The sequence below is a fragment of the Isoptericola sp. F-RaC21 genome (assembly GCF_038593535.1).
In the GTDB taxonomy this organism is placed as follows: Bacteria; Actinomycetota; Actinomycetes; order Actinomycetales; family Cellulomonadaceae; genus Isoptericola.
Window position 1 is genome coordinate 1 of the sequence record NZ_JBCFYX010000001.1, and the last position, 56,787, is coordinate 56,787.

Genomic DNA, 56,787 nt, shown 5'->3' on the forward strand with positions numbered 1-56,787 from the left:
CGCTGGCCCGCCTGCTTCGGGCACCCCGCCGGCCCGCGTGCTCCGGGCAGGCGCCCGCCCAGGACGCGCGTTGCTGCCCCGAGGCGACACTCCGGCCCGTTCTGTGCACTGCGAGCGACGCGGCTGCACGCGCTTCACAGCGCGCTCAGCACCGCGCGAGAGCCTGCGCGAGCTCTTGCAGACCGAGCTGCTTCCCCGCTCGGCGATCTCCGTACCCCCTCCCGGTGGTGGCGCGTGCTCGCTCGGGGCTCCCGGGCGAGCACGCAGCGGTCTTCGCAGCGTCTTCACAGCCGGTCGCAGTCGGCTTCTTCGTGCTCCTGACCAGGGAGGACGTCGGAGCGCTGCGCGGTCGGCGGGGAGGTGCTGTGCAACGGCGGCCTAGTGAGCGCAGACTCATTTGACATGGCGACCACGATCGGGCGAGACTTCACTGAATGGAAGCCCACTTTCGGTGGGTGGAATCGCCCGAAGGAGGATCGCTCGATGACGAGTGCTGGTCTCGAGGCATTCAACGCCGCGGACGCCGAGAGCGCGAGGGCTCAGGTGCTGACCTGTGCAGCGGTCGTCCGCTGGGCCGACGCGGTCGTCGCGGGTCGCCCGTACCCGGACGTCGAGGCCGTTCTCGCGGCTGCCCGGACGGAGGCCTCGCCATGGAGCGAGGAGGAGATCGACGCCGCCCTGGCGCGCCACCCGCGCATCGGCGAGCGCGCGGCAGGGGACGACGCCGACGCGGCGCACTCGCGGCGCGAGCAGGCCGGGCTCGGTGACCTCAGCGGATCGGTCGAGGAGCGTCTGCGCGCGGGCAACCGTGCGTACGAGGAGCGGTTCGGCCACGTCTTCCTCATCCGCGCCGCAGGACGCACCGCCGAGGAGATCCTGGCGTCGCTCGAGGAGCGCCTCGGCAACGACGCCGCCACCGAGCGGCGTATCGCCGGCCAGCAGCTGCGGGAGATCGCCGTGCTCCGGCTGGAAGGAGAGCTCTCATGACCTCGCACATCACCACCCACGTGCTCGACGCCGTCTCCGGGCTGCCGGCGGCCGGCGTCGCCGTGTCGTTGTGGAGCGTCGGCGCCGACACCGCGCAGCGGCTGGCCGACGCCACCACGGACGCCGACGGCCGGGTGAAGGACCTCGGGCCGGAGGCGCTCGACCCGGGGACCTATCGCGTGACCTTTGCGACGGGTGACTACTTCGCGGCGCAGGGGGTCGCGACGTTCTACCCGTCGATCACCATCGACTTCACCGTCGAGGCCGGGCGCGACCACTACCACGTGCCCTGCCTGCTCAGCCCGTTCGCGTACTCCACGTACCGCGGGAGCTGACGGGTCGCCAGACCCGCATCACCGACCGCGGCAGAGGCGCCGCGGTCTGCGTCATCGTCATCGGAGACGTATGGGGGCCGCCCTCGGGGCGGTCCCGGACAACGCACCAACAGATGAAGGAGTCAGCAATGACCGCCACCGCCACCGACGCCCAGGTCTCGACGGGCACGATCGTGCTGGGCGACAACCAGTACGGCAAGGCCGAGGTCCGCGTCATGAAGGTCGACCGCGACCAGGCGCGCCACCGGATCACCGAGCTCTCGGTGACCTCGCAGCTCCGCGGCGACTTCTCCGCCGCCCACATCGACGGCGACCAGGGCCGCGTGGTCCCGACGGACACGCAGAAGAACACCGTGTTCGCGCTCGCCAAGGACGGCATCCCTTCGCCGGAGGAGTTCGCGCTCCGCCTCGGCGAGCACTTCCTGTCGAGCTTCGACTGGATCGAGGGTGGCCGCTGGGAGGCCAAGGAGTACACCTGGGAGCACATCCCGTCCTCCCTGACCAGCCACGTGACGGACGGCGAGCACGACCACGCGTTCGTCAAGGGCGGCACCGAGACGCGCACCACCATCGTCCAGCGCGACGGCGACGAGGTCTTCGTCGTCTCCGGCCTGGAGGACCTCAAGGTCCTCAAGTCCACCGGCTCGGAGTTCCACGGCTTCCCGAAGGACCGCTACACGACCCTGCAGGAGACCACCGACCGCATCCTGGCGACCTCGGTGACCGCCCGCTGGCGCTACACCTCGCTGGACATCGACTTCAACGCGGTCTACGACGACGTGCGTCGCATCCTGCTCGAGACCTTTGCCGACGTGCACTCGCTCGCGCTGCAGCAGACCCTCTACCAGATGGGCAAGCGGGTGCTCGAGGCGCACCCGGAGATCGGGGAGATCAAGTTCTCGATGCCCAACCTGCACCACTTCGTCGTGGACTTCGAGCCCTTCGGCCTGGAGAACCCGAACGAGGTGTTCTACGTCGCCGACCGGCCGTACGGGAAGATCGAGGCGGAGGTGAAGCGGGAGGGCGCGGACACCGAGCCGCGCGCGTGGGCGACCGTCACGGGGTTCTGCTGATCAGCGTGGCTCCGTGGAGTCGGTTCGAAGGAGCATCGACATGAGCACGACGACCATCGAGGCGGCCAGCGCGACCGGCGCGCCGCAGGGCGGTCGACCGGAGGACGAGCGGTACCCGCTCGGCAAGACCTTCCTCTACGGCCTGCAGCACATCATGACGATGTACGGCGGCGTGATCGCGCCGCCGATCATCGTCGGGCAGGCGGCGGGGCTGACGGGGGCGGAGATCGGCGTCCTCGTCTCGGCCGCGTTGCTCGTCAGCGGCCTGGCCACCGCGCTCCAGACGCTCGGTATCCGCTTCTTCGGCTCGCAGCTCCCGCTGGTGCAGGGCATCTCGTTCGCCACCGTGTCCACGATGGTCGCGGTGGCGAGCGGGGACGGCGGGCTCCCCGCCGTCTTCGGCGCCATCATCGTCGCCGCCGTGATCGGCCTGGCGATCAGCCCGTTCTTCGCGCAGGTCGTGCGGTTCTTCCCGCCGGTCGTGACGGGCACGATCATCACGATCATCGGCGTCTCGCTGCTGCCGACGGCCGCCGGCTGGATGATGGGCGGCGACGAGGAGGCGGCGGACTGGGGCTCGGTGCCCAACATCGCGCTCGCGCTGGGCACGCTCGTCGTGGTGCTCGTGCTCAGCCGCTTCCTGCAGGGCACGATCTCGCGACTGTCGATCCTGTTCGGGATCATCATCGGGACGGTGGTGGCCGTGCCGCTCGGGCTCGCCGACTTCTCGGGGGTGGGCGAGGGGGCGGCGTTCGCGCTGCCGACGCCGTTCGCGTTCGGCGCCCCGGTGTTCGAGATCGGCGCGATCATCTCGATGACGATCGTCATCCTCGTCATCATGACGGAGACGACGGCCGACCTCATCGCCATCGGCGAGGTGCTCGACACCAAGGTCGACGCGAAGCGCGTGGGCGACGGGCTGCGGGCCGACATGGCCGCCACGCTGGTCGCGCCGTTCCTCAACTCGTTCCCGGCGTCGGCGTTCGCGCAGAACGTCGGCCTGGTGGCGATCACCGGGATCCGCTCCCGGTTCGCCGTCGCGGCCGGCGGCGCGGTGCTGTTCGTGCTGGGGCTGTTCCCGGTGCTGGGACAGGTCGTCGCGGCGATCCCGTCGCCCGTGCTGGGCGGCGCCGGCATCGTGCTGTTCGGGTCGGTCGCGGTGTCGGGGATCCGCACGCTGTCGCGCGTCGAGTACGAGGGCAACCTCAACCTCACGCTCGTGGCGGTCGCCCTGGGCTTCGGCATCATCCCGATCGCCGTGCCCGACTTCTACGACCAGTTCCCGACCTGGGTGGGCATGATCTTCCACTCCGGGATCGCGGCCGCGGCCGTCGTCGCCGTCCTGCTCAACCTCGTGTTCAACGAGATCCGCTGGGGGCGGCGCAGCAAGGACCCGTCGGTCTTCACCGCCGGCTCCTCGGCGCGCCTCGTCGTCACGGAGGAGCAGGAGCAGCGCCGGGCGGAGTACTTCGCGCGGCTGGACGCCGAGCGTCAGGAGGAGCGCCGTCGCGCCCGCCTCAACGCGGACGTCCGGGCGCGGGTGCGCCACGGCCACGGTCGCCGGTCGGGCTGCGTGTCGGCGATCGACCTGGACGCCGACGGCGTGCCGGACGTGCTGCAGATCCGCGAGGGGGCGCGCGCCGCGGTCGCCGAGCGGTCCGCGTCCCGCGAGCCGGCCGAGCTGGTGCACGCCGGCAGCGCCGACCCGAGGGACGGGTGACGACCGTGGCCGCCCCGGCACGACGCAGGGCGCGAGGCGGGAACCCCGCCTCGCGCCCCGCGCCGGGCCTCCGGGCGCCGTCAGGCGGCGAGCAGCTCCTTCGAGATGGTGTCGGCCACCTCGTGCAGCAGGGGGAGCGCGGCCTCGCCGAACTCGTAGGTGACGCGGGCCGCGGGCCCGGACACCGAGAGGGCGGTCGGGGTGGGCGCGTCCTTCACCGGGACGGCGAAGCATCGCACGCCGATCTCCTGCTCGCCGTCGTCGACGGCGTAGCCCTGCTCGCGGATGGTGCCGATCTCCGTCAGGAGGTCGTCGACGTCCGTGATCGACAGGTCGGTCGCGGGCGGCATCCCGACCCGCCCGACGATGTCGCGGATCGTCTGGTCCGGCAGGTCGGCGAGCACCATCTTGCCCACGCCGGTGCAGTGCGTGTAGACGCGCCGTCCCACCTCGGTGAACATCCGCATCGAGTGGGACGAGGAGGCCTGGGCGACGTACACCACCATGTCGCGGTCGATCATCGCGAGGTTGGCGCTCTCGCCGAGCTCACGGGCCAGCCGCTCCAGGTGGGGGCGGGCGCTGGCGCCGAGCTGGCGTCCCGCGCTCTCGCCCAGCCGGATGAGGCGGGGGCCGAGCGTGTACCGGCGGTTGGGGAGCTGGCGCGCGTAGCCGCGGCCCACCAGGGTCCGCATGAGGCGGTGGATCGTCGGGAGCGGCAGGCCCGCGGCGGCCGCGAGCTCGCTCAGCGCGGCGTCGCCGCCGAGGTCGGTCATGATCTCGAGCAGGTCGATCGCCCGGTCCACCGACTGGACTCCGGTGCCGTTCGCCATGGTGGTCCCCTTCGCAAAGTCTCCTGAACCGATCGGTTCTAGAAACCATACTTCCACATCTCGAAACTTCATGTCATCAGCACCCCGAAAGGAAACCCAGGCCATGGCGATGCCCAGCCCCAGCTACACGATCACCCTCCGCGTCGAGGCGCCGGCCTCGCAGCGCGCGACGAGCGAGATCGTCCACGAGATCGCCACGGCCGGCGGCTCGGTGATGGGCGTCGACATCGCCCAGTCGCACGCCGACAGCATCGTCGTCGACGTCACCTGCGACACGGTCGACGCCGAGCACGGCGAGCGCATCGTCGCGGCGCTCGACGCGCTCGACGGCGTGCGCGTGCTGAAGATGTCGGACTCGACGTTCCTCATGCACCTCGGCGGCAAGATCTCCGTCACCCCGAAGGTGCCGCTCAAGACGCGCCGGGACCTGTCGCGCGCCTACACGCCCGGCGTCGCCCGCGTCTGCCTCGCGATCGCGGACCGCCCGGAGGACGCGCGCCGCCTCACCATCAAGCGCAACACGGTCGCGGTGGTCACCGACGGCACCGCCGTCCTCGGCCTCGGCGACATCGGCCCCGAGGCCGCGATGCCGGTCATGGAGGGCAAGGCGGCGCTGTTCAAGCAGTTCGCCGACGTCGACGCGTGGCCGATCGCCCTCGACACCACGGACACCGAGGAGATCATCCGCACCGTCAAGGCGATCGCGCCCGGGTTCGGCGGCGTCAACCTCGAGGACATCTCCGCGCCCCGCTGCTTCGAGATCGAGAAGCGCCTGCGCGACGAGCTGGACATCCCCGTCTTCCACGACGACCAGCACGGCACCGCCATCGTGGTGCTCGCGGCGCTCATCAACGCGCTCAAGGTCGTGAACAAGAAGATCGAGGACGTCCGCATCGCGGTCTCCGGCGTCGGCGCGGCGGGGTCGGCGATCATCCGCCTGCTGCTCGCCCAGGGCGCGAAGGACATCATCGGCTTCGACCGGCACGGCGCCCTCACGCCCGAGTCGGCGGGCAGCGACGAGAACCGCACGTGGATCGTCGAGAACACCAACCCGTCCGGGTTCACCGGCACCCTCAAGGAGGGCCTCGTCGGGGCCGACGTCTTCGTGGGGGTCTCGGCCGGCAACATCCTCACGGGGGCGGACGTCGCGACGATGAACGACGGCGCGATCGTCTTCGCGCTCGCGAACCCGACGCCCGAGGTCGACCCGATCGCCGCCGGCGAGACGGCCGCCGTCGTGGCGACCGGCCGCAGCGACTACCCGAACCAGATCAACAACGTGCTGGCCTTCCCCGGGCTGTTCCGCGGCCTGCTCGACGCGGGCGCCACGCAGATCACCGACGAGATGCTGCGCGTGGCCGCCGTGGCGATCTCGTCGGTGGTGAGCGAGGACGAGCTCAACTCCGCCTTCATCATCCCCGGCGTGTTCGACAGCCGCGTCGCCGAGGCCGTCGCGGACGCCGTCCGGGCCGAGGGGCTCAAGGAGGTCCCGGTCGCGGAGCACCGCGCCGACGACGCCGAGCACCTGGCCCAGCACCTGGGGCGCGCCCTGCACGCGGAGAGCGCGGCGGTGGCCCGATGAAGGCCTCGCTCGACCAGGCGGCGCTCGACGACGTCGAGCGCCGGCTCGCCGCGCACGACGCCCACCTCGAGCGCGCCTATCCCGGCGACGACGGCACGCGGCAGCCCGTGCACACCGTGTACGTGCCGGCGCACCGCTACGCGGCGGGGCTCGCGCGGGACTGGGGCGACCAGGCCCGTGCGGCCGTCGAGGCGCAGGGCACGGACGCGCTGCTGGACGCCGTGGGCGTCCGCGCCGACCTGCGCGACGCCGTCGCCGCCCAGGTGGAGCGCAAGCTGGCCACCGAGCCGATCGAGGACCTGCGCATCGACCTCGAGGACGGGTACGGCACGCACCCGGACGCCGAGGAGGACGAGGTGACGGCCGCCGCGGCCGGCGCGCTGCGCGCCGAGCTGGACGCCGGGGGAGCGACCCCGTTCGTCGGCATCCGGTTCAAGTGCTTCGAGCGGCCCACGAGGGCCCGCGGCCTGCGCACGCTGGACGTGTTCGTCAGCACGCTCGCCGCGTCGGGGGACCTCCCCGACGGGCTCGTGCTCACCCTGCCGAAGGTGACCGGCGTCGTGCAGGTCGAGGCGATGGTCGCCGTGTGCGAGCGGCTGGAGGAGGCGAACGGCCTGCCGGCCGGGCGCCTGCGCTTCGAGGTGCAGGTCGAGACGCCGCAGTCGATCCTCGACTCAGCGGGCACGGCGACCGTGGCGCGGATGATCCACGCGGGGGCAGGGCGGGTCAGCGGCCTGCACTACGGCACCTACGACTACTCGGCGTCGCTCGGCATCGCGGCGGCGTACCAGTCCATGGAGCACCCGGCGGCGGACCTCGCCAAGGAGGTCATGCAGCTCGCGGCCGCCGGCACCGGCGTCCGGCTGTCCGACGGCTCGACGAACGTGCTGCCGGTCGGCGACGACGCGCAGGTCCGCGCCGCGTGGGCGAACCACGGGCGCCTGGTGCGCCGGTCGCTCGAGCGCGGCTTCTACCAGGGCTGGGACCTGCACCCGGCCCAGCTGCCGAGCCGGTTCGCCGCGACCTACGCCTTCTACCGGGAGGGCTTCGAGCCTGCGGCCGAGCGGCTGTCCAACTATGTGAACGAGGTGGAGGGGGCGGTGCTCGACGAGCCCGCCACCGCCAAGGCGCTCGCGTGGTACCTCAAGCGCGGCGTCGACTGCGGCGCGCTGGGCGCCGACGAGATCGTCGACCGCACCGGCCTGCAGCCGGCCGAGCTCACGGCGATCGTGACGCGCCCGCTCGGTGGCTGACGCCCGGGCATCGGCGCAGCGCACGGCCTCGACGGCCCGGCAGGACGACGTCCTGCCGGGCCGTCGTCGTGTGCGCCGGATCACGACCGCACTGCGGGACGGCCCCGGGCGGGGGTTGACCGATCGCGCGGGCCCGGCGTAGCGTTTTCACAACAAGGAACCAATCTTCCATCTGGCGAAAGCGAGTCAGCGATGACGGACCAGATCCCCTACACCGTGAACTGCTCGATCCTCCTCACGGACCTGCCGTTGAACGAGCGCCCGGCGGCCGCCAAGGCGGCCGGCTTCGACGGCGTCGAGCTCTGGTGGCCCTTCGCGACCCCGACGCCCGCGGCCGACGAGATCGACGCGTTCGTCGGGGCCCTGGCCGACGCCGGCGTGCAGCTCACCGGCCTCAACTTCGACGCCGGCAACATGCCCGGCGGCGACCGCGGCCTGATCTCCTGGCCCGAGCGCTCGGCCGACCTGCGCGCCAACCTCGACGTCGTCACCCGCATCGGCGAGCTCACCGGGTGCCGGGCGTTCAACGCCCTGTACGGCAACCGCGTGGAGGGCGAGGACCCGGCCACGCAGGACGCGCTCGGCGCCGAGAACCTCGCGCTCGCGGCGCAGGCCGTCGGGCGCATCGGCGGCACCGTGCTGGTGGAGCCCGTCTCCGGCGCCCCCGCCTACCCGCTGACGACGTCGGCCGACGCCGTCGCCGTCCTCGACCGTGTGCGCGACGAGCACGGTGCGACCAACCTCGGCCTGCTGTTCGACGTCTACCACCTGTCGGTCAACGGCTCGGACGTGGACCTCGACCTCAAGACCTACGGCGACCGCATCGCGCACGTGCAGGTTGCGGACGCCCCCGGCCGCGGCGCCCCGGGCAGCGGCGACCTGCCGATCCAGCGCTGGATCGGCGACCTCCGCGCCGCCGGCTACGCCGGCCCGGTCGGCCTCGAGTACAAGACGGCCGACGCGGACCCGTTCGCCTGGCTCCCGCGCGAGCAGCGCTCCGCCCGCTGAGCCCCGGCACCGCGACCACCTGACCTCCCCGGAAGGACACGACCAATGAGCACCATCGCCTTCATCGGCCTCGGCATCATGGGCAGCCCGATGGCCGTCCACCTCCAGAACGCCGGTCACTCCGTCGTCGGCTACAACCGCACCGCGGCCAAGGCCCAGCCCCTCGTCGAGGCGGGCGGCACCGCCGCCTCCTCCGTCGCCGAGGCCGTCAAGGCCGCGGACGTCGTGGCCGTCATGGTCCCGGACTCGCCGGACGTCGAGGGCGTCCTGGTCGGCGACGACGGCGTGCTCGCCCACGCGCAGCCGGGCACGCTGATCATCGACTTCTCGTCGATCCGCCCCGACGTGACGGTCGAGCTCGCCGAGCAGGCGAAGGCCGCCGGCTTCCGCTACCTCGACGCGCCGGTCTCCGGCGGCGAGGCGGGCGCGAAGAACGCCGCGCTGTCGATCATGGTCGGCGGCTCGGCCGAGGACTTCGCCGCGGCCACCGACGTGTTCGACGCCGTCGGCAAGACCGTCGTGCACGTGGGGCCCTGGGGCTCCGGCCAGACCGTCAAGGCCGCGAACCAGCTCATCGTGGCCGGCAACATCGCGCTGCTGGCCGAGGCCGTGATCTTCCTCGAGGCGTTCGGCGTCGACACCGAGGCGGCCGTCAAGGTCCTCGGCGGCGGCCTCGCCGGCTCGGCGGTCCTCAACCAGAAGGCCGAGAAGATGCTGGGCCGCGAGTTCGCCCCCGGCTTCCGCATCGACCTGCACCACAAGGACCTGGGCATCTTCACCTCGGCCGCCCGCGAGCAGGGCGTCGTCGCCCCCGTGGGTGCCGTCGTCGCGCAGCTCATGGCCGCGGCCCGCGCCGAGGGCGACGGCTCGCTGGACCACTCCGGCCTGTTCAACGCCGTCGCGCGGCTGTCCGGCCGCAGCTGACGCCCCCCCACTGTCAGAAGACTCGAAGGAGAGCATCATGCCCCGCATGCGCGCGGTCGACGCCGCGGTCGCCATCCTGGCGAAGGAGGGTGCCACCGAGGCCTTCGGCCTCCCCGGCGCCGCCATCAACCCGTTCTACGACGCCATGCGTCAGCACGGCGGGATCCATCACGTGCTCGCCCGGCACGTCGAGGGCGCGTCGCACATGGCCGACGGCTACTCGCGCGCCGAGCGCGGCAACATCGGCATCTGCATCGGCACGTCGGGCCCCGCGGGGACCGACATGATCACCGGCCTGTACGCCGCGTGGGCCGACTCGATCCCGATGCTGTGCATCACGGGCCAGGCCCCGGTGGCCAAGCTCGACAAGGAGGACTTCCAGGCCGTCGACATCGCGTCGATCGCCGCGCCGGTCACCAAGCTGGCGAAGACGGTCCTCGAGGCGTCGCAGGTGCCGGGCGTCTTCCAGCGCGCGTTCCAGCTGATGCGGTCCGGCCGTCCCGGCCCGGTGCTCATCGACCTGCCGATCGACGTGCAGCTGACGGAGATCGAGTTCGACCCCGAGACCTACGAGCCGCTGCCCGTCGAGCGCCCGCAGGCCACGCGTGAGCAGGTCGCCAAGGCGATCGACATGCTGCTGGCCGCGGAGCGCCCGCTGATCGTGGCCGGCGGCGGCATCATCAACGCCGGCGCGGAGGCCGAGCTGGTCGAGCTGGCCGAGGCGCTGGGCGTGCCGGTGGTCCCGACCCTCATGGGCTGGGGCGCGATCCCCGACGACCACCCGCTGACCGCGGGCATGGTCGGCATCCAGACGTCGCACCGCTACGGCAACGCGACGTTCCTCGAGTCGGACTTCGTCATCGGCGTCGGCAACCGGTGGGCCAACCGCCACACCGGCGGCCTGGCCACGTACACCGAGGGCCGCACCTTCGTGCACGTCGACATCGAGCCCACGCAGATCGGCCGCGTGTTCGCGCCCGACTACGGCGTGGTCTCCGACGCGGGCGCGTTCCTGCGCACCGCGCTCGAGGTGGCGGCCGAGCGCAAGGCCGCCGGCCGGGTGCCGGACTACAGCGCGTGGGCCGCGAGCGCCCAGGAGCGCAAGGGGAAGCTGCAGCGCAAGACGCACTTCACCGAGGTGCCGATCAAGCCGCAGCGCGTGTACGAGGAGATGAACAAGGCCTTCGGCCGCGACACCGTCTACGTCACCACGATCGGGCTGTCGCAGATCGCCGGCGCCCAGCTGCTGCACACGTACAACCCGCGGCACTGGATCAACGCCGGCCAGGCGGGCCCGCTGGGCTGGACGGGTCCGGCCGCGCTCGGCGTCTCGCGGGCCCTGCCCGAGGGCAACGTGGTCGCGCTGTCCGGCGACTACGACTTCCAGTTCATGCTGGAGGAGCTCGCCGTGGGCGCGCAGCACCACCTGCCCTACGTGCACGTCGTGGTGAACAACGCCTACCTGGGGCTGATCCGCCAGTCGCAGCGCGCGTTCGAGATGGACTACCACGTGTCGCTGGCGTTCGAGAACATCAACATGAGCAGTGGCGACGGGGAGCCCGAGGGCTACGGCGTGGACCACGTCAAGGTCGCCGAGGCCCTCGGCTGCAAGGCGATCCGGGTCACCGACCCGGAGGACCTGGGCGCCGCGTTCGCCAAGGCCCAGGCGATGACGGCGGAGTTCCGCGTCCCCGTGGTGGTCGAGGTGATCCTCGAGCGGGTCACCAACATCGCGATGGGCGCCGAGCTGAACGGCGTGAACGAGTTCGAGGACCTGGCCATCTCGGCGCAGGACTCGCCCACGGCGATCGCGCTGCTCGACTGAGCGCGATCGGCCGAGCGGTACCCGACGACGGCGACGGGAGAGACGATGACGACGACGGGCAGGCCCGACGGACGAGGGGGTGCAGCGACGGTGACGACGAGCGGACCGACGACGGCGCGCGTGCTGCTCGCCCCGGACAAGTTCAAGGGCTCCCTGACCGCGGGCGAGGTGGCCGCCCACCTGGCGGCCGGCCTGCGGCGGGCGGTGCCCGGCGTCGTCACCGACGAGCTGCCCGTGGCCGATGGCGGCGAAGGCACGCTCGAGGCCGCCCTCGCCGCCGGGTACGCCGCGGTGGACCTGGTGGCGACCGGCCCCCTGGGGGACCCGGTCGCCACCCGGTACGCGCGGCGCGGGGGGACCGCGGTCGTCGAGATGGCGGCGGTCACCGGGCTCGCGATGGTGCGCCCGACGGCGGCCACCGCGCTCGCGGCCACCTCCCGGGGCCTCGGCGAGGTGATCGCGCACGCCCTCGACGCGGGGGCGCGCGAGATCGTCGTCGGGGTGGGCGGCTCCGCCAGCACGGACGGCGGGGCCGGCATGCTCGCCGCGCTCGGCGCGCGGCTCACGTCGGGCGCCGGCGACCTCGCGGACGGCGGCGGCCACCTGCACGAGCTCACCGACGTCGACCTCGCCGGGCTGCACCCGGCGCTGGCCGACACCGAGATCGTGCTCGCGAGCGACGTGGACAACCCGCTGCTCGGCTCCGACGGCGCGGCCGCGGTCTACGGGCCGCAGAAGGGCGCCGACCCGGCGACCGTGGCCGAGCTCGAGCTCGGCCTGGCGACCTGGGTCGACGTGCTCGCCACCGTCGGCGTCACCGGCGCCCGCGGGTACGCCGCAGAGCCCGGCGCGGGCGCGGCGGGCGGCGTCGGCTTCGCCTGCCTGCTGCTCGGCGCCGAGCGCCGCCCCGGCGTCGAGGAGGTGCTGGCCCTCACGGGGTTCGCGGACCGGCTCGCCGGCGTGGACCTGGTCGTCACGGGGGAGGGCAGCCTCGACCAGCAGTCGTTGCACGGCAAGACGCCGGTCGGCGTGGCCGCCGCCGCGGCCGCCGCCGGCGTCCCCACGGTCGCGGTGTGCGGCCGCACCACCCTGAGCCCGGAGAAGGCGGCCGCCGCGGGCATCGCCACCGTGCACGCTCTCACCGACGTCGAGCCCGACGTCGCCCGCTGCATCGCCGAGGCCGGGCCCCTGCTCGAGGGCCTCGCCGCTCGGCTCGCCGACCACCTGCCGGCCCTCGACGCGCCGGCCTCGACCACCATCAGGGAGATCGCATGACCCACGACCTCGTCGTCCGCGCCGCCCGCGCCGTCACCCCCGAGGGGGAGCGCGCCGTCGAGGTGGGCGTCACCGACGGCCGGATCGCGGCCGTGGTGCCGCTCGGCACCGGTCTGGCCGGCGCCGAGGTGCTGGAGCTCGCCGAGGACGAGGTGCTGCTGCCCGGCCTGGTGGACTCCCACGTGCACGTCAACGAGCCCGGCCGCACCGAGTGGGAGGGCTTCGCCACCGCCACGCGCGCCGCCGCGGCCGGCGGCGTCACGACCATCGTCGACATGCCGCTCAACTCGCTGCCCCCCACGACCTCGGTCGCGAACCTGGAGGTCAAGAAGCAGCGCGCGGTGGACCAGGCGTTCGTCGACGTCGGCTTCTGGGGCGGGGCCGTGCCGGGCAACACGGCGGACCTGAAGCCCCTGCACGACGCCGGGGTGTTCGGCTTCAAGTGCTTCCTGGCCGACTCGGGGGTCCCCGAGTTCGGTCACCTCGAGGACGCGGAGCTGCGCGCCGACCTCGCCGAGCTCACCACGTTCGGCGGGATGATGATCGTGCACGCGGAGGACCCGGGCACCCTCGAGGACGCCCCGCAGCAGCCCGGCCCGCGGTTCCGGGACTTCCTCGCGTCGCGCCCCGCGAAGGCGGAGTCGCTCGCCATCGCTGGCCTGATCGACGCTGCCCGCGCGACCGGCGCGCGCGCCCACGTGCTGCACCTGTCGGACGCCGACTCGCTGCCCATGATCGCGGCCGCCCGCGCCGAGGGCGTGCGGCTGACGGTCGAGACGTGCCCGCACTACCTGTCGCTCGACGCCGAGCACGTGCCCGACGGCGCGACGGCGTACAAGTGCTGCCCGCCGATCCGCGAGCAGGACAACCAGGACCGGCTCTGGCAGGGCCTGCGCGACGGGCTCATCGACGTCGTGGTCACCGACCACTCGCCGGCCACCGCCGAGCTCAAGGAGCCGGCGTCGGGCGACTTCGCCGAGGCGTGGGGCGGCGTCGCGTCGCTGCAGCTCGGCCTCGCCGTCGTCTGGACCGAGGCGCGGCGTCGCGAGGTCCCGCTCGCCGAGGTCGTGGGCTGGATGTCCGCCGGCCCGGCCGCGCTGGTCGGCCTGGAGCGCAAGGGCGGCATCGCGGTGGGCAAGGACGCGGACCTCGCGGTCTTCGCCCCCGAGGCGACCTTCGTCGTCGACCCGGCCCGCCTCCACCACAAGAACCCGGTCACGCCGTACGCCGGTCGTGGCCTCACGGGTGTCGTGCGACGCACGCTGCTGCGCGGGCGTCCCGTGGGCGACGAGCCCACCGGCACCCTGCTGCGCCGCGGCGAGGCCTGACCCGCCGCGGTTCCCCGTCACCCCCGAGAAGAACGAACGAGGACGCACGATGACGCGACTCCAGCCGGGCGAGACCGCCCCCGACTTCACCCTGCCCGACTCCGCCGGCACGCCGGTGTCCCTCGCGGACGTGCGCGCCCGGGCGGACAAGGGCGTGGTCGTGTACTTCTACCCGAAGGCGGGCACCCCCGGGTGCACCACCGAGGCCTGCGACTTCCGCGACAACCTCGCGTCCCTCGCGGGGGCGGGGTACGCCGTCGTCGGGGTCTCCGCGGACCCGGTGGAGGACATCCGCGCCTTCGTGGAGGCCGAGCACCTGACCTTCCCCCTGCTGAGCGACGCGGACCACGCCGTGGCCGACGCCTACGGCACGTGGGGCCCGAAGACGATCGGCGGCCGGACGTTCGACGGGGTGCACCGCTGCACCTTCGTCGTCGAGCCGGACGGCACCCTCCGCTCCGCCGAGTACGACGTCGAGGCCACGGGGCACGTGGCGGCGCTGCGCGCGCAGCTGGTGGGTGCCTGAGCACCGGCGACCCGGTAGGGTCGGCCTGGCAGGTTTCCGCAAGGCGTAATACGAATTCCGCTGTGCAGCTGCTGCACGGCTGCAGCACACCCCCGTAGAACGAGAACAAGGAGGGACTGTCGTGGAGCTCCCCGACGGCCTGACCATCACCGCCGAGATCGGTGAGCGCGACACCGAGGTCCTCACCCCGGCCGCGCTGGACCTGATCGTGACCCTGCAGCGCGAGCTGGGCGACCGCCGCCTGGAGCTGCTGGAGGCGCGGCAGCGCCGCCGCCAGGAGCTGGCCGACGGCGGCACGCTCGACTTCCTGCCGGAGACGGCGCACATCCGCGCCGACGACTCCTGGACCGTCGCCGCGCCGGCCCCCGGCCTGGTCGACCGCCGCGTGGAGATCACCGGCCCGACGGACCGCAAGATGACGATCAACGCGCTCAACTCGGGCGCGAAGTGCTGGCTCGCGGATCAGGAGGACGCGAACACGCCGCAGTGGCGCAGCGTGGTCGGCGGCCAGCTCAACCTGCTCGACGCGATCAACCGCACGATTGACTTCACCAACGAGTCGAACGGCAAGCGCTACGAGCTCAAGCCGGACGACGAGCTCGCGACGATCATCATGCGCCCCCGCGGGTGGCACATGAACGAGAAGCACGTCCTCGTCGACGGCAAGGAGACGTCGGGCTCCCTCGTCGACTTCGCGCTCTACGTCGCGACGGCGGGGCTGCGGCAGATCGAGAAGGGTCTCGGGCCGTACTTCTACCTGCCGAAGATGGAGTCGCACCTCGAGGCGCGGCTGTGGAACGACGCGTTCGTGCTCGCCCAGGACGCGCTCGGCATCCCGCGCGGCACCATCCGCGCCACCGTGCTCATCGAGACCATCCCCGCCGCGTTCGAGATGGAGGAGATCCTCTACGAGCTGCGCGAGCACTCCGCGGGCCTCAACGCCGGCCGCTGGGACTACCTCTTCTCCGTGGTGAAGAACTTCCGGACCCGCGGCGCGGAGTTCCTCCTGCCCGACCGCAACCAGATCACCATGACGGTGCCGTTCATGCGGGCCTACACCGAGCTGCTGGTCTCGACCTGCCACAAGCGCGGCGCGCACGCCATCGGCGGCATGGCCGCGTTCATCCCGAGCAAGGACGCCGAGGCGAACGAGCAGGCCTACGCCAAGGTGAGCGCCGACAAGGCGCGCGAGGCCGGCGACGGCTTCGACGGCTCGTGGGTGGCGCACCCGGGCATGGTCGCCACCTGCAAGGAGGCCTTCACCGCCGTGCTCGGCGACAGGCCGAACCAGATCGACCGCACGCGCGACGACGTGCGCGTCACGGCCGCCGACCTGCTGTCGGTCGACAAGACGCCCGGCACCGTCACCGAGGCCGGGCTGCGCAACAACGTCTCCGTCGGCATCCAGTACCTCCAGGCGTGGCTGGGCGGCCTCGGCGCCGTCGCCATCTTCGGCCTCATGGAGGACGCCGCGACCGCGGAGATCTCCCGGTCCCAGGTGTGGCAGTGGCTGCACAACGGCGTCGTCCTCGCCGACACCGGCGAGAAGGTGACGCGGGAGCTCGTCGACCGCATCGTCGAGGAGGAGGTGGCCAAGCTCCCGGGCGGCGCCGCCGCCTTCGACGAGGCGCGGACCACCTTCCTGGAGGTCGCCGTCGCCGACGAGTACATCGACTTCCTCACGACGGCCGCCTACGAGCGGATGGACTGAGGAACCGGCACCGCTCGGCTGCGACGGGGGCGCCGAGCACCGCCGGACGTGACGGCCGGGACCATGTCTGCGTGACGTGGTCCCGGCCGTCTCGTCGTCCGCACCGTCATGTGGAGACAACCTCCCGGACACGTGCCGCCCACTAGACTGACGGCCATGTCCACCATCTCCCGAGACGAGGTCGCGCGCGTCGCCGCCCTGGCCCGGATCGACCTGCGCGACGACGAGGTCGACCGGCTCGCCGGCGAGCTCGACGTCATCGTCGACTCGATCGCCCGCGTGAACGAGGTCGCGACCCCCGACGTGCCGGCCACCAGCCACCCGCTGCCCCTGACGAACGTGTTCCGCGAGGACGTGCCGGCCCCGGCGCTGCCCGTGGCCGACGTGCTGGCCGCCGCGCCGGACGCGCAGGACGGGCGCTTCGCCGTCCCGCAGATCCTCGGGGAGGAGTGAGATGACGGACCTGACCCGCCTCAGCGCGGCGGAGCTCGCCGAGACCCTCGCGCGCAAGGAGGCCTCGAGCGTCGAGGCCACGCGCGCGCACCTGGACCGCATCGCGGCCGTCGACGGCGACGTGCACGCGTTCCTGCACGTGAGCTCCGACGACGCGCTGGCCACGGCCGCCGACGTCGACGCCCGCCGCGCCGCCGGCGAGGAGCTGCACCCGCTGGCCGGCGTGCCGATCGCGGTCAAGGACGTCGTCGTGACGAAGGGCATGCCCTCCACGGCCGGCTCCAAGATCCTCGAGGGCTGGATCCCGCCGTACGACGCCACGCTGGTCGAGAAGCTCCGCGCCGCGGGCCTGCCGATCCTCGGCAAGACCAACATGGACGAGTTCGCGATGGGCTCCTCCACCGAGCACTCCGCCTACGGCAACACGCACAACCCGTGGGACCTCGACCGCATCCCCGGCGGCTCGGGCGGCGGGTCGGCCGCGGCCGTCGCGGCCTTCGAGGCGCCGCTCGCGATCGGCACCGACACGGGCGGCTCGATCCGCCAGCCGGGCGCCGTCACCGGCACCGTCGGCGTCAAGCCCACCTACGGCGGCGTCTCGCGCTACGGCCTCATCGCGATGGCCTCCTCGCTGGACCAGGCCGGACCGGTCACCCGCACCGTCCTGGACTCCGCGCTGCTGCACGAGCTCATCGGCGGCCACGACCCCCGCGACTCGACGTCGATCCCCGAGCCGCTGCCGCCGCTGGTGGAGGCCGCGCGCCAGGGCGCGCTCGGCGACCTGTCCGGCCTGCGGGTCGGCGTGGTCAAGGAGCTGCAGGGCGAGGGCTACCAGGCCGGCGTGCTCGCGCGGTTCCACGAGTCGCTCGAGCTGCTGACCAAGGCGGGCGCGGAGATCGTCGAGGTCTCCTGCCCGCACTTCGGCTACGCGCTCGACGCGTACTACCTGATCATGCCGGCGGAGGCGTCGAGCAACCTCGCGAAGTTCGACGGCATGCGCTTCGGGCTGCGCGTCGAGCCCACCGACGGGCCGGTCACCGCCGAGCGCGTGATGGCCGCGACCCGCGGCGCCGGCTTCGGCGACGAGGTCAAGCGCCGCGTCATCCTCGGCACGTACGCCCTGTCGGCCGGGTACTACGACGCCTACTACGGCAGCGCGCAGAAGGTCCGCACGCTCGTCCAGCGCGACTTCGACGCCGCGTTCGCGCAGGCGGACGTGCTCGTCTCGCCCACGGCGCCCACCACGGCGTTCAAGCTGGGGGAGAAGCTGGACGACCCGCTGGCGATGTACCTCAACGACGTCGCGACCATCCCGGCGAACCTCGCCGGCGTGCCCGGCATCTCGGTGCCGAACGGCCTGGCCGCCACGTCGGAGGGCGGCGCCGGCCTGCCCACCGGTTTCCAGATCCTCGCGCCGGCCAAGGCGGACGACCGCCTCTACCGCGTCGGCGCCGCGCTCGAGTCGGCCCTCGAGTCCACCTGGGGCGCCCCGCTGCTGTCGCGCGCGCCCGAGCTGGGCTGAGAACAGGAGAAGACCACCGTGACCACCACCACCCCTGCTCTCGTCGCCTACGACGACGCCGTGCGCCGCTACGACCCGGTGATCGGCATCGAGGTGCACGTCGAGCTCGGCACCCGCACCAAGATGTTCTGCGCGGCCGAGCAGTCGTTCGGCGCGGAGCCGAACACGCAGACCACGCCGGTGTCGCTCGGCCTGCCGGGCGCGCTGCCCGTCGTCAACGGCACCGCCGTCGAGTACGCCATCCGCATCGGCCTGGCGCTCAACTGCCAGATCGCGGAGAGCTGCCGGTTCGCGCGGAAGAACTACTTCTACCCGGACGTGCCGAAGAACTTCCAGACGTCGCAGTACGACGAGCCGATCGCCTTCGACGGCTGGCTCGACGTCGAGCTCGAGGACGGCACGGTGCACCGCGTCGAGATCGAGCGGGCGCACATGGAGGAGGACGCCGGCAAGAACACCCACGTCGGCGGCTCCGCCGGCCGCATCCACGGCGCCGAGTACTCGCTGGTCGACTACAACCGCGCGGGCGTGCCGCTCGTCGAGATCGTCACGCGGCCGATCACCGGCGCGGGGGAGCGGGCGCCCGAGGTGGCCCGCGCCTACGTGCAGGCCCTGCGCGACATCTTCCGCGTGCTCGACGTGTCCGAGGCCCGCATGGAGCGCGGCAACGTCCGCGCCGACGTCAACCTGTCGCTGCGCGCGACGCCCGACTCCCCGCTCGGCACGCGCACGGAGACGAAGAACGTCAACTCGTTCCGCTCCGTGGAGCGCGCGGTGCGGTACGAGATCTCGCGCCAGGCGGCGATCCTCGACGCCGGGGAGACGGTGATCCAGGAGACCCGGCACTTCCACGAGGAGGACGGCTCGACGTCGCCCGGCCGCGTGAAGTCCGACGCCGAGGACTACCGGTACTTCCCGGAGCCCGACCTCGTGCCCGTCGCGCCGTCGCGCGAGTGGGTCGAGGAGATCCGCGCGACGCTGCCCGAGCTGCCGCAGGCCCGGCGCCGCCGCCTGCACGACGAGTGGGGCTTCGCGGACGCCGAGATGCGCGACGTCGTCAACGCCGGCGCGCTCGACCTCATCGAGTCCACCGTCGCCGCGGGGGCCACCCCGGCCGCGGCCCGCAAGTGGTGGATGGGCGAGCTGGCCCGTCGGGCCAAGCAGGACGAGGTCGAGCTCGCGGACCTCGCGATCACGCCCGCGCAGATCGGCGAGCTGCAGCAGCTCGTCGACTCCGGCCGCATCAACGACAAGATCGCGCGCCAGGTGCTCGACGGCGTGCTCGCCGGCGAGGGCGACCCGGAGGCGGTCGTCGTGGCGCGCGGCCTCGAGATCGTGTCCGACGACGGCCCGCTCCTCGAGGCCATCGACGCGGCCCTCGCGGCGCAGCCGGACATCGTCGAGAAGGTGCGCGGCGGCAACCAGGGCCCGGTCGGCGCCATCATCGGCTCGGTGATGAAGGCGACCAGGGGGCAGGCGGACGCCAAGCGCGTCCGGGAGCTGGTGCTGGAGAGGATCGGCTGATGCGGTCGCCCGTCCTGCACGGGGAGCTCGTGCGCCTGCGCCCGGTCGAGGCGCGGGACGCCGACCGCCTCTGGGCGTCGTTGCGCGACCCGGACGGCGGTCGGCTGACGGGCATGGGCACGAACGCCGCGTCGTCGCGCGCCGAGGTGGACGCCTGGGCGGCGACCGCGGCCGACCTGCCCGGCCGGTACGACTGGGCGATCACGTCCGCCGCCGTGCGGGACGGGGAGCTCGTCAGCGACGACCTGCTCGGCGAGATCTCCCTCGACCGGGTGGACCTCGAGCTGCGATCGGCGAACCTGCGCCTGCGGATGATGCCCGACTACCGGGGCCGCGGGTACGGGCGGGAGGCGATCGGGGAGGTGCTGCGGTTCGCGTTCGACGGCGACTCCGGCCCCGGCCTGCACCGCGTGAGCCTCGCGGTGATCAGCATCAACCCGCGGGCGCGGGCCCTGTACGACTCGCTCGGCTTCCGCGAGGAGGGGCGCCTGCGCGACGCCTTCCGCGACGGTCAGGGCTGGGCGGACGCCGTCGTCATGAGCATCCTGGAGGACGAGTTCCGCGCCGCGGTGGGCACGGACTGACGTCGCCGACACGCCGTGAGCCTCCGCCACGACGCCGGCGCCCGCACCAGCGGGCGCCGGCGTCGTCGCGTCCGGGCACGATGGGTGGGCGGCTTGACCGGCTCCCTGTCGCGCCGCTAATGTCGCTAGACAGAATCTCAATTCCGAAATGCGGAAGCCAGGCACTGTTGCCGAGCCCGCGGAGCGAGGAGCGCGACGATGACCCAGCCCCAGACCACCCGCTACTACACCCCGCAGGGCGGGCTGCCCGGCCAGGAGGAGCTCCTCACCGACCGCGCGATCGTCACCGAGGCGTACACCGTCATCCCGCGGGGCGTGCTGCGCGACATCGTCACCTCCAACCTGCCCGGCTGGGACAAGACCCGCCTGTGGGTGCTCGCGCGGCCCGTCGAGGGCTTCGCGACGACCTTCGCGCAGTACGTGGTCGAGGTCTCCCCGGGCGGCGGCGCCGACCGCGGCGAGATCGAGGAGACCGTGCAGTCGGTCGTCTTCGTCACCGAGGGCACGCTGACCCTCACGGTGGGCGGCGAGGAGCACACGCTCGAGCCCGGCGGTTACGCGTACCTCGCGGCCGGCGACCAGTGGTCGCTGCACAACCGCTCGGACGCCAAGGCCGCGTTCCAGTGGGTCCGCAAGGTCTACGAGCGCATCGACGGCTACGAGGCGAAGACGTTCGTCACCCGCGAGCAGGACATCGAGCCGCGCCCCATGCCGGACACCGACGGCGCCTGGGCCACCACGCGCTTCGTCGACCCCGATGACCTGGCGCACGACATGCACGTCAACATCGTGACGTTCCAGCCCGGCGGCTCCATCCCGTTCGCGGAGACGCACATCATGGAGCACGGCCTGTACGTGCTCGAGGGCAAGGCCGTGTACCGCCTCAACGGCGACTGGGTCGAGGTCCAGGAGGGCGACTTCATGTGGCTGCGCGCCTTCTGCCCGCAGGCCTGCTACGCCGGCGGCCCCAAGCCGTTCCGCTACCTGCTGTACAAGGACGTCAACCGTCAGGTGAAGCTCGACCGCCGCTGACGCGGCACCCGCACCTCAGCACGGCCACGACCGGGCGCCCCGAACCAGGGGCGCCCGGTCGCCGTCGTTCCCGGCCGGTGCGAGAGTTTTTGCATGACCGATCAGGCAGCGGCGCCGTCGCACCCGGAGCACGAGGGCGACCGCGCGTTCTTCGGGCACCCGCGGGGGCTCATGACGCTGGCCACCACGGAGGCGTGGGAGCGGTTCAGCTACTACGGCATGCGGGCCATCCTGCTGCTGTACCTGACGGACACCGTGGCCAACGGCGGCCTCGGGATGGACGCGACGACGGGCGCCGCGTTCGTCTCGATCTACGGCACGTCGGTCTACCTGCTGTCGGTGGTCGGCGGCTGGCTGGCGGACCGGGTGATCGGCGCCCGCCGGTCCGTGCTGTACGGCGGGATCGTCATCGCCGCCGGGCACGTGGCGCTCACGGTGCCGACCTACGCCTTCTCGATGCTGGGCATCGGGCTCGTGGCGTTCGGCACCGGCCTGCTCAAGCCGAACGTCTCCTCGATGGTCGGCGAGCTGTACTCGCGCGACGACCCGCGCCGCGACCCGGCGTTCTCGATCTTCTACATGGGGATCAACCTGGGCTCGTTCTTCTCGCCGTTCGTCGTGGGCTTCGTCCAGCGGGCCTGGGGCTACCACGCGGGGTTCTCGGTCGCGGCGATCGGCATGGCGATCGCGCTCGTCTTCTTCGTCGCCGGCTACAAGTATCTCGGCAAGGCCGGCACGGACGTGCCCAACCCGATCACGCCCGAGGACCGCCCGGCCGTCGTGCGGCTCGGGCTCATCGTCGTGGGGGCGATCGCCCTGGCGACGGCGCTCGCCGTGGTGCTGGCCGGGGGCTGGGCGGTCGAGACGTTCATCGACGCCGTGTCGTACCTGGCGCTCGCCACCCCGGTCGTGCTGCTCACCGTGATGTACCGGTCGAAGCGGGTGACCGACGCCGAGCGGCCCCGGGTGATCGCGTACGTGCCCCTGTTCGTCGCGGCCATGCTGTTCTGGATGATCTTCGAGCAGGCGGCGACGACGCTGACGCAGTTCGCCGCCGACCGCACCCAGCTCCAGCTGTTCGGCATCGACCTCTCGCCCGCGTTCTTCCAGTCGATCAACCCCGCGTCGATCATCATCCTGGCGCCGGTGTTCGCGTGGATCTGGACGAAGACGGGGGACCGGCCGCCCACGGCGTACAAGTTCGTCATGGGGCTGACGCTCGCGGCGCTGTCGTTCCTGTTCCTCGCGGGGATGTCGGCCGTCTTCGCCGACGAGCAGGCCCCGCCGTGGGTGCTCATCGGGGTCTACGTCATCCAGACGCTCGGCGAGCTGTGCCTGTCGCCGGTGGGCATCGCGGCGACGACGCTGCTGGCGCCGCGGGCGTTCCGCGGCCAGGCGATGGCGCTGTGGTTCCTGTCGTCGGCCGCGGGCCAGGCGATCACGGCGCAGACCATCGAGGCGACCGAGGGGGTCTCCGACACCGCGTACTTCGGCGGGATCGGCGTCGTCGCGCTCGTGTTCGCGGGGATCCTCCTGCTGCTGGCGCCGTGGGTCACGCGGCACATCCGGCGCGCGGACGAGCTGGAGCACACCCACAGCGCCGGCGCGTCCTGACCGCGCCGGCGCCGATGGGGTCCGCCGTCAGCGCAGCCAGGTGGCGCTGCCGGGCACCGGTGAGGCGGCCCAGGCGCGGCCGAGGCCCCAGGTGTCGCCGGCGCGGGTGAGCGCGAGGGCGGCCAGCAGCGCGGTGAACACGAGGTGCTGGTCGACCAGCGGGTTCTGCGAGCCCGCGGCGAAGGGCCACGTCGACAGCCACAGCGTCAGCATGAGCAGCCCGCCCGCGACGGCCGCCACGCGCAGCCCGATGCCGAGCAGGAGGGCGAGCCCCGTGCCGAGCATCCCGAGCATGAACAGCCAGTCGACGGCCGGGCCGCTCAGCGCGGCGAACCCGCCGGCGAGCGGGCTCTCGATCGAGCCCAGGTAGCCCGCGGTGGGGGAGCTGCCCGCCACCCAGGCACGCTCGGCGGGGGTGGCGTAGCCGAGGCCGAAGGTCTTGTCGGCCACGGGCCACAGGAACACCACGGCCAGGAGGATGCGACACAGCGCCAGCGCGCGGCGTGCCGGGAGGGACGTCACCACGGCGGACGCGTCGTCCAGGGCGTGGGTGCGGTCGGTGGACGTCGTGCCGATCGTGCTGCCTGCGGCGGTCGCGGTCATGAGTGAGCTCCCTGATCGTGGTGCGCTGCGTGGTGCTGAGGTCGGTGACTCCGTGGCGGCGCTGCCCGGAGGCGGGTCGCTGCTGGTGATGCGGTTCGTCGTGGCGCGGGCCGGTTTGGACCGGTTTGCCCGCAAACGGTTGAACCGTGGACAACATGCCCCGGGTTGCCCGGGCATCGCAACCGTTCCGTGACCTTCGGAACGTTTCAGCAGGCAAACCGACCACTGTGCGGACGGATGCCCGCGATGCGGGACGCCGGGCGTAGCGTGCTCGTGCGCGCCGCCCGCGACGCGCCGCGGAACTCGTCGAAGGAGCTGACATGAGCCGTCCCCTGCGCTCTCGGACGTCCACCCACGGTCGCAACATGGCCGGTGCCCGCGCGCTGTGGCGCGCCACCGGCATGGGCTCCGAGGACTTCGGCAAGCCGATCGTCGCGATCGCGAACTCCTACACGCAGTTCGTCCCGGGGCACGTGCACCTCAAGGACATGGGCGACCTCGTGGCGTCCGCGATCCAGGAGGCCGGCGGCGTCGCGAAGGAGTTCAACACGATCGCCGTCGACGACGGCATCGCCATGGGCCACGGCGGGATGCTCTACTCGCTGCCCAGCCGCGACCTCATCGCGGACTCGGTCGAGTACATGGTCAACGCGCACTGCGCGGACGCGCTCGTGTGCATCTCCAACTGCGACAAGATCACGCCGGGCATGCTCAACGCTGCGCTGCGGCTCAACATCCCGGTGATCTTCGTGTCCGGCGGGCCCATGGAGGCCGGCAAGGCGATCGTGGCCGACGGCGTCGCGAAGACCCCGCTGAACCTCATCAACGCGATCAACTACTCCGCCGACGACAACGTGTCAGACGGCGCGCTCGCCCAGGTCGAGGAGAACGCCTGCCCCACCTGCGGCTCCTGCTCGGGCATGTTCACGGCCAACTCGATGAACTGCCTCACCGAGGCGCTCGGGCTGTCGCTGCCGGGCAACGGCTCCACGCTGGCCACGCACGCCGCCCGCAAGGAGCTCTTCCTCGAGGCCGGCCGCACCATCGTGGACCTCGCGAAGCGCTACTACGACGACGAGGACGACAGCGCGGCGCCGCGCTCGATCGCGACCAAGGCGGCGTTCTCGAACGCGATGGCCCTCGACGTCGCGATGGGCGGCTCCACCAACACGGTGCTGCACATCCTCGCCGCCGCGCAGGAGGGCGAGGTCGACTTCGACCTGTCCGACATCGAGCAGATCAGCCGCCGCGTGCCCTGCCTGAGCAAGGTGGCGCCGAACCACCCGAGCTTCCACATGGAGGACGTGCACCGCGCCGGCGGCATCCCCGCGCTCCTCGGCGAGCTGGACCGCGCCGGGCTGCTCGACCACGACGTCACGTCGGTGCACTCGCCCTCGCTGCGCGAGTGGCTCGACGACTGGGACGTGCGCGGCGGCAAGGCCACCGAGCAGGCCGTCGAGCTCTTCCACGCCGCCCCGGGCGGGGTGCGCACCACGCAGGCGTTCTCGACGTCCAACGTGTGGGAGAGCCTCGACACCGACGCCGCCGAGGGCTGCATCCGCGACCTCGAGCACGCGTACACCGTGGAGGGCGGCCTGGCCGTGCTGCGCGGCAACCTCGCCACCGACGGCGCCGTCTTCAAGACGGCGGGCGTCGACCCCGACGTCTTCCACTTCGTGGGGAAGGCCCTCGTCTGCGAGTCGCAGGAGGACGCCGTCGAGAAGATCCTCACCAAGCAGGTCCAGCCGGGCCACGTCGTGGTCGTGCGCTACGAGGGGCCGTCCGGCGGCCCGGGCATGCAGGAGATGCTCTACCCGACGTCGTTCATCAAGGGCCGCGGGCTCGGCAAGGTCTGCGCCCTCATCACCGACGGCCGGTTCTCCGGCGGGTCGAGCGGCATCTCGGTGGGGCACGTCTCGCCCGAGGCGGCCGCCGGCGGCACGATCGGCCTCATCGAGGACGGCGACGAGATCGAGATCGACGTCGACACCCGTCTCATCCGGGTCAACGTGCCGGACGAGGTGCTCGCCGAGCGCCGCGCCAAGATGGAGGCCCGCGAGAACCCGTGGCAGCCGCTGAACCGCGACCGCTACGTCTCGCCGGCCCTCCAGGCGTACGCGGCGATGGCGACGTCGGCGGACCGGGGCGCCGTCCGGGACGTGTCCCTCATCGCGCGTCGCTGACGGACGTAGGCTCCGGGCATGGTCGACCAGCCCGAACCCGGAGCCACGCCCAACGAGCGTGAGCTCGAGCCGGAGATCGTCACCGACCTGCGGGAGCGGATGACGTACGGCTCGTACCTGCACCTGGACACGCTGCTGGCCGCGCAGGAGCCGATCAGCACCCCCGCGCACCACGACGAGATGCTGTTCATCGTGCAGCACCAGACCACCGAGCTGTGGCTCAAGCTGGTGCTGCACGAGCTGGTCTCGGCCCGCGACCTGCTCGCGGCGGACGAGCTCGGCGCGGCGCTCAAGCGCATCGCCCGCGTCAAGCACGTGCAGCGCACGCTCACCGAGCAGTGGTCGGTGCTCGCCACGCTCACGCCCAGCGAGTACGCGCAGTTCCGCGGCTTCCTCGGGAACGCGTCCGGGTTCCAGTCCTGGCAGTACCGCGCCGTGGAGTTCCTGCTGGGCAACAAGAACTCTCGGATGCTGGCGGTCTTCGACGCCGAGCCGGAGGCGCGCGCCGAGCTCGCCCGGCTGCTCGGCGAGCCGAGCGTGTACGACGAGTTCCTGCGCTACCTCGCCCGGCACGGCCACGACGTGCCCCGGCACGTGCTCGACCGCGACGTCACCACGGCCCACACGCTCGACGACGACCTGGTCGAGGTCTTCCGCCGCATCTACGCGCACCCGGAGGCGGACTGGTCGGCGTACGAGACGTGCGAGGAGCTGGTGGACCTCGAGGACAACTTCCAGCTCTGGCGCTTCCGCCACATGAAGACCGTGCTGCGCATCATCGGCACCAAGCGCGGCACGGGCGGGTCCAGCGGCGTCGGCTTCCTCCAGCGGGCCCTCGACCTGACGTTCTTCCCCGAGCTCTTCGCCGTGCGCACCGAGATCGGCGCGACCGCCGGCCCGGGCGCCCGGTCGTGACCGGCTCGCTGGTCGTGCCTCCGGGCATCGCCCCGGTCGTCCTGCCGGCCGACGTCCCGCCGCAGGTGCGGCGCCGGCTGGCGGAGTCGGGCACGCTGCTGCCGCCGTTCACGGACGCGCACGTGCACCTGGGGCTCGTGGACCCGGCGCCCCTGCGGGCGCGCGGCGTCGCCGCCGTGCACGACCTGGGCGGCGTCCCGGCCGACGTCGCCGCCCTGTCGACGAGCACGGCCGACGACCCCGCGCTCCCGCGCGTCGCGTACGCCGGCGCGTTCCTCACCGCCCCCGGCGGCTACCCGAGCGACCGTCCGTGGGCCCCGGCCGGCTCGGTCGAGGAGGTCGGCGACCCGGCCGCCGCCGCGGCAGCCGTGGACCGGCAGGTCGCGGCGGGCGCCTCGTTCGTCAAGGTCGCCCTGCACGCCACGGCGGGACCGGTGCCCGACGACGCCACCCTGGCCGCCGTCGTCGGCCGGGCGCACGAGCACGGGCGTCCGGTCGTCGCGCACGCCGAGGGCCCGGGCCAGGCGGCGCGGGCGTTCGAGGCCGGCGTCGACCGCCTGGCGCACGCCCCCTTCAGCGAGCGCCTGCCCGACGAGCTGCTCGCGTCCACGGCGGCGGGCGGGGTGACCGGGCGGCCGATGACGTGGATCAGCACGCTCGACATCCACGGCTGGGGCGCTCCCACCACCGAGCACGAGGTCGCGCTCGAGAACCTGGGCCGGTTCGTCGCGGCGGGCGGCCGGGTCCGCTACGGCACCGACCTGGGCAACGGGCCCCTGCCCGTGGGCCTGAACCACCGCGAGCTCGCCGCGCTCGCGGCGGCGGGCCTCGGCCGGCGGTCGCTGCTCGTGGCGCTGGTCGGCGACGAGCCGCCCACCGGCCTCGTGTCGTTCGTGCCCGGCCCGGCGCCCGCGCGGGCCGACGACGGCGCCGTGCACGCGGCCTGGCTGGCCCGCGCCACCGTCCTCGACGTCGCGGCCCTGCGCGACCCCGCGTTCGTCCCGCCCACCGACGCCCCGCAGACCCTGGAGGAGCCGCATGACCACCACGCACCGTGACCGCGCCGCCGCGCTGGACGCGGCCGACCCGCTCGCCCGGTTCCGCGCCGAGTTCGTCGCGTCGGACGAGGTGACCGCCTACCTCGACGGCAACTCGCTGGGCCGCCCCACCCGGGCGTCGGCCGAGCGTCTCGCGCGGTTCGCGCCCGACGTGTGGGGCGCGCGGCTCATCCGCGGCTGGGACGAGGAGTGGTACGACCTGCCCCTGCGCGTCGGCGACCGGATCGGCGACGTCGCGCTGGGGGCGGCGCCGGGCCAGACGTTCGTCGGCGACTCGACCACGGTGATCCTGTACAAGCTGGTGCGGGCCGCGCTGTCGTCGCCGCGGGTGGCCGGGCGCGACGAGATCGTCCTCGACTCCGGCAACTTCCCGACCGACCGCTTCGTGCTGGAGGGCGTCGCGCGCGAGCACGGCGCCACGCTGCGCTGGATCGCCCCCGACCACGACGGCGGCGTCACGCCCGAGCAGGTGTCCGCCGTCCTGTCCGACCGGACGGCGCTGGTCGTGCTGAGCCACGTCGCGTACCGCTCGGGATACGTGAGCGACGGCGCCGAGATCACGCGCCGCGCGCACGACGCCGGTGCGCTGGTGCTGTGGGACCTGTGCCACTCCGCGGGCGCGGTGCCCGTCGCGCTGGACGCGTGGGGCGCGGACCTCGCCGCGGGCTGCACGTACAAGTACCTGAACGGCGGCCCGGGCTCGCCCGCGTTCGGGTACGTCCGCGCGGACCTCCAGGACGAGCTGGTCCAGCCGATCCGGGGCTGGATGGGCAGCGCCGAGCCGTTCGAGATGGGCCCCGCCTACGCGCCGCACGCCGGCGTGCGCCGGTTCCTGTCCGGCACGCCCGCGATCGTCGGGATGCTCGCGATGCAGGACACGCTCGACCTCCTCTCGGACGCCGGGCTCGACGCCGTCCGCGCGAAGTCGGTGGCGCTCACCCGGTTCGCGCTCGAGCTCGTGGACGACCTGCTGGTGCCCCTCGGGGTCCGGGTCGCGTCGCCGCGCGACGACGGGCGACGGGGGAGCCACGTGACCGTCGACCACGACGCCTTCGCCGACACGCTGCCGCTGCTGTGGTCCCGCGGGGTGATCCCGGACTTCCGCCGTCCGAACGGCCTGCGCCTCGGTCTGTCGCCGCTGTCGACCTCGTTCGACGAGGTCCGCGTCGGCGTCGAGGCCGTCCGCGACGCGCTGCTCGAGGTGAGCGGGCGCGTCGGGGAGCCGTGACGGGCGAGCGTGCCTAGGCTCGGGCCATGAGCGCTGACGCCGCAGCCACCCCCGACCTCAAGCCCCGGTCGCGCCAGGTCACCGACGGCCTGGAGGCGACCGCCTCGCGCGGCATGCTCCGCGCCGTCGGCATGACCGACGACGACTGGGTCAAGCCCCAGATCGGCGTCGCCAGCTCGTGGAACGAGATCACGCCCTGCAACCTGTCGCTCGACCGGCTGGCGGGCGCGGTGAAGGAGGGGGTGCACGCCGGCGGCGGCTATCCGCTGGAGTTCGGCACCATCTCCGTCTCCGACGGCATCTCCATGGGCCACGAGGGCATGCACTTCTCCCTGGTGAGCCGCGACGTCATCGCGGACTCCGTGGAGACGGTCATGCAGGCGGAGCGGCTGGACGGGTCCGTGCTGCTCGCCGGCTGCGACAAGTCGCTGCCCGGGATGCTCATGGCCGCCGCCCGGCTCGACCTGGCGAGCGTGTTCCTCTACGCCGGGTCGATCATGCCCGGCTGGGTGAAGCTGTCCGACGGCACGGAGCGGGACGTCACGCTCATCGACGCCTTCGAGGCGGTGGGGGCGTGCGCCCGCGGGCTGATGAGCACCGAGGACGTCGACCGCATCGAGCGCGCCATCTGCCCGGGCGAGGGCGCCTGCGGGGGCATGTACACCGCGAACACGATGGCGTCGGTGGCCGAGGCGATGGGCATGTCCCTGCCCGGGTCGGCCGCGCCGCCGTCGGCGGACCGCCGCCGCGACGGCTTCGCGCACCGGTCGGGCGAGGCGGTCGTCGAGCTGCTGCGGCGCGGCATCACCGCCCGGCAGATCATGACCAAGGAGGCGTTCGAGAACGCCATCGCCGTGGTGATGGCGTTCGGCGGGTCGACCAACGCGGTGCTGCACCTGCTCGCCATCGCGCACGAGGCGGAGGTGGAGCTCACGCTCGACGACTTCTCCCGCGTGGCCGACCGCGTGCCGCACCTCGGGGACCTCAAGCCGTTCGGGCGGTACGTGATGAACGACGTCGACCGCATCGGCGGCGTGCCCGTCGTCATGAAGGCGCTGCTCGACGCCGGGCTGCTGCACGGCGACTGCCTCACCGTCACCGGCCGCACCGTCGCGGAGAACCTCGCGGAGATCGACCCGCCCGACCCGGACGGCAAGATCCTGCGCGCCCTCGACCGGCCCATCCACCCGACGGGCGGCATCACGATCCTGCACGGCTCGCTCGCGCCCGAGGGCGCTGTCGTGAAGTCCGCGGGCTTCGACTCCGACGTCTTCGAGGGCACCGCGCGCGTGTTCGAGCGGGAGCGGGCCGCGCTGGACGCGCTCGAGGACGGGACGATCACCGCGGGCGACGTCGTCGTCATCCGCTACGAGGGCCCCAAGGGCGGCCCGGGCATGCGCGAGATGCTCGCCATCACCGGCGCGATCAAGGGCGCCGGGCTCGGCAAGGACGTGCTGCTGATCACCGACGGCCGGTTCTCCGGCGGCACCACCGGCCTGTGCGTCGGCCACATCGCGCCCGAGGCCGTCGACGCCGGCCCGATCGCGTTCGTGCGCGACGGCGACCGCATCCGGCTCGACGTCGCGAGCAAGACCCTCGACCTGCTGGTCGATGACGCCGAGCTCGCCGCCCGCCGGGACGGGTGGGCGCCCCTGAGCCACGGGTACACCCGCGGCGTCCTCGCGAAGTACACGAAGCTGGTGCAGTCCGCGTCCCGGGGCGCCGTCCTCGGCTGAGCGCGCGCCGGGTACGGTCGCGCCATGGGAAAGGTGCACGAGCGTATCGACGGACGGCTCCGAGAGTTCGTCGAGGCACAGCACGTCTTCTTCGTCGCCACCGCCCCGCTGGCGGCGGACGGACGCGTCAACGTCTCGCCGAAGGGGATCGACGGGACGTTCGTCGTGGTCGACGAGCACACGGTCGCGTACCTCGACCTCACCGCGTCCGGCGCGGAGACGATCGCGCACCTGCGCGAGAACGGCCGGATCACCCTGATGTTCTGCGCCTTCGAGGGGCCGCCGAACGTCGTCCGGCTGCACGGGCGAGGTCGCGTGGTCACGATCTACGACGACGAGTTCGCGGACTGGGCGCCCCGCTTCACCGAGCAGCGCGGGGCCCGGGCGGTGATCGTCGTCGACGTCGAGCGCGTCTCGGACTCCTGCGGCTACGGCGTGCCGCTGCTCGACCACGTCGGGGAGCGCGACCTGCTGCCCGCCCACATGGACCGCAAGGGCGTCGAGGGGCAGGCCGCCTATCGCCGGCGGAAGAACCGCGCGAGCATCGACGGGCTCCCCGCGTTCGACGACGACCCCGAGCCGGCCCCGGCCGCGGAGTGAGCGCCGGCGGGCGAGAGGCGCCGCGCCGGGCGATGCTGGGCGCATGAGCGACTCGATCACCCCGAGGCAGTTCACGCACAGCGACGGCGTCGCCGACTGGCAGGCCGACGACGGCTCCGCCCGGGCAGTCTTCCGCACCGGGTCGTTCGCGGCGGGAGCGCGGTTCGTCGACGCGATCGCCGAGATCGCGGACCTCGTGAACCACCACCCCGACGTGGACCTGCGCTACAGCACGGTGACCGTGCGCACGTCGTCCCACGACGCCGGGGGCCTGACCACGCGCGACGTGGACCTCGCGCGGCGCATCAGCGACGCCGCCGCGGAGCTGGAGCTCCCGGCACAGGACTGACGGCGTCCGTCACCGCGGCGACCAGGGCGTCGAGCGCCGCCTCGTAGCGGTGCCCGGGAGGGGCGCCGAACCCCACGACCACGTGCTGCGGCCCGTCGTGGGCCGCCGGGTCGCCGGGCGTCGCGTCGAGCTCCGCGAGGCCGAGGAGCCGCAGGCCGCGCGCGGCCGCCGCGCTCGCGACCGCCCGCTCCGCGACGCCGTCGGGCAGCGCGAGCAGGGTGTGCAGCCCGGCGTCCATGCCGACGAGACGGCAGCCCGGCAGACGCTGGTCGACCACCTCCTGCAGCCGGCGCCGCCGGGCGCGGTACACGGCGCGGCGGCTGCGCACGGTGCGGTCGTACCCGTGGTCGTCGAGGAAGCGGGCGAGGGTGAGCTGGCCGAGCCGGTCGGGCCGGACGCCGGACAGCCGCCGGTGGTGCGCGAGGTCCGGCACGAGCGCCGGGGGCACGGCGCCCCACGCCAGCCCGACACCGGGCGCGAGCGCCTTGCTGGCGGTGCCCGCGTAGACGACGCGGTCCGGGGCCAGCGCCTGCAGGGCTCCGACGGCGCGGCGGTCGTAGCGGAACTCCCCGTCGTAGTCGTCCTCGACGACGAGCGCGCCGGTGCGCCGCGCCCACGCGACGAGCTCGCGCCGCCGGCCGGGCCCCAGGGCGACCCCGGTCGGGAACTGGTGGGCGGAGGTGACCAGCACGGCGTCGATCCCGGACAGGGCGGCGAGCGCGGCGACGTCGAGCCCCTCGCCGTCGACGGGGACCGGGACGACGTCGAGCCCCGCCGCCGCGACGATCTCGCGGTGTGCGGCGTGCCCGAACCGCTCGACGGCGACGCGCCGCGCCCCGCGCGCGGCCAGGGTGCGGCACACGAGCGCCAGCAGCTCGCCGAAGCCCTGCGTCACCACCACGGCGCCCGGCTCGGCCCGGACGCCGCGCACCCGGGCCAGGTAGGCGGCGAGGGCGCGCCGCAGCGACTCGTCGCCGAGCGGGTCGCCGTACCCGAGGTGCGCGGCGGGGGCGTCGACCACCGCGCGCCGGGCGCTCGCGGCCCACGCCGCGCGCGGGAACGCGGACGCGTCGGGGATGCCCGCGCGCAGGTCGAGGAGGTCGGGCGCCGGCCGGGTCGGTGGCGGGGCGGCCGGAGCGACGCCGGTCGGGTGGGCCACCCACGTCCCCGCCCCGACGCGCGAGTCGAGCCAGCCCTCCGCGGCGAGCTGGGCGTACACCGCCGCGACGGTGCCGCGCGCGACGCCGAGGTCGGCCGCGAGCGCCCGCGACGACGGCAGCCGGGTGCCCGGGGCGAGCCGGCCGGTCGTCACGGCGTCCCGCAGCGCGTCCTCGAGGCCCCGACCGGGCCGCGGCGACCCGAGAGCGAGGTGCAGGTCGAGCCCGGACGACGTCGGCGTCGCCCGAGAAATGGACCAGAAATCTGTCATCGGATTGCACTGTAGCGCTGGTCCACTGCGCCGTAGCGTCGGGGACATGACCACCACCGACGTGACCACCGACATCGGCACCGGCACGACCACCGACACGGAACCTCGCACCGGGTTCGTCCGCATCGCGCGCCGCCTGGACATGGACGGCCTCGCGCCCGAGTTCTCGGCCGCGATGGGCCGGCTGGACTCCGCCGCCGCCCTGGACGCCGAACGGGCGGGCGTCGACCCCGCCCTGCGCGAGCTCGTGCGCCTCCGGGCGTCGCAGCTCAACGGCTGCGCGTACTGCGTCGACATGCACTCCCGGGCCGCCGCCGAGGTCGGCGTGGACCCCCAGCGCCTGCTGGCCGTGCCCGTGTGGCGCGAGTCGGGCTTCTTCACGGCGGCCGAGCGCGCGGCGCTCGAGCTGACCGAGGCAGTCGTCCGCGTCTCGGCGGCCGAGGTCCCGGCCCCCGTCGTCGAAGGCCTCGTGGCCGAGGTCGGGGAGGCGGCGGCCGCCGCGGTCCTCGCGCTCGTCGTCACCGTGATCGCGTGGAACGGCGTCGGCGCGACCGCGCGCTGCTGGGCGCCCGCCCGCCACGCCTGACCGGCCCGCCCCCGTTCCTCCCCGTCCGTCGCCGCGCGAGACGCCCGCCGCCACGGCAGGGTGGACCGAGGCGCGAGCCATCAGCGACGGACGGGGAGGGTGGTGCCGGCGATGCCCGACGAGATCACCGCGGCAGGGTTCGAGGCCGCCGACGGCACCACGGACTGGCGGGCCCTCGGCCGGGGCGCGAGCGCCCTGTTCCGCACCCGGTCCCCGGGGGAGGGCGCCGTGCTCCTGGAGCGGGTGCGCGTGCTCGCCGACGGTGCGGGCCACCACCCCGACGTCGACCTGCGGCCGGACGGCGTCGTGGTGCGCGTCGCGTCGCACGACGTCGACGGCCTGAGCGAGCGCGACGTCGCCCTCGCCCGGGAGGTCTCCGCGGCCGCCGCCGCTCTCGGGCTCGTCGCCGACCCCGCGGGGGTCCAGGAGGTGGAGCTGACCATCGACTCCACCGACCGCGAGCAGGTCATGCCGTTCTGGGGCGCCGTGCTCGGCCACACCCGCTCCGACGAGGACCTCGTGGACCCGCACGGGCGGTGGCCCGGCGTCTGGTTCCAGGCCATGGACGAGCCGCGCCAGCTGCGCAACCGGCTGCACCTCGACGTCTTCGTGCCGCACGACGTGCGGCAGGCGCGCGTGGACGCGGCGCTCGCGGCGGGGGGCCGCGTCACGACCGAGGAGTTCGTGCCGCACTGGTGGACGCTGGCGGACGTCGAGGGGAACGAGGCCGACGTCGTGGCCTGGGAGGGCTTCGACGAGGACCTGGCCGAGGGCCTGCTCACGCCCGAGGAGTTCCGTGCGGCGGGCGGCGTGGACGACTGGCGCGTGCTGCAGGGCGCCAGCGCCTACTACGCGACCGGCGGCTTCGACGCGGGCGTCGAGCTGGTCGTGCGCGCGGCCCGCGCGGCCGAGGAGGCGGGCGTGCCGCTGTTCGCCGACCTCCGGTACTCGGGCGCCACCCTGCGCGTCGGCCCGCCCGAGGACGGCTGGATCGACGCCGGCCGGCTGCGGGTGGCGCAGCAGGCGCAGGCCGCCGCGCGCGACCTCGGGCTGCGCGCCGACCCCGCCGTCCTGCGCGACGTGCAGCTCACGTTCGACGCGCTGGACGTCGGCGCGGTGCGCCGGTTCTGGGCGGCGGCACTGGGGTACGAGACCCGCGGGGAGACCGACCTGTACGACCCGCTGCTGCGCGGACCGTCGGTGTTCCTGCAGCCGCTGGGCGAACCGCGCGAGCAGCGCAACCGGATCCACGTGGACGTCATGGTCCCCGCCGACATCGCCGACGCCCGCGTGGCGGCGGCCGTCGCGGCGGGTGGCACCCTCGTGCGGGAGGCAGAGACGCCGTTCTGGCGCACGGTCGCCGACCCGGAGGGCAACGAGGTGGACATCGCCGTCGTCCCCGGTCGCGCGGAGGCGTCGGGCGGGTGAACTCCCGAGACGGGGTCAAATCCGGGTAGCGAGGGCCTTTCGTCAGCGTCAAGCCTGCTCTATCCTCCCTGGCAGCGCCGTCGTCCGACGGGCGCGACCGGGAGGCCGCGTCCGCGGCCACAGGGAGGTGGCGGTGACCGTGCCCGACGGCGGAGGGCTCGCGATCGAGACGCGAGGGCTGCGCAAGACGTACCGCAGCGTGCGGGGGAGGTCGGTCGGGGTCGAGGGCCTCGACCTGCAGGTGCCGGTGGGCGGCGTGCACGGGTTTCTCGGGCCCAACGGGTCCGGGAAGACGACGACGATCCGGATGCTCCTGGGACTGGTCCGGCCCGACCGGGGGACCGCGACGATCTTCGGCCACGAGGTGCCGAAGCGGCTGCCGGAGGTCGTGGGCCGGGTGGGCGCCATCGTGGAGAGCCCGAAGTTCTTCCCCGCGTTCAGCGCCCGTCGCAACCTGCGGCTGCTCGCCGACGCGATCGGCGCGCCCGCGGGCCGCGTGGACGCCGTCATCGACGAGGTGGGCCTGACCGGGCGGGCGAAGGACCGGTACAAGGGGTACTCGCTGGGGATGAAGCAGCGGCTCGCCATCGCCGCGACGCTGCTCAAGGACCCCGACCTGCTCATCTTCGACGAGCCCACCAACGGCCTCGACCCCGCCGGCATCCGGGAGATCCGGCAGACCATGCGCAGCCTCGCCGACCAGGGCAAGACGGTGCTGGTCTCCAGCCACATCCTGGCCGAGGTCGAGCAGATCGCGGACACGGTGTCGATCGTGGCCCGCGGGCGGCTCGTCGCCGCGGGCCGGGTTGCCGACCTCGTGGGCGGCGGGTCCGCCACGCGGTCGGTGCGCCTGCGCGTGGCGCCCCCGGACCTGACCATCGCCACCAGCGTGCTCGAGACCGGCGGGCTGCTCGTGCGCCGGGAGCACGACGCGCTCGTCGTCGACGGCGCGGCCGACGCAGCCCAGGTGAATCGCGCGCTCGGCGAGCGCGGCGTCTGGGTGCACGAGCTCACCCCGCTCCAGGCGGACCTCGAGTCCGTCTTCCTCGGCCTCACCGCGCACGAGACGCCCGGCGGGCACACCCACAAGGGCGGCCGCACCCGGCGGGGCGGCCCGTCGCCCGAGCCCGCGCACGCGGCGGCGTCGGGCGACGCAGCGGGGACGACGTCGGAGGTGGACGCATGAGCCGCCTGCTGCGCGTCGAGCTGCGCCGGCTGGGGGCGCGCCGGCTCACCTGGTGGGCCCTGGCCGGGCTGCTGGCGGTCGCCTGCCTCACGGCGTTCTCGGTGTACGGGTCGGCGCGGCCGCCGTCCGCGCAGGAGATCGCCTGGGCCGAGGACGCCTACCAGCAGGAGCTGGAGAACTGGGAGGAGACGGGCGAGGAGCAGGTCGCCCAGTGCGAGGAGGGCGCCGAGAGCGAGGGCGCGACCCCCGAGGACTGGGGGTGCGACGACCTCGCGCCGCGGCGCGAGTGGTTCCTGCCGCCCGAGCCGACGTTCGTCCGGGACGAGGTGGACCTCGGCGACGCGTCCGCGCTCGAGGCGCTGGCAGAGGAGACCGGGTCGTCCACGGACCCTGCCGTGGCAGCCGTCAACGCGTCGATGTGGAACGGCTGGGAGACCGGGACGCCGAAGATCGCGACCAGCGCGCTCGCCGTCCTCGCGGTGGTCTTCGTGCTCGGCGTGAGCTTCGTGACCGCGGAGACGAGCTCCGGCGCCCTCGGCATGTGGCTCACGTTCGAGCCCCGCCGCCGACGGGTCTTCTGGTCCAAGGCGGCGGCCGCGGGGATCGGCGCCGTCCCGCTGACCGCGCTCGGGGTGGCCGCGACGGTCGCCGCGGTCTACGCCGTCTACGCGGGCTTCGGCACGCTCGGGGACCTCACGGCGTCGCGGTGGGTCGAGATCGCCGAGCTCGGGGGCCGCGTCGTGGTCGCGGGGGCGGCGTTCGCGATGATCGGCGTGGCGCTCGGAGCGCTCTTCCGGAACGCGGCCGCCGCGATCGGGGCGGGGGCCGTCCTGGCCGTCCTCGGGGTGGTCGCCAGCGGCGTCGCCGACGCCGCGCAGCGGTGGAACCCGGCGGTGAACCTCACCGCCTGGATCGAGGGCGGGGCGGTGTACAGCCACCCGGTCTGCGCGCCCGCCGAGTCCGGCGTCGTCGAGTGCCCCTGGGTGGAGGAGGCGGTGTCGCAGACGCAGGGCGGCCTCTACCTGCTGGCGCTCACCGTGGTGCTCCTGCTCGTGTCCGTCCTCGTGTTCCGCCGGCGCGACGTGAGCTGACGGGAGACGTCCCGGTGCGCACGTCGCGAGCCCGGTGTCCGCATGATGGGACACCGGGCTCACGACGTGACATCGCCGGGGCGCGGGCGTAACGTTCGATCCGTGCAGACGATCCTCGTAGTACTTCTTCCCGGGCGCGCCGACTAGGCCCACGCACCAGGCTTCGTCAGCGCGCTCACCCCTCGTCAGTCCCGTCATCCCGGGACCGGGGGGTTTTTCATTGCAGCGACACCCCGCGCCAGACCCTTCGCCCGCAAGACCGACCGGCAGGAGAGACCGATGGTCCAGCCGAACCCGACCCCCGCCCAGGTGGCCGCCCGCACCGCGCCGCGCGGCACCGACCGAGCAGCCGACCGCACCGTCTCCGGCGAGGAGGTCACCGGCGCCGAGTCGATCGTCCGCTCGCTCGAGTCGGCCGGCGTCGAGAACGTCTTCGGCATCCCGGGCGGGGCGATCCTTCCGCTCTACGACCCGCTCATGGACTCCCAGCAGATCCGCCACGTCCTGGTGCGGCACGAGCAGGGCGGCGGGCACGCGGCGCAGGGCTACGCCCACGCGACGGGCAAGGTCGGCGTCACGATGGCGACCTCCGGGCCCGGCGCCACCAACCTCGTGACGCCGCTCGCCGACGCGCACATGGACTCCGTCCCGCTGGTCGCGATCACCGGCCAGGTGGCGCAGAACCTGATCGGCACGGACGGGTTCCAGGAGGCGGACATCGTCGGCATCACGATGCCGATCACCAAGCACTCCTACCTGGTCACCGACCCGGCGGAGATCCCGCGGACGATCGCCGAGGCGTTCCACATCGCGTCGACCGGCCGCCCCGGCCCGGTGCTGGTGGACATCGCGAAGTCCGCGATGACGGCGAGCACCACGTTCTCCTGGCCGCAGGAGCTGTCGCTGCCCGGCTACCACCCGGTGACGAAGCCGCACGCCAAGCAGATCCGCGAGGCCGCGAAGCTGCTCGCGACGGCCCGCCGGCCCGTGCTGTACGTGGGCGGCGGTGTCATCCGCTCGGGTGCCTCGGAGGCCCTGCGCCGGCTGGTCGACACCTCGGGCGCGGCCGTCGTCACGACGCTCACCGCCCGCGGCGCGGTGCCCGACAGCCACCCGCAGCACCTGGGCATGCCCGGCATGCACGGCACCGTCCCCGCCGTGGCGGCGCTGCAGAAGGCCGACCTCGTGGTGGCCCTCGGAGCCCGCTTCGACGACCGCGTGACCGGCCGGCTCTCGAGCTTCGCGCCGCACGCCGCCGTCGTGCACGCCGACATCGACCCCGCGGAGATCGGCAAGAACCGCCCGGTGGACGTGCCGATCGTCGGCGACCTGCGCGAGGTCATCGCCGACCTGGTGCCGGCCCTCGAGGCCGAGCACGCCAAGGTGGGCAAGCCCGACCTGGGCGCCTGGTGGCACCAGCTCGACACCTGGCGCGAGACCTACCCGCTCGGCTACAGCGCCACCGACGACGGCCACCTGGCGCCGCAGCACGTCATCTCGCGGCTCGGCGAGCTGGCCGGGCCGGACGCCATCTACGCCGCGGGCGTGGGGCAGCACCAGATGTGGGCGGCGCAGTTCATCCGCTACGAGCACCCGCGCACCTGGCTGAACTCCGCGGGCCTGGGCACCATGGGCTTCGCGGTCCCGGCCGCGATGGGCGCCAAGGTGGGCCAGCCCGACCGCGAGGTGTGGGCCATCGACGGCGACGGCTGCTTCCAGATGACCAACCAGGAGCTCGCGACCTGCGCGATCAACGACATCCCCATCAAGGTGGCGCTGATCAACAACAGCTCGCTCGGCATGGTGCGGCAGTGGCAGACGCTCTTCTACGACGAGCGCTACTCCAACACCGACCTGCACACCGGGCACGGCACCCGCCGCATCCCCGACTTCGTGAAGCTTGCCGACGCGTACGGCTGCGAGGGCATCCGCGTGGAGCGCGAGGACGAGGTCGACGCCGCGATCAAGCGGGCCCGCGAGATCGACGACCGCCCCGTGGTCATCGACTTCCAGGTCTCGCGCGACGCCATGGTGTGGCCGATGGTCGCCGCCGGCGTGCCGAACGACGACATCCAGTACGCGCGCGGCATCTCGCCCGCGTGGGACCGCGAAGACTGACCGGCCGACGAGCAGAGACGGAGCCACCCATGTCGCGTCACACCCTGTCCGTGCTGGTCGAGAACAAGCCGGGCGTCCTCACCCGCGTCTCCGCGCTGTTCGCGCGCCGGGCGTTCAACATCCACTCCCTGGCCGTGGGCCCCACCGAGCACGAGGAGATCTCGCGCATCACCGTGGTGGTCGACGTCGAGGAGCACCCCCTCGAGCACGTGACCAAGCAGCTCAACAAGCTGGTCAACGTCATCAAGATCGTCGAGCTCGACCCCGAGTCGTCCGTGCAGCGCGAGCTGCTGCTCGTCAAGGTGCGGGCCGACGCCGCCGCGCGGGCGGGGGTGCTCGAGGTCGTCGAGCTGTTCCGCGCCCACGTCGTGGACGTCGTGCCCGACACGGTCGTCGTCGAGGCGACCGGCACCGCCGCCAAGCTGTCCGCGCTGCTCGCGGCCCTGGAGCCGTACGGCGTCCGCGAGATCGTGAAGTCCGGCACCCTCGCGGTGGGCCGCGGCTCGCGGTCCATCACCGACCGAGCGCTGGAGCGCGTGCGCACGGCCTGACGCCGAGCGCGTACCGTCACCCCTGCCGGTGACCATCGAGAAACCGACCCGCAGTACCGAATCGCAGCACCGAGAACCGAGGAGCATCACCGTGGCTGAGCTGTTCTACGACGACGACGCCGACCTGTCCATCATCCAGCAGCGCAAGGTCGCCGTCATCGGCTACGGCAGCCAGGGCCACGCCCACGCGCTGAACCTGCGCGACTCGGGCGTCGACGTCCGCGTCGGCCTGCGCGAGGGCTCGGCGTCGGTGAAGAAGGCCGAGGACGAGGGCCTGCGCGTGCTGCCCGTCGCCGACGCGGTCAAGGAGGCCGACGTCGTCGTCATCCTCGCGCCGGACCAGGTGCAGCGGCACGTGTACCGCGACGAGATCGCCCCGAACCTCAACGAGGGCGCGGCGCTCGTCTTCGGGCACGGCTTCAACATCCGCTTCGGCTACATCAAGCCCGAGGCAGGCCACGACGTGCTCATGGTCGCCCCCAAGGGCCCGGGCCACCTCGTGCGCCGCGAGTACGTGGACGGCCGCGGCGTGCCGGTCATCGTCGCCGTCGAGCAGGACGCGTCGGGCTCCGCCTGGGGCCTGGCCCTGTCGTACGCGAAGGGCATCGGCGGCCTGCGCGCCGGCGGCATCAAGACCACCTTCACCGAGGAGACCGAGACCGACCTGTTCGGCGAGCAGGCCGTGCTGTGCGGCGGCGCCTCGCAGCTGGTCCAGTACGGCTTCGAGACGCTGACCGAGGCGGGCTACCAGCCCGAGGTCGCGTACTTCGAGGTGCTGCACGAGCTGAAGCTGATCGTCGACCTCATGGTCGAGGGCGGCATCGCCAAGCAGCGCTGGTCGGTCTCCGACACGGCCGAGTACGGCGACTACGTCTCCGGCCCGCGGGTCATCGACCCGCACGTCAAGGAGAACATGAAGGCCGTCCTCGCGGACATCCAGAACGGCGCCTTCGCCGAGCGCTTCATCGCGGACCAGGACGCGGGCGCGCCCGAGTTCACCGCGCTGCGCGAGAAGGGCGAGGCGCACCCGATCGAGACCACCGGCCGCGAGCTGCGGAAGATGTTCTCGTGGATCAAGCCCGCTGACTCCGACTACACGGAGGGCAGCGCCGCTCGCTGACCCACTCCGTCAGCAGCGACGCGCGCGGCCGTCGTCCCCCACCCGGGGGCGGCGGCCGCACGTGCGCCCGCGAGGTAGTCCGGATCCCGCCGAGGTAGTTCGAGACCCCGCGAGGTAGTTCGAGACCCCGCGAGGTCGTTCGGACCTGGCTGAGGTAGTTCGAGTCTTGCCGAGGTAGCTCCGGGCTCGGCGGTCAGGCGAGGAGCCCGGCCCAGCGCCGGGCGACGTCGACGAGGTCCACGCGGTCGAGGGCGTCGACGTCGTCGAGCCGGTGCCAGGCGACGGCGTCGGTGCTGCCGTTCGCCTCGACGGTCAGCTCGCCGCCGACGACGTGCGCGCGGTAGACGATCCGGATGCCGTGCAGCGGCTCGTCGGGCGGGGTGCCGTTCACCGCGAAGCGGCGCTCCGCGGGAATGACGATGCTGTCGACGCCGAGGAGGCCGTCGAGCGCGACGTCGTACCCGGACTCCTCGCGCAGCTCGCGGATCGCGGCGGCCTCCGGGTGCTCGCCGGGCTCGATGCCTCCGCCGGGGAGCGTCCAGCCGGACCCGCCGCCCTCGTTCCAGTGGGGGAGCAGGAGGTGGTCGTGGTCGACCACGACGGCGTAGGCAGCGACGCGGGTGAACATCCCGGCATCGTGCCAGACGGCGGGCCTGCCCAGGCGCGCGCACGCCCCGCCGCCTGGCAGGATGGCGCCATGAGCGACGACGCGACCCCCGCACGAGGGCTCGACCCTGAGCAGGCCGACCACATCACGCGGTTCTGGGACGTCGCGCGCCCGAGCGCCGGTCGGACCAGCCACGGCGGCGCGGTGGGGGAGCGGTCGGAGAACGTGGTGCCGCCGCCGGCGTGGTCGTTCGGGGACTCGCCCGAGCTGGCCGACGAGCTGCTGGCTCTCGTGCTCGACGGGGTGAAGACCGGCACCGCCGCCGCGGTCTGGGAGTACGAGGCGGCGGACGAGCCGCTGCCCCGCAAGGGTGACCTGTCGATCGTGCTCGACGGCGCGGGGGTGCCGCGCGTGCTGATCCGGACCACGCAGGTGGAGACCGTCCCGTTCGCGGAGGTGACCGCCGAGCACGCCGCCGCCGAGGGCGAGGGTGACCGCTCCCTCGCCGACTGGCGCGAGGGCCACGAGCGCTACTGGCGCCGCACGCTGGCGCAGATCGGCCGCGAGTTCGACCCGACGATGCCGGTCGTGTGCGAGCGCTTCAAGGTGCTCTACCGCGCCTGACGTCGTCCTGGCATCGTCCGGATCATGAGATCTGTGTCCGCATCATGATTCGACGGGCATAGGCTCGCCCTCATGACGCGGAGCATCGACCTGGCAGTGGTGGCCGGCGACGGCATCGGCACGGAAGTCGTGGAGCAGGGCCTGGCGGTCCTCGAGGCGGCCGTGGCCGGCTCGGACGTGAAGGTCTCCACCACCGAGTTCGACCTGGGCGCGCGCCGCTGGCACGCCACGGGCGAGACGCTCACCGACGCCGACCTCGAGGCCATCAAGGGGCACGACGCGATCCTGCTGGGCGCCATCGGCGACCCGAGCGTGCCGTCGGGCGTGCTCGAGCGCGGCCTGCTGCTCAAGCTCCGCTTCTCGCTGGACCACTACGTGAACCTGCGCCCCGGCAAGCTGTACCCGGGCGTGACCAGCCCGCTGGCGAACCCGGGCGACGTCGACTTCGTCGTCGTGCGCGAGGGCACCGAGGGGCCGTACGTGGGCAACGGCGGCGCCCTGCGCGTCGGCACCCCGCACGAGATCGCGACCGAGGTGTCGGTCAACACCGCGTTCGGCGTGGAGCGCGTGGTGCGCGACGCCTTCGCCCGCGCCCAGGCCCGCCCGCGCAAGCACCTCACGCTGGTGCACAAGCACAACGTGCTCGTGCACGCCGGCCACCTGTGGCGGCGCACCGTCGAGGCCGTCAACGCGGAGTTCCCCGACGTCACCACGGACTACCTGCACGTGGACGCCGCCACGATCTTCCTCACGACCAACCCGTCGCGGTTCGACGTGATCGTCACCGACAACCTGTTCGGCGACATCCTCACCGACCAGGCCGCCGCCATCACCGGCGGCATCGGCCTCGCCGCGTCGGCGAACATCAACCCCGACCGCACCGCGCCGTCCATGTTCGAGCCGGTGCACGGCTCCGCGCCGGACATCGCCGGTCAGGGCAAGGCCGACCCGACCGCCACCGTCCTGTCGGTCTCCCTGCTGCTCGACCACCTCGGCCTCGCCGAGGAAGCGGCGCGCGTCGAGGCGGCCGTCGCGGCCGACCTCGCCGACCGTCCTGTTCACCCGAGCGACCGAGTACGCACGACGGCCGAGGTCGGGCGCGACCTCGCCGCTCGCGTCAACGGCTGACGACCCCGCGTCGTCACCGGACGGCGCGGCGCCACCCGCGCCGCGCCGTCGGACGTGTCGTCCGAGCCACCGCCCGCCCCGGCCGTCATCCCTCCTGTCGATCACCCGACTCCCTCCGTCAGTCCGGGTGACCGCTGTGGTCGGAGCGACGCCGGTGCCCACGGGGTGCGCGGTCGTGGAAAACTACAGGGGTCACCCGGTGAAAGGCCCCCCGATCATGACCACCTCCAGCACCACCCCCTCCGCCCCGAGCGCCACCTCGAGCAGCGACGCGTCGGGCATCCTCCCGGCCGAGCTCGAGGACCTCGTCGCCCTCTTCGACGTCCGGGCGACCGACAGCCCGACCTCCGACGCCGACCGCGAGGCGGCGCTGCAGGCGCCGAGGTTCGGCACCGTGTTCTCCGACCACATGGCGCGCATCACCTGGCGCCAGGGCGACGGCTGGCTCGACCGTCGCATCGAGAAGTACGGCCCGCTGCAGCTCGACCCCGCGACCGCCGTCCTGCACTACGCGCAGGAGATCTTCGAGGGGATGAAGGCCTACCGGCACGCGGACGGCTCCGTGTGGACCTTCCGCCCGGACGCGAACGCCGCGCGGTTCGCGCGCTCCGCGCACCGCCTGGCGCTGCCGGCCCTGTCCGTCGACGACTTCATCGGCTCCATCGCCGCGCTGGTGCGCACCGACATCGACTGGGTGCCCTCCGGCGAGGACTTCAGCCTCTACCTGCGGCCCTTCATGTTCGCGTCGGAGGCGTTCCTCGGGGTGCGCGCGACGACGGAGGCCGAGTACCTCGTCATCGCGTCGCCGGTCGGGCCGTACTTCGCCGGCGGGGTGAAGCCGGTGTCGATCTGGATCGACGAGCACTACCACCGCTCCGGGCCGGGAGGCACGGGCGACGCCAAGTACGGCGGCAACTACGCGGCGAGCCTGCTGCCGCAGCAGCTCGCCGCCGAGAAGGGCTTCGACCAGGTCTGCTACCTCGACGCGACGACCAACTCGGTTCTCGAGGAGCTCGGCGGCATGAACGTGTTCGTCGTCATGGCGGACGGCTCGGTGCACACGCCGGAGCTCACCGGCTCGTTCCTCGAGGGCGTCACGCGCTCGTCCATCCTGCAGCTCGCCGCGGACCGCGGGCACGAGGCGGTCGAGCGTCGGCTGCCGCTCGCCGAGGTCGTCGCGGGGCTCCAGGACGGCACCGTGCGCGAGATCTTCGCCTGCGGCACGGCGGCGGTCATCACCCCGGTCGGCCGGCTCGCCGGCGACGAGTTCGACCTGCAGGTCTCGGGCGGCCAGCCGGGAGAGCTCACCATGGCGATCCGTGAGGAGCTCACCGACATCCAGTACGGTCGGGCCGCGGACCGGCACGGCTGGATGCGCCGGCTCGCCTGAGAGCGCCGCGCCGCGAGGTCCGCCGCGGCGCGGGACGGCTCAGGCGTGGTCGGCCACGACCACGGACGGAGGCACCTTCCCGCATGGCGACCCGGATCAGCGCCGACGAGCTCAACCGCACCACGCTCGAGCGGCAGCGGCTGCTCGCCCGCTCCGACGACGACGTCACCGCCGTCGTCGGACGGGTGGGCGGCGTGCAGGCGCAGCATCCCGACATGCCGTACCTCGCGCTCTGGTCGCGGCGGTCCGGGCAGACGATCGCCGAGCTCGAGGACGCCCTGACCGGCGGCAGCGTCGTGAAGGCGACCGTGATGCGGTCCACGCTGCACGTCGTGCCGAGCGCGGACTGGCCGCTGCTCGACGCGGTCTCGGCCGAGCAGCGCCTGGCGGCGTGGCGCGCGAGCGCGCGCCGCGCCGGGGTGGACCTCCTCGGCCTCAACGCGGCCGTGCGCGCGTACTGCGCCGAGCCGCGCACCGTGGACGAGGTGGAGGCGTTCGCCGCGGAGCAGTACCCCGGCGTCGACGCCGTCGCCGCGATCCCCGGCGGCGTGAGCCGCGCGTGGTGGCGGCTCGCGAGCGCGGGCGGGGGCCTCGTGCACGTGCCGCCGAGCGGGCTGTGGGGCTCCCACGTGGCGGTGCGCTACCAGGACGGCGCCCGCTGGCTGGCCGACCGCCTGCCGCACCCGCTGCCCGCGATCCCGCCCGACGAGGCGCGGGCTCGCGTCGTCGAGAGGTACCTGCGCGCGTTCGGGCCGGCGTCGGTGCGCGACGTCGCGCGGGGAGTCGGCGTCCGGGGCGCCGGAGCGCTGAAGCGGGCGCTCGCCCTGCTGGAGCTGCGGACGTACGTCGCGCCCGACGGCCGGGAGCTGCTCGACCTGGCCGACGCCGACGTGGTGGCCGGGGACACCCCGGCACCCGTGCGGCTCCTGCCGCGCTGGGACCAGCTGCTCGTGGCGCTCGACGACCGCTCGCGGATCGTCGACCCGGAGCACGCGGGCCTCGTCTACCGGCGCAACGCCGACGTGCTGCCCACCCTCTGGGTGGACGGCCGGGTGGCGGGGACGTGGTCCCTGGACGTGGACGCCCGCCGCGCCACCGTGCACCTCGAGCCGTTCACCGGCGACGCCTGGGCGCACCACCGGGAGGAGCTGGAGGCCGAGGCGGGCGCGCTGCTCGAGCTCGCCGCCCCCGAGGGCCCCGAGCGCGAGGTCACCTGGTCGGGCCAGCCGACCGCACGAGAGTCCGGCCGAGCACGCCGGTGAGCATCGCCGAGACCGCGACCCCGACCACCACCCACACGAGCGCGGTCACGACGGCCGACGCGGCGTCGCCCGTGCCGGTGAACGCGAGCGCGGCGAGGATCACGGTGACCAGCGCGACGAGCCAGCCGAAGAACATCCGTGGCCGCGGCACGACCCGGACGAGCAGCTGGAGCACCACGGCGGCGAGCAGGGCGAAGAGGGCGCCGGTCAGCGCCCAGGCGAGGCCCGGGGCGTCGGGCACCAGGCGGGACGGGCCGAGCAGCCCGACGTCGAACGCGCTGTCGAACACGACCGACGCCGCGAGCCCGAGGACGGCGCAGACCACGACGGTCACGGCGGCGCCGGACCAGTAGCGGCGGCGGTCGAGCTCCAGCAGCCCGCGGGACGACGGCGCGGGCGCGTCCCAGGCGTCGGCGGGCTCCGACGTCGGCACGACGGACGGTGGCGGGGCGGCGCCCTGCGAGATGCCGGGCGTCGGCCCGGTCACGCCCGTCGGCGTCGTGGGGCCACCAGGTCGTCGCGGGTCGGTCATCGGTGCTCCCTCCTGAGGGACAGAGGCCAGCCGACCACAGCCGCGGCTCGGTCGCACGAGCACCGGGCACGTCGCGGGACGTCCGGGGCCACGGCGTGGACGGCCTGTCCGCCTGGTGCGTGCGTGTGGCACCATGTGGCCCATGACACGCCTCGCGCACCAGCGTCGCTCGCTCATCATTGCGTAGCGCGTCCGGCCACCCGCCGGACGCGCAGACCTTCCGTACCCCGGGGGGTCTTTTTTGTTGACCAGCACGCTCAGCTTCTTGACCTGGGGAGTCCCGCATGACCGCCACCCCGTTCCACGTGTACGACACCACCCTGCGCGACGGCGCGCAGCAGGAGGGCATGAACCTCTCCGTGGCGGACAAGCTGGCCATCGCGCCGTTGCTGGACGAGCTGGGGGTCGGCTTCATCGAGGGCGGCTGGCCCGGCGCCGTGCCGAAGGACACGGAGTTCTTCCGGCGGGCGGCCAAGGAGCTCGACCTGAGGAACGCGGTGCTCGCTGCGTTCGGCGCCACGCGCAAGGCGGGCACGCGCGCGTGGGACGACCCGCAGGTGCGCGCCCTGCTCGACTCCGAGGCGCCGGTCGTGACGCTGGTGGCCAAGTCCGACGTGCGGCACGTGGAGCGCGCGCTGCGCACCACGCCCGACGAGGGCCTCGCGATGATCGCCGACACGGTCGCGTTCCTCGTGGGCGAGGGGCGCCGGGTCGTGGTGGACGCCGAGCACTTCTTCGACGGGTACCGGTTCGACCCGGTGTGGTCCCGCGCGGCGGCGGAGGCGGCGTTCGAGGCGGGCGCCGAGGTGGTCACGCTGTGCGACACGAACGGCGGCATGCTGCCGCACTGGGTGACCGACGTCGTCACCGAGGTGCGCGAGACCCTGGGGCTGCCGCACGGGCGCGACGCCGTCGCGGGGGACCGGCTGCTGGGCATGCACGCCCACAACGACTCGGGCTGCGCCGTCGCGAACACGCTCGCCGCCGTGGCCGCCGGGGCGTGGCACGTGCAGGGCACCGTGAACGGCTACGGCGAGCGCACGGGCAACGTGGACCTCGTCACCGTGGTCGCGAACCTCGAGCTCAAGCACGGGCTGCGCACGCTCGTGGGCGGCGGCCTGGAGGAGGCGACGCGCATCGCGCACGCCGTCGCGGAGATCACCAACATCTCGCCGTACGCGCGGCAGCCGTACGTCGGGGCGAGCGCCTTCGCCCACAAGGCGGGCCTGCACGCGAGCGCCATCAAGGTCGACCCGGACCTGTACCAGCACATCGACCCGACGGCGGTCGGCAACGACATGCGGATGCTCGTGTCCGACATGGCGGGGCGCGCGTCGATCGAGCTCAAGGGCCGCGAGCTGGGCTACGACCTCAGCGGGCAGGGCGAGCTGCTCACCCGCGTCACGACGCGCGTCAAGGACGCCGAGGCGCAGGGCTACACGTTCGACGCCGCCGACGCGTCCTTCGAGCTGCTGCTGCGCGAGGAGCTCACCGGCTCCCGGCAGGCGTTCTTCCGGGTCGAGAGCTGGCGGACCATCGTCGAGACGGCGGCCGGCGGGCCCGGGCGCGGCACCGCCCACGACGCCGGGAGCCGGGACGCCGACGCCCTCGCCGAGGCCACGGTGAAGCTGCACGCCGGCGGGGAGCGCGTCGTCGCGACCGGCGAGGGCAACGGCCCCGTGAACGCCCTCGACCAGGCGCTGCGCAGCGCGCTGACGCGCGTGTACCCGCAGATGGAGAAGTTCGAGCTCATCGACTTCAAGGTGCGCATCCTCGACGCGCAGCAGGGCACCGACGCCACCACGCGCGTGCTGGTGGAGACGACCGACGGGCAGCACTCGTGGTCCACCGTGGGAGTGGGGCCGAACGTCATCGAGGCCGCGTGGGAGTCGCTCATCGACGCGTACGTCTACGGCCTGGTGCACGCGGGCGTCGAGCCGCGCTGACCGGGCCGCGCTGACCGCGCCGTCCGTCGTCTAGCCCGGGGTCCGTCCGTTCGCGAGGCGGTGCGGACGGACGGCGTCGAACGTCGCCTTGAGGGCCGCGGTGGTCCGGTCGTACCGGCGCTGCGCCACGCGCACGAAGAGGAAGTCGACGACGGCGAGCTGGGCGATGCGGCTCGACATCGCGCCGGAGCGGAACTGCGTCTCGCGGGCGGTCGTCGCCAGGACGACGTCGGCGAGCTCGGCCAGGGGCGAGGCCGGGAAGTTCGTCACGGCGACCGTGGTGGCGCCGGCGTCGCGCGCGAGGGTGAGGGCCTGGACGGTCTCGACGGTCGTGCCGGTGTGCGAGACGGCCACCGCCACGCAGCCCTCGGCCAGCAGCGCCGCGGACTGGAGCTGGCCGTGCAGGTCCACGGGGGCGAAGCAGGCGATGCCGATGCGCGTGAGCTTCTGGCCGAGGTCCTGCGCGGTGAGGCCGCTGGACCCGACGCCGTAGACGTCCACGCGCGGGGCGGTCGCGACGGCGTCGACGGCGCGCTCCAGCGCGTCGAGATCGAGCATGCGCGCGGTCTCCTCGATCGTCCGCGCCTCGTGGAACGCGATCTTGGACACGACGTCGGTGGCGGTGTCCGTGCGGTTGATCTCGCCCTCCGCGATGCCGGAGCGCTCGAGCTCGACGGCGCGGCGGCTCGTGGCCTGGGCCAGGTCGATGCGGAACTCGGGGTAGCCGGCGTACCCGACGGCCCGGCAGAACCGCACGACCGTCGCCTGCGACGTCCCGGCCCGGGCGGCGAGCTCGGTGATGGTGGCGCCGACGACGCCGGGCGGGTCCTCGAGCACGACGGCGGCGATGCGCGCCTCGGCGGGCCGGAGGGTGGGCAGCGTCTGGCGGAGCCGGACGAGGACGTCACCGTTCATGCGCGGGGTCTCCTTCCCGGCGGCCGCCGGCGAGGGGTGGGGACGAGAGGTGGGTGGTGGAGCGGACCGTGAGCCAGGTGTCGTGGGGCTCCACGAGGGCGCCGTCGCGGGGATCGGCGAGGGAACGGGCGAGGCGCAGGGCGCCGTCGAGCGGGCTGCCGTCGGCGGCCACGAGCCGCACGTCGGGGCGCAGGGCGGACAGCCGCGCCTCGAGCGGAGCGGTCACCGGCGCGCCGATCTGCAGGACGCCGCCGGTCACGGACGCGAGGGGCGGGATCCCCGGCCGCAGCGCCGCCGCGAGGCTCTCCGCCAGGTGCGTCCCGGCGTCGTGCAGGACGGCGCCGGCGACCGGGTCGCCCGCCCTGGCGGCGTCGGCGACGGCCGGCGTGAACGAGGCGAGGACGTGCGCGCGGTCGGGGCGCCCGTAGAGCGCGGCGGGCCACCCCTCGACCGGGCCGAACTGCTCCAGCGCGGCGGCGAGCAGCGTGGGCGACGCGGGCCCCGGCCGTCCGTCGTGGGTGGCGATCGCGGCGCGCAGCCCTGCGGCGCCGATCCACGAGCCGGAGCCGAGGTCGCCGAGCAGGTGCCCCCAGCCGTCCGCGCGGTGCCACCGGCGCCGCAGGTCGGTGGCGAGGACGATGGCGCCCGTGCCGACGGCGGCGACGGCGCCGGGCCGGCCGCCGAGGGCGCCGAGGTGGGCGGCGAGCGCGTCCGCGGCGACGGCCGTGGCCCGCGCGCGGGTGTCGCGCAGCACGTCGTGCAGGGCGCCGGGGTCGGGGACGAGCGAGGGGAGGCCGGTGACCGACACGGCGGCCGCGGCGACGGCCAGCCCGGGGTGCCGGCTCGCGAGCGCGCCGACGAGCTCGGCCACGACGTCGGCCGCGTCGCTGCCGGCGGCGGTGATGCGGACGGGGCGGCCGGCGAGCGTGATCGCCGGGCCCCCGGCGCCGCCGGTGCCGGTCACGGGCGCCGCGACGAGCCGGGCGCCGGAGCCGCCGACGTCCACGGCGACGACGTGCTCGGGGGCGGCGTTCGGGGCGTCGGGGCCGGTCACGGCACCCAGTGTGGCAGTGATTTTCTCAGGCTGGACACCTCACAAAAAGATTCTCGCCGCGACGGGCTCGGCGCGGTGTGACCGACGCCGCCTTCGTCCCGGCCGCGGCGCGGCTACCGTGGAGACGTGCATGGTGAGTACAAGGTTCCCGGTGGCAAGCTCGTGACGGTCGACCTCGACGTGCGCGACGGGTTGCTCGCCGACGTCAGGCTCAGCGGCGACTTCTTCCTCGAACCCGACGACGCCCTCGAGGTCATCGACGCCGCGCTGGTCGGCCTGCCGCGCGAGACGTCCACGAGCGAGCTGGCCCGCGCCGTCGACGACGGGCTGCGGATCGCCGAGCAGGACGGCCGTGTCGGCGGCCCGGTGACGATGGTGGGCTTCGACGCCTGGGCGGTCGCGGTCGCGGTGCGCCGCGCGCTCGGCCTGGCCACGACGTGGGACGACCACACGTTCGAGGTGCTGCGCCCGGGCCCGCTGCCCCCGGCGACGCTCGCCGCGCTGGACCAGGTGCTCACCGAGGAGCTGGCGGCCGGGCGGCGCGGGCCCACGCTGCGGTTCTGGGACTGGAACGAGCGCGCCGTCTTCATCGGGTCGTTCCAGTCGCTGCGCAACGAGGTGGACCCGGTGGGCGTGCGCGAGCACGACGTCACGGTGGTGCGACGCATCTCCGGCGGTGGCGCCATGTTAATGGAGGCCGGCAACTGCGTGACGTTCTCGCTGGTCGTGCCGGCGTCGCTCGTCGACGGCCTGTCCTTCGAGCAGTCCTACGCGTTCCTCGACTCGTGGGTGCTGGGCGCGCTGCACGACGTGGGCGTCGAGGCCTACTTCTCCGGCATGAACGACGTGGCCTCTCCCGCGGGCAAGCTCGCGGGCTCCGCGCAGAAGCGGCTGGCGGGCGGCGCCGTGCTGCACCACATGACGATGGCGTACGACATCGACAACGCCAAGATGCTCGAGGTGTTGCGCATCGGCCGGGAGAAGCTCTCGGACAAGGGCACCACCAGCGCCAACAAGCGGGTGGACCCCCTGCGCTCGCAGACGGGCATGTCGCGCGACGAGATCCTGGACGCGTTCGAGGCGCACTTCAAGGCCCACCACCGCACCGTGGACTCCGAGCTGCGGCCCGACGAGCTCGCCCGGGCGCAGGAGCTGGTCGAGACGAAGTTCGCCGACCCCGCCTGGATCAACCGGGTGCCCTGAGCCTCCCGCCCGCCGCCCCCGCGCCCGGCCGCGACGCGCCGTCCAGGTCACCGTCCTGTCACGAGTTGGTGCGGGGGCTTTCGTTATCCGCGTTCGGTCAGTAATCTCCCTCACAGCGCGACGCTCGGGAACTTCCTTTCAGGGGTGGGTGTCGCCCGATCACCGCACAGCGATCAGCAGGACAGCGAGACGACGACGTCACGCCGGACGACGACGACGTCGGCACGACATGACCGCGAGAGGGCGCGCGACCGCGAGGACGGCGGCGCCGCGCACCACGGAGGGCGGCCCACGGGGGCCGCCGGGGGAGGACGAGATGCGTCGACACATGTGGACCCGCAGGAGCGTGGGGGCCGTGGCCACCGCGGCGCTGGTGGCGCTGGGCGTCGCCGCGTGCGGCAGCGGGGGCGGCTCGGGCGACGGGGACGGGACGGTCGACGGCGAGGGCAAGACCCTCGACGTCTGGATCATGCAGGGCACCAACCCCAGCGCCGACACCTTCTTCGACGAGGTCGGCAAGGCGTTCACCGAGGAGACGGGCGCGAAGCTCAACGTCGAGTTCGTCGAGTGGGCGGACGCGCACGACCGGTTCGTCACGTCGATCGCCGGCCAGACCACGCCCGACGTGGCCGAGACCGGCACCACCTGGACGCCGGAGTTCGCCGACGCCGGCGCGCTCGCGCCGCTGGACGACTACGTGGCGGACGCCGGCCTGGGCGACGACCTGGTGGACGGGCTCGTCGAGGCGGGCACCTACGACGGCCAGCTGTACGGCATGCCCTGGTACGCCGGCGTCCGCTCGCTGGTGTACAACACGGACATCTTCGAGCAGGCCGGCGTGGAGCCGCCCACGACCTGGGCTGAGATCGAGTCGGCGGCCAAGGCGATCAAGGAGAAGTTCCCGAAGAAGACCGCGATCGCGGTGCCGGGCGACGCCGAGTTCACGGTCTACCCGTGGGTGTGGGGCGCGGGCGGCGAGGTGGCGACGGCCGACGGTGACACCTGGACCTCGGGCCTCGACAGCCCCGAGGCGCAGGAGGGCCTGAGCTTCTGGACCGGGTTGGCGAAGGACGGCTACTCGTCCGCGGGCGCCACCACCTGGCGCGAGACGGACGTGCTCGACGCGTTCGCCCAGGGCGACGTCGGCATGGCGGTCATGGGCTCCTGGACGCCGGGCGCGATCGTCGAGGCGAACAAGGACATGGAGGGCAAGTTCGCGGCCGTCCCGATCCCGGGCAAGGACGGCGGCATGGCGCCCTCGGTGCTCGGGGGCTCGCACCTGTCGGTCTTCGAGACGGCGGAGGACAAGGACCTGGCGTTCGCGTTCGTGAAGCTCATGACCACCGGCGAGTTCGCGACGAAGTGGGGCGAGCAGGCCGGGTACTTCCCGGGTCAGAAGTCGCTGCTGGACGAGACGCTGAAGAGCACGGACCCGCTCGTGGCGCCGTTCGCGAAGCAGTTCGTCGAGGGCGGCGCGTCCGTGCCGGTGTCGCCGAACTTCGGCGCCGTCCAGGCCAAGCTCACGACGAGCACGATGATGCAGTCGATCCTCTCCGGGAGCGAGGACGTCCCGACCGCCAGCACGAAGGCGGCCGACGAGATGACGTCGCTGCTCAACGGTGGCAGCTGACGCATGACGAGCACGCTCCCCGTCGCGGTCCCCGCCGGGCCCGGGCAGCAGCCCGGGCCCGGCGGGCGCCGCCCGCTCGGCAAGTCCCTCCTCGCGCGGGTGCGGCCGTGGATGCTGCTGACGCCCGCCCTGCTGGTGCTCGCGGTGCTGCTCCTGTGGCCCCTGGTGCGGGTCGCGCTGTTCTCCCTGCAGGACTACGGGCTGAAGGAGATCGTCTCCGGCGAGCCGAACTGGATCGGCCTCGCCAACTTCGGCGAGATCTTCACCTCCGAGCAGCTGTGGGCCGTGGTGCTGCCGAACACCGTGGTCTTCGCCGTGCTGTCGGTGTCGTTCACGGTGATCTTCGGCACCGCCGTGGCGGTGCTGCTCGCCTCGCTCGGCCGCGTCTGGCGCACCATCGTGTCCAGCGCGATCATGGCGGCCTGGGCCATGCCCGCCGTCACCGGCACGTACGTGTGGGTCTGGATCTTCGACGCCGACCGCGGCGTGTTCAACCACGTGCTCCAGTCGCTCGGCCTGCAGGACGCCCCCGTCAACTGGTTCACCGACCGCTGGTCGTTCTACGCGATCGTGCTGCTCAACGTGGTGCACCACGGCTTCCCGTTCGTGGCCATCACCGTGCTCGCGGGCCTGCTCGGGGTGCCGAAGGAGCTGCTGGAGGCCGCGGAGATCGACGGCGCCGGCGCCTGGCGCCGGTTCTTCTCGGTGATCGTGCCGCAGCTCAAGCAGATCTTCGCCGTCGTGATCATCCTGTCGACCATCTGGGACTTCAAGGTCTTCGCGCAGGTCTACCTCATGCCCGGCGGCGCCGGCAGCAACCGCGAGGTGCTCAACCTCGGCGTGTGGTCGTACACCGAGTCGTTCGGGCAGAACCGGTACGGCTTCGGCTCCGCGATCGCGGTGCTGCTCACCCTGCTGCTGCTCGGCATCACCGTCGCCTACGTGCGCACGATCCTGAAGGAGGAGGAGCTGTGAGCACCGCGACCAGCACCGACCGGCCCGTCCGGACGACGGCCGGGGCCGCCACGCTCCGCACCCGCGGCCCGCGCCGCCCCTCGCTCGCCGTCCGCGTCGGCAAGGGGGTCGCCGTCGCCCTGCTCCTGGTGTTCACGCTGTTCCCGGCCTACTGGATGCTCGTGTCCGCCTTCGACGGCAAGGCCGGACGCGGGTCGTCGTTCGTGCCCGCGGACCCGACGCTCGAGCACTTCGAGTTCGTGCTCACCGACGGCGGCTTCGACGTCTTCCTGCGCAACTCGCTGCTCGTGGCGCTCGCCACCGTGCTGGTCTCGTCGCTGCTCGCGCTGCTGGCGTCGGTGGCGGTGGCGCGGTTCCGCTTCAGGCTCCGCACCCAGGTGCTCATGCTGGTGCTCGTCGTGCAGATGGTGCCGCTCGAGGCGCTCGTCATCCCGCTCTTCGTGCAGGTGCGCAACCTCGACCTGCTCGGCACGCTGACCGGCCTGGTCGTGGTGTACGTGGCGCTCGCGCTGCCGTTCGGCATCTGGATGCTGCGCGGCTTCGTCGCCGCCGTGCCCGTGGAGCTCGAGGAGGCGGCGTACCTCGACGGCGCCACCTGGGGCCGGATGTTCCGGTCGATCCTGCTGCCGCTGGTCGCGCCGGGCCTGGTGGCGACCAGCATCTTCAGCTTCATCACGGCCTGGAACGAGTTCGTCTTCGCGATGACGCTGCTCGGCGGCGAGACGCAGAACTACACGGTGGCCATCGGCCTGCGGTCGTTCTTCGGCCAGCACTCCAACGACTGGGGCGCGATCATGGCCGCGTCGACGATCATCACCGTGCCGGTGATGATCTTCTTCATCCTCGTCCAGCGGCGCCTCGCGTCCGGGCTGACCTCCGGGGCGGTGAAGGGATGACCGACGTCCGGCGGGCCGTGCTCGGGGTGCTGCTGCCGGGCTTCACGGGCACGACGCCGCCGCGGTGGCTGCTCGACGCCGCGCGCGACGGGCTCGCCGGGGTGGTGCTGTTCGCGCACAACACGCCGGACCTGGCGACGACGGCGGCGCTCACCGCGCGCCTGCACGACGCCGCCCCCGGTCTGGTCGTCGCGACCGACGAGGAGGGCGGGGACGTGTCGCGGCTCGAGGCCGCGGCCGGGTCCTCGCTGCCCGGCGCCGCGGCGCTCGGGGCGGTGGACGACGAGCGCCTCACCGGGGAGGCGGGCGAGGCGCTGGGCCGCCTCCTCGCGGCCGCGGGCGTCGACCTCGACCTCGCGCCGGTGCTCGACGTCGACACGCCCGGCAACCCGGTCATCGGGGTGCGGTCCTTCGGCACCGACCCGGCGGCGGTCGCGCGCCACGGCGTCGCGTTCGCCCGCGGCCTGCAGCGCGGCGGCGTCGGCACGTGCGCCAAGCACTTCCCGGGCCACGGGTCCACGACCGTGGACTCGCACCTCGCGCTGCCGGTCGTCGAGGCCGACCTCGACACCCTGCACGGTCGTGACCTCGTGCCGTTCGCGGCGGCCCTCGCCGAGGGGGCCGACGGTCCGGCGGCCGACGCGCTCATGACGGCGCACGTCGTCGTCCCCGCGCTCGGACCCGCGCCGGCGTCGCTCGAGCCCGCCGTCGCGGCGCTGGCCCGGGAGCTCGGCCACGCCGGGCCGATCGTCACCGACGCCCTCGACATGCGCGCCGTGTCCGACGGCGCGGACGTCGGCGAGGCCGCGGTGCGCGCGGTCGAGGGTGGCGCCGACCTGTTGTGCCTGGGGACGACGGCGGGCCGCGACGACGCGGACCTGTTCCGGTCGGCGGCGGACGCGCTCGTCGCCGCCGTCGGGTCCGGGCGTCTGACGCTGGAGCGGTTGGCGGCGTCGCGCGAGCGGACGAACGCGCTGGCCCTGCGGCTGCGCGCCCGGCGGGCCGCGGCGGGGGTGGACGTCGGCGCCGAGGCGGTCGCAGGGGCCCGGTTGCGGCTCGCGGCCGTGGGCGCCGAGGCGGCCCGCCGGGCGGTGCGCGCCGTCGGGCCGCCTCCGGTGCTCGCGGGTCCGCCCGACGTGGTCGACCTGCGGCTCCGGCTCGACCACGCCGCCGGGCGCACCGCGCAGCACGTGCAGCGCGCCGTCGCCGCGCGCTGGCAGGGCGCCGTCGTGCACCCCGCCCTCGACGACGACGGCGTCGACGCGCTGCTGCGTGACGGCACCGCCCGTCCGCTGCTCGTCGTGACGCGCGAGCCGCTGCCCGGCGGGCCCGAGCACG

Annotated in this window: 49 protein-coding genes and 1 pseudogene (1 of these 50 only partly in view); 43 read left to right on the forward strand and 7 right to left on the reverse strand. The window is 73.6% G+C overall.

Annotation, left to right across the window (positions count from 1 at the left end):
- Positions 1-483: 483 nt before the first annotated feature.
- The 4 genes from uraD (at position 484) to AAG589_RS00020 (ending at position 4,115) form a co-directional block, all read left to right on the forward strand.
- Positions 484-987: a 2-oxo-4-hydroxy-4-carboxy-5-ureidoimidazoline decarboxylase gene (uraD, locus tag AAG589_RS00005; protein WP_430565205.1), complete on the forward strand. Its 504-nt coding sequence runs from the start codon at positions 484-486 to the stop codon at positions 985-987.
- Positions 984-1,322 carry a hydroxyisourate hydrolase gene (gene uraH / locus AAG589_RS00010; protein WP_430565206.1) on the forward strand — a complete coding sequence of 113 codons (339 nt, stop codon included), beginning with the start codon at positions 984-986 and terminating at the stop codon, positions 1,320-1,322. Before uraD ends, uraH begins: the two co-directional genes overlap by 4 nt.
- Positions 1,323-1,450: 128 nt before the next feature.
- Positions 1,451-2,395, forward strand: coding sequence for a factor-independent urate hydroxylase (pucL, locus tag AAG589_RS00015; protein ID WP_430565207.1), 945 nt, complete (start codon positions 1,451-1,453; stop codon positions 2,393-2,395).
- A 40-nt stretch (positions 2,396-2,435) separates the two neighbouring features.
- Complete coding sequence (locus AAG589_RS00020; RefSeq protein WP_430565208.1) at positions 2,436-4,115, forward strand: nucleobase:cation symporter-2 family protein; 1,680 nt, start codon at positions 2,436-2,438, stop codon at positions 4,113-4,115.
- An 80-nt stretch (positions 4,116-4,195) separates the two neighbouring features.
- On the opposite strand, the gene AAG589_RS00025 is transcribed toward AAG589_RS00020, so the two are convergent.
- Positions 4,196-4,945 carry an IclR family transcriptional regulator gene (locus AAG589_RS00025; RefSeq protein ID WP_430565209.1) on the reverse strand — a complete coding sequence of 250 codons (750 nt, stop codon included), beginning with the start codon at positions 4,943-4,945 and terminating at the stop codon, positions 4,196-4,198.
- A 103-nt stretch (positions 4,946-5,048) separates the two neighbouring features.
- Here AAG589_RS00025 and AAG589_RS00030 point away from each other — a divergent pair, with 103 nt between their 5' ends.
- From AAG589_RS00030 to AAG589_RS00100, 15 genes and pseudogenes are all read left to right on the forward strand, one after another.
- Positions 5,049-6,527 (forward strand): NAD-dependent malic enzyme, encoded by a 1,479-nt coding sequence (locus AAG589_RS00030; protein WP_430565210.1) that lies wholly within the window; start codon positions 5,049-5,051, stop codon positions 6,525-6,527.
- Positions 6,524-7,780 (forward strand): DUF6986 family protein, encoded by a 1,257-nt coding sequence (locus AAG589_RS00035; RefSeq protein WP_430565211.1) that lies wholly within the window; start codon positions 6,524-6,526, stop codon positions 7,778-7,780. Before AAG589_RS00030 ends, AAG589_RS00035 begins: the two co-directional genes overlap by 4 nt.
- 204 nt (positions 7,781-7,984) lie before the next feature.
- Positions 7,985-8,788: a hydroxypyruvate isomerase family protein gene (locus AAG589_RS00040; protein WP_430566191.1), complete on the forward strand. Its 804-nt coding sequence runs from the start codon at positions 7,985-7,987 to the stop codon at positions 8,786-8,788.
- 36 nt (positions 8,789-8,824) lie between these two features.
- A pseudogene (locus AAG589_RS00045) lies at positions 8,825-9,712 on the forward strand (2-hydroxy-3-oxopropionate reductase); the annotation flags it as partial.
- A 37-nt stretch (positions 9,713-9,749) separates the two neighbouring features.
- Positions 9,750-11,537, forward strand: coding sequence for a glyoxylate carboligase (gcl, locus tag AAG589_RS00050; protein WP_430565212.1), 1,788 nt, complete (start codon positions 9,750-9,752; stop codon positions 11,535-11,537).
- A 90-nt stretch (positions 11,538-11,627) separates the two neighbouring features.
- Positions 11,628-12,812: a glycerate kinase gene (locus AAG589_RS00055; RefSeq protein ID WP_430565213.1), complete on the forward strand. Its 1,185-nt coding sequence runs from the start codon at positions 11,628-11,630 to the stop codon at positions 12,810-12,812.
- A complete protein-coding gene (gene allB / locus AAG589_RS00060) occupies positions 12,809-14,140 on the forward strand; it encodes an allantoinase AllB (protein WP_430565214.1) in 1,332 nt (443 codons plus the stop codon). The genes AAG589_RS00055 and allB overlap by 4 nt, the downstream gene beginning before the upstream one ends.
- 49 nt (positions 14,141-14,189) lie before the next feature.
- Positions 14,190-14,666 carry a thioredoxin-dependent thiol peroxidase gene (bcp, locus tag AAG589_RS00065; protein WP_430565215.1) on the forward strand — a complete coding sequence of 159 codons (477 nt, stop codon included), beginning with the start codon at positions 14,190-14,192 and terminating at the stop codon, positions 14,664-14,666.
- A gap of 121 nt (positions 14,667-14,787) precedes the next feature.
- A complete protein-coding gene (gene aceB, locus AAG589_RS00070) occupies positions 14,788-16,377 on the forward strand; it encodes a malate synthase A (RefSeq protein ID WP_430565216.1) in 1,590 nt (529 codons plus the stop codon).
- A gap of 156 nt (positions 16,378-16,533) precedes the next feature.
- Positions 16,534-16,830: an Asp-tRNA(Asn)/Glu-tRNA(Gln) amidotransferase subunit GatC gene (gene gatC, locus AAG589_RS00075; protein ID WP_430565217.1), complete on the forward strand. Its 297-nt coding sequence runs from the start codon at positions 16,534-16,536 to the stop codon at positions 16,828-16,830.
- 1 nt (position 16,831) lies between these two features.
- The gene (gene gatA / locus AAG589_RS00080) at positions 16,832-18,352 is read left to right on the forward strand and encodes an Asp-tRNA(Asn)/Glu-tRNA(Gln) amidotransferase subunit GatA (RefSeq protein WP_430565218.1); all 1,521 of its coding nucleotides are present in this window, start codon (positions 16,832-16,834) and stop codon (positions 18,350-18,352) included.
- Between the two features lie 18 nt (positions 18,353-18,370).
- Positions 18,371-19,876, forward strand: coding sequence for an Asp-tRNA(Asn)/Glu-tRNA(Gln) amidotransferase subunit GatB (gene gatB / locus AAG589_RS00085; protein ID WP_430565219.1), 1,506 nt, complete (start codon positions 18,371-18,373; stop codon positions 19,874-19,876).
- Entirely contained in the window at positions 19,876-20,460 is a 585-nt protein-coding gene (locus AAG589_RS00090) for a GNAT family N-acetyltransferase (RefSeq protein WP_430565220.1), read from the forward strand. Before gatB ends, AAG589_RS00090 begins: the two co-directional genes overlap by 1 nt.
- 198 nt (positions 20,461-20,658) lie before the next feature.
- Positions 20,659-21,492: a bifunctional allantoicase/(S)-ureidoglycine aminohydrolase gene (locus AAG589_RS00095; RefSeq protein ID WP_430565221.1), complete on the forward strand. Its 834-nt coding sequence runs from the start codon at positions 20,659-20,661 to the stop codon at positions 21,490-21,492.
- Positions 21,493-21,585: 93 nt separating this feature from the next.
- Entirely contained in the window at positions 21,586-23,106 is a 1,521-nt protein-coding gene (locus tag AAG589_RS00100) for a peptide MFS transporter (RefSeq protein WP_430565222.1), read from the forward strand.
- A 27-nt stretch (positions 23,107-23,133) separates the two neighbouring features.
- On the opposite strand, the gene AAG589_RS00105 is transcribed toward AAG589_RS00100, so the two are convergent.
- Entirely contained in the window at positions 23,134-23,709 is a 576-nt protein-coding gene (locus AAG589_RS00105; protein WP_430565223.1) for a DoxX family protein, read from the reverse strand.
- 320 nt (positions 23,710-24,029) lie between these two features.
- On the opposite strand from AAG589_RS00105, the gene ilvD (AAG589_RS00110) reads away from it, so the two are divergent.
- The 7 genes from ilvD (AAG589_RS00110) to AAG589_RS00140 are packed head-to-tail and all read left to right on the forward strand — an operon-like array spanning position 24,030 to position 31,778.
- A complete protein-coding gene (gene ilvD, locus AAG589_RS00110; RefSeq protein WP_430565224.1) occupies positions 24,030-25,892 on the forward strand; it encodes a dihydroxy-acid dehydratase in 1,863 nt (620 codons plus the stop codon).
- An 18-nt stretch (positions 25,893-25,910) separates the two neighbouring features.
- Positions 25,911-26,807, forward strand: coding sequence for a tryptophan 2,3-dioxygenase (locus tag AAG589_RS00115; RefSeq protein WP_430565225.1), 897 nt, complete (start codon positions 25,911-25,913; stop codon positions 26,805-26,807).
- On the forward strand, positions 26,804-27,865 hold the full coding sequence (locus AAG589_RS00120; protein ID WP_430565226.1) for an amidohydrolase family protein: 1,062 nt from the start codon (positions 26,804-26,806) through the stop codon (positions 27,863-27,865). The genes AAG589_RS00115 and AAG589_RS00120 overlap by 4 nt, the downstream gene beginning before the upstream one ends.
- Positions 27,846-29,093 (forward strand): kynureninase, encoded by a 1,248-nt coding sequence (locus AAG589_RS00125; protein ID WP_430565227.1) that lies wholly within the window; start codon positions 27,846-27,848, stop codon positions 29,091-29,093. Before AAG589_RS00120 ends, AAG589_RS00125 begins: the two co-directional genes overlap by 20 nt.
- Positions 29,094-29,119: 26 nt before the next feature.
- On the forward strand, positions 29,120-30,829 hold the full coding sequence (gene ilvD, locus AAG589_RS00130; protein WP_430565228.1) for a dihydroxy-acid dehydratase: 1,710 nt from the start codon (positions 29,120-29,122) through the stop codon (positions 30,827-30,829).
- A 24-nt stretch (positions 30,830-30,853) separates the two neighbouring features.
- Positions 30,854-31,429 (forward strand): pyridoxamine 5'-phosphate oxidase family protein, encoded by a 576-nt coding sequence (locus AAG589_RS00135; protein WP_430565229.1) that lies wholly within the window; start codon positions 30,854-30,856, stop codon positions 31,427-31,429.
- A gap of 43 nt (positions 31,430-31,472) precedes the next feature.
- Positions 31,473-31,778, forward strand: coding sequence for a 4a-hydroxytetrahydrobiopterin dehydratase (locus tag AAG589_RS00140; RefSeq protein ID WP_430565230.1), 306 nt, complete (start codon positions 31,473-31,475; stop codon positions 31,776-31,778).
- Here the strand turns inward: AAG589_RS00140 and pdxR are convergent.
- Positions 31,735-33,207 carry a MocR-like pyridoxine biosynthesis transcription factor PdxR gene (gene pdxR, locus AAG589_RS00145; RefSeq protein ID WP_430565231.1) on the reverse strand — a complete coding sequence of 491 codons (1,473 nt, stop codon included), beginning with the start codon at positions 33,205-33,207 and terminating at the stop codon, positions 31,735-31,737. The genes AAG589_RS00140 and pdxR overlap by 44 nt on opposite strands.
- Before the next feature lie 46 nt (positions 33,208-33,253).
- On the opposite strand from pdxR, the gene AAG589_RS00150 reads away from it, so the two are divergent.
- The 7 genes from AAG589_RS00150 (at position 33,254) to ilvC (ending at position 41,287) form a co-directional block, all read left to right on the forward strand.
- Positions 33,254-33,793 carry a carboxymuconolactone decarboxylase family protein gene (locus AAG589_RS00150; RefSeq protein ID WP_430565232.1) on the forward strand — a complete coding sequence of 180 codons (540 nt, stop codon included), beginning with the start codon at positions 33,254-33,256 and terminating at the stop codon, positions 33,791-33,793.
- Positions 33,794-33,904: 111 nt separating this feature from the next.
- Positions 33,905-35,221 (forward strand): VOC family protein, encoded by a 1,317-nt coding sequence (locus tag AAG589_RS00155; protein ID WP_430565233.1) that lies wholly within the window; start codon positions 33,905-33,907, stop codon positions 35,219-35,221.
- Positions 35,222-35,354: 133 nt separating this feature from the next.
- Entirely contained in the window at positions 35,355-36,407 is a 1,053-nt protein-coding gene (locus tag AAG589_RS00160) for an ABC transporter ATP-binding protein (protein WP_446719656.1), read from the forward strand.
- Positions 36,404-37,498: an ABC transporter permease subunit gene (locus tag AAG589_RS00165; protein ID WP_430565234.1), complete on the forward strand. Its 1,095-nt coding sequence runs from the start codon at positions 36,404-36,406 to the stop codon at positions 37,496-37,498. Before AAG589_RS00160 ends, AAG589_RS00165 begins: the two co-directional genes overlap by 4 nt.
- Positions 37,499-37,777: 279 nt before the next feature.
- Complete coding sequence (locus AAG589_RS00170; protein ID WP_430565235.1) at positions 37,778-39,616, forward strand: acetolactate synthase large subunit; 1,839 nt, start codon at positions 37,778-37,780, stop codon at positions 39,614-39,616.
- 29 nt (positions 39,617-39,645) lie between these two features.
- Entirely contained in the window at positions 39,646-40,167 is a 522-nt protein-coding gene (gene ilvN / locus AAG589_RS00175; protein WP_430565236.1) for an acetolactate synthase small subunit, read from the forward strand.
- Positions 40,168-40,258: 91 nt separating this feature from the next.
- On the forward strand, positions 40,259-41,287 hold the full coding sequence (gene ilvC / locus AAG589_RS00180; protein WP_430565237.1) for a ketol-acid reductoisomerase: 1,029 nt from the start codon (positions 40,259-40,261) through the stop codon (positions 41,285-41,287).
- 193 nt (positions 41,288-41,480) lie between these two features.
- Here ilvC and AAG589_RS00185 read toward each other — a convergent pair whose 3' ends face one another.
- Positions 41,481-41,915, reverse strand: coding sequence for an NUDIX hydrolase (locus AAG589_RS00185; RefSeq protein ID WP_430565238.1), 435 nt, complete (start codon positions 41,913-41,915; stop codon positions 41,481-41,483).
- 69 nt (positions 41,916-41,984) lie between these two features.
- On the opposite strand from AAG589_RS00185, the gene AAG589_RS00190 reads away from it, so the two are divergent.
- From AAG589_RS00190 to AAG589_RS00205, 4 genes are all read left to right on the forward strand, one after another.
- Entirely contained in the window at positions 41,985-42,518 is a 534-nt protein-coding gene (locus AAG589_RS00190) for an ASCH domain-containing protein (RefSeq protein ID WP_430565239.1), read from the forward strand.
- Between the two features lie 72 nt (positions 42,519-42,590).
- A complete protein-coding gene (locus tag AAG589_RS00195; RefSeq protein WP_430565240.1) occupies positions 42,591-43,646 on the forward strand; it encodes a 3-isopropylmalate dehydrogenase in 1,056 nt (351 codons plus the stop codon).
- Between the two features lie 217 nt (positions 43,647-43,863).
- Positions 43,864-45,036: a branched-chain amino acid aminotransferase gene (locus AAG589_RS00200; protein ID WP_430565241.1), complete on the forward strand. Its 1,173-nt coding sequence runs from the start codon at positions 43,864-43,866 to the stop codon at positions 45,034-45,036.
- 83 nt (positions 45,037-45,119) lie between these two features.
- Positions 45,120-46,298, forward strand: coding sequence for a winged helix DNA-binding domain-containing protein (locus AAG589_RS00205; RefSeq protein WP_430565242.1), 1,179 nt, complete (start codon positions 45,120-45,122; stop codon positions 46,296-46,298).
- On the opposite strand, the gene AAG589_RS00210 is transcribed toward AAG589_RS00205, so the two are convergent.
- Entirely contained in the window at positions 46,246-46,830 is a 585-nt protein-coding gene (locus tag AAG589_RS00210) for a DUF6069 family protein (protein ID WP_430565243.1), read from the reverse strand. The two genes, AAG589_RS00205 and AAG589_RS00210, sit on opposite strands and share 53 nt — an antisense overlap.
- Before the next feature lie 284 nt (positions 46,831-47,114).
- On the opposite strand from AAG589_RS00210, the gene cimA reads away from it, so the two are divergent.
- Positions 47,115-48,776 (forward strand): citramalate synthase, encoded by a 1,662-nt coding sequence (gene cimA, locus AAG589_RS00215; protein ID WP_430565244.1) that lies wholly within the window; start codon positions 47,115-47,117, stop codon positions 48,774-48,776.
- Positions 48,777-48,806: 30 nt separating this feature from the next.
- Here the strand turns inward: cimA and AAG589_RS00220 are convergent, their stop codons facing one another.
- Together AAG589_RS00220 and AAG589_RS00225 are read right to left on the reverse strand one after the other, a co-directional pair.
- Positions 48,807-49,691 (reverse strand): MurR/RpiR family transcriptional regulator, encoded by an 885-nt coding sequence (locus AAG589_RS00220; RefSeq protein WP_430565245.1) that lies wholly within the window; start codon positions 49,689-49,691, stop codon positions 48,807-48,809.
- Positions 49,681-50,745: an N-acetylglucosamine kinase gene (locus AAG589_RS00225; RefSeq protein WP_430565246.1), complete on the reverse strand. Its 1,065-nt coding sequence runs from the start codon at positions 50,743-50,745 to the stop codon at positions 49,681-49,683. The genes AAG589_RS00220 and AAG589_RS00225 overlap by 11 nt, the downstream gene beginning before the upstream one ends.
- Before the next feature lie 126 nt (positions 50,746-50,871).
- Here AAG589_RS00225 and AAG589_RS00230 point away from each other — a divergent pair, with 126 nt between their 5' ends.
- The 5 genes from AAG589_RS00230 to AAG589_RS00250 form a co-directional block, all read left to right on the forward strand.
- Positions 50,872-51,948, forward strand: a complete 1,077-nt coding sequence (locus tag AAG589_RS00230) for a lipoyl protein ligase domain-containing protein (RefSeq protein ID WP_430565247.1) — start codon at positions 50,872-50,874, stop codon at positions 51,946-51,948.
- 355 nt (positions 51,949-52,303) lie between these two features.
- Positions 52,304-53,578, forward strand: coding sequence for a sugar ABC transporter substrate-binding protein (locus tag AAG589_RS00235; protein WP_446719657.1), 1,275 nt, complete (start codon positions 52,304-52,306; stop codon positions 53,576-53,578).
- A gap of 3 nt (positions 53,579-53,581) precedes the next feature.
- Entirely contained in the window at positions 53,582-54,553 is a 972-nt protein-coding gene (locus tag AAG589_RS00240) for a carbohydrate ABC transporter permease (RefSeq protein ID WP_446719658.1), read from the forward strand.
- 119 nt (positions 54,554-54,672) lie between these two features.
- Positions 54,673-55,449, forward strand: a complete 777-nt coding sequence (locus tag AAG589_RS00245; protein ID WP_430566195.1) for a carbohydrate ABC transporter permease — start codon at positions 54,673-54,675, stop codon at positions 55,447-55,449.
- Positions 55,446-56,787 carry the 5' portion of a glycoside hydrolase family 3 N-terminal domain-containing protein gene (locus tag AAG589_RS00250; RefSeq protein ID WP_430565248.1) on the forward strand. 209 nt of this gene lie beyond the right edge of the window, so the window shows 1,342 of its 1,551 coding nt (coding positions 1-1,342); it begins with the start codon at positions 55,446-55,448; its stop codon lies off the right edge, out of view. Before AAG589_RS00245 ends, AAG589_RS00250 begins: the two co-directional genes overlap by 4 nt.

Excerpts from the sequence above, each read along its gene's own strand:
- uraD (WP_430565205.1), top strand. The coding sequence starts at position 484 with ATGACGAGTGCTGGTCTCGAGGCATTCAACGCCGCGGACGCCGAGAGC.
- uraH (WP_430565206.1), top strand. The coding sequence starts at position 984 with ATGACCTCGCACATCACCACCCACGTGCTCGACGCCGTCTCCGGGCTG.
- pucL (WP_430565207.1), top strand. The coding sequence starts at position 1,451 with ATGACCGCCACCGCCACCGACGCCCAGGTCTCGACGGGCACGATCGTG.
- AAG589_RS00020 (WP_430565208.1), top strand. The coding sequence starts at position 2,436 with ATGAGCACGACGACCATCGAGGCGGCCAGCGCGACCGGCGCGCCGCAG.
- AAG589_RS00025 (WP_430565209.1), bottom strand. The coding sequence starts at position 4,945 with ATGGCGAACGGCACCGGAGTCCAGTCGGTGGACCGGGCGATCGACCTG.
- AAG589_RS00030 (WP_430565210.1), top strand. The coding sequence starts at position 5,049 with ATGGCGATGCCCAGCCCCAGCTACACGATCACCCTCCGCGTCGAGGCG.
- AAG589_RS00035 (WP_430565211.1), top strand. The coding sequence starts at position 6,524 with ATGAAGGCCTCGCTCGACCAGGCGGCGCTCGACGACGTCGAGCGCCGG.
- gcl (WP_430565212.1), top strand. The coding sequence starts at position 9,750 with ATGCCCCGCATGCGCGCGGTCGACGCCGCGGTCGCCATCCTGGCGAAG.
- allB (WP_430565214.1), top strand. The coding sequence starts at position 12,809 with ATGACCCACGACCTCGTCGTCCGCGCCGCCCGCGCCGTCACCCCCGAG.
- bcp (WP_430565215.1), top strand. The coding sequence starts at position 14,190 with ATGACGCGACTCCAGCCGGGCGAGACCGCCCCCGACTTCACCCTGCCC.
- gatC (WP_430565217.1), top strand. The coding sequence starts at position 16,534 with ATGTCCACCATCTCCCGAGACGAGGTCGCGCGCGTCGCCGCCCTGGCC.
- gatA (WP_430565218.1), top strand. The coding sequence starts at position 16,832 with ATGACGGACCTGACCCGCCTCAGCGCGGCGGAGCTCGCCGAGACCCTC.
- AAG589_RS00090 (WP_430565220.1), top strand. The coding sequence starts at position 19,876 with ATGCGGTCGCCCGTCCTGCACGGGGAGCTCGTGCGCCTGCGCCCGGTC.
- AAG589_RS00095 (WP_430565221.1), top strand. The coding sequence starts at position 20,659 with ATGACCCAGCCCCAGACCACCCGCTACTACACCCCGCAGGGCGGGCTG.
- AAG589_RS00100 (WP_430565222.1), top strand. The coding sequence starts at position 21,586 with ATGACCGATCAGGCAGCGGCGCCGTCGCACCCGGAGCACGAGGGCGAC.
- AAG589_RS00105 (WP_430565223.1), bottom strand. The coding sequence starts at position 23,709 with ATGACCGCGACCGCCGCAGGCAGCACGATCGGCACGACGTCCACCGAC.
- ilvD (WP_430565224.1), top strand. The coding sequence starts at position 24,030 with ATGAGCCGTCCCCTGCGCTCTCGGACGTCCACCCACGGTCGCAACATG.
- AAG589_RS00115 (WP_430565225.1), top strand. The coding sequence starts at position 25,911 with ATGGTCGACCAGCCCGAACCCGGAGCCACGCCCAACGAGCGTGAGCTC.
- AAG589_RS00125 (WP_430565227.1), top strand. The coding sequence starts at position 27,846 with ATGACCACCACGCACCGTGACCGCGCCGCCGCGCTGGACGCGGCCGAC.
- ilvD (WP_430565228.1), top strand. The coding sequence starts at position 29,120 with ATGAGCGCTGACGCCGCAGCCACCCCCGACCTCAAGCCCCGGTCGCGC.
- AAG589_RS00135 (WP_430565229.1), top strand. The coding sequence starts at position 30,854 with ATGGGAAAGGTGCACGAGCGTATCGACGGACGGCTCCGAGAGTTCGTC.
- AAG589_RS00140 (WP_430565230.1), top strand. The coding sequence starts at position 31,473 with ATGAGCGACTCGATCACCCCGAGGCAGTTCACGCACAGCGACGGCGTC.
- pdxR (WP_430565231.1), bottom strand. The coding sequence starts at position 33,207 with ATGACAGATTTCTGGTCCATTTCTCGGGCGACGCCGACGTCGTCCGGG.
- AAG589_RS00150 (WP_430565232.1), top strand. The coding sequence starts at position 33,254 with ATGACCACCACCGACGTGACCACCGACATCGGCACCGGCACGACCACC.
- AAG589_RS00155 (WP_430565233.1), top strand. The coding sequence starts at position 33,905 with ATGCCCGACGAGATCACCGCGGCAGGGTTCGAGGCCGCCGACGGCACC.
- AAG589_RS00165 (WP_430565234.1), top strand. The coding sequence starts at position 36,404 with ATGAGCCGCCTGCTGCGCGTCGAGCTGCGCCGGCTGGGGGCGCGCCGG.
- AAG589_RS00170 (WP_430565235.1), top strand. The coding sequence starts at position 37,778 with ATGGTCCAGCCGAACCCGACCCCCGCCCAGGTGGCCGCCCGCACCGCG.
- ilvN (WP_430565236.1), top strand. The coding sequence starts at position 39,646 with ATGTCGCGTCACACCCTGTCCGTGCTGGTCGAGAACAAGCCGGGCGTC.
- AAG589_RS00185 (WP_430565238.1), bottom strand. The coding sequence starts at position 41,915 with ATGTTCACCCGCGTCGCTGCCTACGCCGTCGTGGTCGACCACGACCAC.
- AAG589_RS00190 (WP_430565239.1), top strand. The coding sequence starts at position 41,985 with ATGAGCGACGACGCGACCCCCGCACGAGGGCTCGACCCTGAGCAGGCC.
- AAG589_RS00195 (WP_430565240.1), top strand. The coding sequence starts at position 42,591 with ATGACGCGGAGCATCGACCTGGCAGTGGTGGCCGGCGACGGCATCGGC.
- AAG589_RS00200 (WP_430565241.1), top strand. The coding sequence starts at position 43,864 with ATGACCACCTCCAGCACCACCCCCTCCGCCCCGAGCGCCACCTCGAGC.
- AAG589_RS00205 (WP_430565242.1), top strand. The coding sequence starts at position 45,120 with ATGGCGACCCGGATCAGCGCCGACGAGCTCAACCGCACCACGCTCGAG.
- AAG589_RS00210 (WP_430565243.1), bottom strand. The coding sequence starts at position 46,830 with ATGACCGACCCGCGACGACCTGGTGGCCCCACGACGCCGACGGGCGTG.
- cimA (WP_430565244.1), top strand. The coding sequence starts at position 47,115 with ATGACCGCCACCCCGTTCCACGTGTACGACACCACCCTGCGCGACGGC.
- AAG589_RS00220 (WP_430565245.1), bottom strand. The coding sequence starts at position 49,691 with ATGAACGGTGACGTCCTCGTCCGGCTCCGCCAGACGCTGCCCACCCTC.
- AAG589_RS00240 (WP_446719658.1), top strand. The coding sequence starts at position 53,582 with ATGACGAGCACGCTCCCCGTCGCGGTCCCCGCCGGGCCCGGGCAGCAG.